Raw genomic sequence first — 57671 nt, 5'->3', positions numbered from 1 at the left:
CGGTGTGCAGGTAGTCGCTCAGCACCGGCAGGAACAGCGCCAGCGCCAGCAGCACGGCGGCGGCGCCGAAGGTGTTGAAGAACAGGGCAGGGCGCTCCAGCTTGATCAGCTTGAAGATCATCCACAGGATCTTGAAGCCGTCCTTGTAGGTGCTCAGCTTGCTCACCGAGCCTTCCGGGCGGGCGCCGTAGTTGGTGTCGAAGTCTTCGCTGCGCATGCGCAGTTCCAGGGTGTGCACGGTCAGCTCGGTCTCGATCTCGAAGCCCTTGGACACCACCGGGAACGATTTGACGAATTTGTGCGAGAACACGCGGTAGCCGGTCAGCATGTCGCGCGTGGCGCGGCCGAACAGCTTGGCGACGATGGTGGTGAGCATCCAGTTGCCGAACTCGTGGCCCTGGCGATACGCCTCGATCGCGGTCGAGTGGCGCACCGCATTGATGCAATCGAGTTGCCCCTCGACCAGCCGCTGCACCATGGCCGGCGCCACCGAGGCGTCGTAGGTGTCGTCGCCGTCGACCATCACGTAGACGTCGGCGGTGATGTCGGAGAACATGCGGCGCACCACGTTGCCCTTGCCTTGCAGCGGCTCGTGCATGACGACCGCGCCGGCGGCCAGCGCGATGGCGCTGGTGTCATCTTTTGAATTGTTGTCGTAGACGTAAACGGTGGCGTTTGGCAGCGCCAGTTTGAAATCGGCAACCACTTTGGCCACGGTGGTCGCTTCGTTATAGCAGGGTACTAAAATGGCGACGGAAATATCTGACAAATTTTTTTGTTCGAATGTCATTGCTGGCAATCCTTCAAAATGAACGGGGGCAACGGATATAGCGTTGCGGGCGACGACGCCGCGTTGACTTTATCCTAATGCCGCTAGTATAACGCTGCGCTGCACAAAAAGGTTGTCAAAGGAAAATCAAACACCAACTTTCGCGATGAAATATGGGGCTCCAGGCCAGCCGCGAGCGACGGGCAAGAAATGCCTTGGTGTACTTAATTGCCTTTTGGAAATCTTTTCGACGGCTGGCGTGTCGGCCCGCGTATCCAGACTTGCCACTGCGGCAGGTTCGGCGTTAGGGGCGAGGGGGCTCGCGTCCTGCGGCGTCAGCCAGGCGGGATGGAAGTGGTACTTGTCGGTGTGAAGCGGCAGGCCGATTTGCCAATTGCGGATCATACACTGCCGGGGGGGCGCATGGGCGCCGCCGTGGGAGGCGTGCGCGAGCGGTGGTCCCCCCGACTGGAATCGAACCAGTATCCCACGCTTAGGAGGCATGTGCACTATCCATTGTGCTACGGGGAGGACGCTAGAGGCGAGCGCATTATAGCCCAAGCCGCGCCCCCCGTGCGGACCATGCCGGGCCGGCGCGCGCAGAATACCCTTGGCAAACAGGAAACGCCACGCTACAGTGCCGAGGTTGGCCGAGTCGGCCCCAGCTCCCCACGCCATCATGGACCAATCAGACATTATTTCGATCTCCCAGTTCCCGGTAGAGAGCACCACGCAGCAGCAATTGGCGCGCCGCTTATTGCACGCTGTCGATGCCAACCAACAAGTGATGCTGTTTTTTGCCAACACCAACCTGGTCGTCAAAGGTCGTTTCCTGCTGGCGCATACGGGCGACCCGTCGCTGCTGCTGGTGAACGACGGCGTGGGGCTGGATATCGCCGCGAAGTTACTGCATGGCAGGAAGTTCAGGGAGAATTTGAACGGCACCGACTTCACGCCCTTTCTGTTCCGCCAGAGTCCGACTCCATTAAAGGTGTTCATGATCGGCGGCAAGCCGGAAGTGCTGGCGCGCGCGGCCGAGCATGTGCGCACGGTGCTGGGCCAACAGGTGGTCGGCGTCTGCGACGGCTATGACGGCATGCGCCAGGGCGGCCTGGTCGAGCGCATCAACGCCAGCGGCGCGCAAGTGGTGCTGGTGGCGATGGGCAATCCGATCCAGGAGCACTGGATCGTCGAGCACCGCGCCACGCTGCGGGCGAATATCTTCATGGGGGTCGGCGCGCTGTTCGACTTCTGGGCGGGCGACAAGCCGCGCGCGCCACGCCTGTTCCAGCGCCTGCGCCTGGAGTGGTTGTACCGCCTGAGCCTGGAGCCGCGCCGCCTGCTGCGCCGATATACCTGGGATATCCTGGTGTTTCTGCGGCTGTGCTTTAAATACCGCTAGGACACCGCAGGCGGCGCCGCTAACTCATGCGGAAGCGGGTGCGACACCCCAGCGCGCCTGCTGATATACATATTTGGCGAAGCGGGTCAGCGGTTTCTCGAGCAGGAAATGGCACAGCAGTCCGGCCGCGACGCACGCCAGTATCGCGGCGATCGCGGCGCCTTCGACGGCGACGGACGGGTAGCCGAGCCGGCTCAACTTGCCCATCGCCCTGGGCGCCACCGTGTACAGCACGGGAATGTGCACCAGGTAGATCGAATAGGACGCGTCGCCCAGCACGACGATGGCGCGCGGCCAGCGAATCTTGCTTTCCGATAGCAGAACAAAGGCGAACAGCAGCGCGGCCGGCACGCCGCGCGTGAGCAGCCTGAAACCCTGGTCCACCGGCACCGGGGCGAATATCGCCAGCACGACAAGTCCGGCCGCCAGGCAGGCATAGGCATGCTTCGCGACCAGTGCGCCTTTCATATAGGCGCTGGCGATCGCGGCGCCCAGCAAAAACTCCAGGATGACGCTATTGAACAGGAAGGCGCGCAGCACCGAGCCATCGGGCAAGACGGCGCCGATGGCGTACCCGCCGCCGACCAGGATGGTCGCGATCGCCAGAATGCGGTTTCTGTTCATCAGGATGGATGCCGCGAACACCAGGTAGAAAAACACCTCGTAGTTGAGCGTCCAGCCGACCCCGAGAATCGGCTGCAGGATGCCGGTCTCGTTGAACGAGGGGATGAAAAACAAGCACAGCAGCCGCATCGGAGCGAGGTCGAAGCTCGAGCCGCCGGCGCCGGCATTGTGGTAGGCCTGGCCCAGCAGGTAGAGGGTCACCACGGCGTACAACGGCCATACTCGGATGAGCCGGTTGGCCAGGAAATCGCCCGTCGATTTCGTGCCCTGTTCGTAGGGCCGCGAAATATACATCATCAGAAAACCACTCAGCACGAAGAACAAATCGACCCCCATCGCGCCCAGGTCGACCAGGATGGGGTTCGACAGCGGCGGCGGGGGCGCCAGCTGAAACTGGGCGGGCAGGTTGATCGTGACCGCGCGCAGCACGTGGTGGACGACGACGGCCAGCGCGGCCAATCCGCGTAACGCTTGCAGCGAAGATATGTTTTGTTTGGACATGGTGGATGGCTGTTGGGCGGCGTGACCATTGTCCGGCCGGCGTCGCTGCGGTTTGTTGAAATGACACTGAATATTTCTATATTACATTCAATATGTCATATTTGCAACTACAGTTGCGACGCTCGCAACACAGCCGGCGCAACTGGCGTTCCCGCGCGTCGCGCTGCCCGATGACCGGGAGTTTTCTTTGGAGGTGTTCGGGAGATGACTGCGCACGGAACGCGCCGGGCTGGCCGGCCAGTCCTGGTGTTTTCGTGGCTGCGAGTAGCGCCGGCGCGGGGTCTTGCCGGCGGCGCGTGGGAGCGGGCTTAGCCTGGTTGGCGCGAACCGCCCCGCAGGCGCAGGCGCTGGCGCAACAGTTCCAGCAGGCGCCGGGTAAGCCGTTGCAGCGCCGGTTCGAGATGCTGCGCGATCAGCCAGCTGGCCGCCAGCACCAGCGCCACGGCGGCGGCCAGGGCGGCCCAGCGGTTCCAGCCGCGCAGCACCAACGCGCCCATGATGGCGCCGCCGACCACTTGGTGGAGCAGATACAGCGGGAAGGTCATCATGCCGGCGGTGCGGATCGCGGCCCGCGCCGCGTCGGGCAGGCGGTGCCAGTGCGCATTGGCCTTGACCGACCACACCATGAACGCCATCGCCGCCAGCCAGGTAACGCACGGCGCCAGCGCGCCGTTGTGCACGCCGAACTCGGCGTTACCGCCCGCGTTGTGGGCGACGACCTGCACGCAGCCGGCCGCCAGCAGCGCGACTATCCACGCGACGTTGGCGCGCGCGTGGCGCTTGACCAGCTCCAACCACAGGAATACGCCGAGCGCGAAGAACACGCCGTGGTGCACCAGCAGCAGGGCGGCGAGGCGCGACTCGCGCACGGCCGCCAGTTTGAGGCCGAGTCCGGACGCCGGCTCCGTCACGGTCACGGCCAGCCAGAACAGCGAGCTGACCGTGCCCAGCACCATCGCCAGCGGGCGCACCAGCGAGAAGCGGCCCAGGCAGATGATGCCGAGCACCGTGGCGTAGAACGCCACCTCGATGCCCAGCGTCCAATAGGCGCTGTCGATCCAGGGACCCCACGGGAGGAAGGCCACGCTGTGGCGGAAGCCCCGGTACATCTCCTCGGCCGGACTGAAGCCGACCGCGATCGTCGCCAGCAGGGTCAGCGGCGCGCAGATCCACGCCCCCGGCGCCAGGCGCACCACGCGGCTGGAGAGAAACCCGAACGGCGTCGCTTTCTCGCCGGAGAAGGCGATCACGAAGCCGGAGATCACGAAGAACACTTGCACGCCGATCCAGCCGAAATGGGTGAACGGGGCCGTCTCGGGAAAAGTGACCGCCTGCCGGGAGGCGTTGCCGATGAAACCGTGCGGACTGACGGTGACCAGGTAGCAGAAGTGGAAAAACATCACGATCACGGCGGCGGCGAAGCGCAGCACGTCGAGGCCGAGCAGATGTTGTTTGGGGGCGGGGCTAGTGGTAACGGTCATGGGGGCGGTCGTTGTGGCCGGGGTCGCGCGCGACCCCGGTTTTTTCACGGAAATATTTTATCCTCGACAACTATATCGATTTTTCCGGAATGGCCGCGTTCGGTAGGAATCGGCCGCTTGCCTCAGGCTGCCCGCCGCACGCCACCCGGCAGGTAAGCGCGGATCAGCAGCAAGGCTTGTTTTGTCACGCGTTGCAGCGCCGGTTCGAGATGCTTGGCGATCACCCAGCTGGCCGCCAGCACCAGCGCCACGGTCGCCGCCAGCGCGCGCCAGCGGTTCCAGCCGCCCAGCACCAGCGCGGCCATGATGGCGCCGCCGGCCACCTGGTGCACCAGATACAGGGGGAAGGTCATCATGCCGGCGGTGCGGATGGCGCCGCGCGCCGCGCCGGGCAAACGGTGCCAGTGCGCATTGGCCCTGACCGACCACACCATGAGGGCCATTGCCGCCAGCCAGATGGCGCACGGCGCCAGTGCGCTGTTGTGTACGCCGTACTGGGTGTTGACGCGGGCGTTTTCGGCGACGATCTGCATGCAGCCGGCGACCAGCAGCAGGGCGATCCATCCCAGATTGGCGCGCGCCTGGCGCTTGACCAGCGCCAGCCACAGGAACACGCCCAGCGCGAAGAACACGCCGTGGTGCACCAGCAACAAAACGACCAGTCGCGACTCGCGCGCGGCGGCCAGCTTGTGGCCCAGTGCGGACGCCGGGTCGGCCATGGCCACGGCCAGCCAGAATAGCGCGCTGAGCGCCCCCAGCACCATTGCCAGCGGCCGCACCAGGGTAAAGCGGCCCAGGGCGATAATAGCCAGCACCGTGGCGTAGAACGCCAGCTCGATGCCCAGCGTCCAGTAGGAGCCGTCGATCCACGGGCCCCACGGTAGGAAGGCCATGCTGTGGCGCAGGCCGCCCATCATGTCCTTGGCCGAAGCAAAGCCGAGCGCGGCCGTGACCAGCAGGGTCAGCGGCGCGCAGATCCACGCGCCGGGTCCCAGGCGCACCACGCGGCTGGCGAAAAACCCGAACGGCGTCGCTTTTTCACCGGAGAAGGCGATCACGAAGCCGGAGATCACAAAGAACACCTGCACACCGACCCAGCCGAAATGGGTGAACGGGATCGTCTCGGGAAAAGTGAGCGATTGCCGCGTGGCGTTGCCGATGAAGCCGTGCGGGCTGACGGTCGCCAGGTAGCAGAAGTGGAAAAACAGCACCATCGCGGCAGCGGCGAAGCGCAGCACATCGAGGCCGAGCAGATGTTGTTTGGGGGCGGGGCTGGCGGCAACGGTCATGGGGTGGTCGATCAGTTTTGGGAGGCGGGCCGCGCGGGACGGCGGGTGCTGGATATTATAATGAAACTATTTAAAAATTGATAACTTTATTTATTTTCTTGCCAAGTCTGCCGCGCGCCGGGCGCCGGAGCGCCGCGCCGGCGCGAAGGAAACTGGCACCTTGAGCGCCACTGTCGGTACAATGCACGTTTCTTCCCATCTCAACGACGGCGCGCCCGCTCGCGGCGCGGCGTCAACACACTCTACTCACTATGGCTGTCATCTCTCTTTCTTCGGCGCAACTCGCGTTCGGACACGTCGCGCTGCTCGATCACGCGGAATTTTCTTTGGAGGCCGGCGAGCGCGTCGGTCTGATCGGTCGCAACGGCACCGGCAAGTCGTCGCTGCTGAAGGTGATCTCGGGCCGCTTCAAGCTCGACGACGGCTTGCTCGTGATGCAGCAAAACATCCAGATCGCCTATGTCGAGCAGGAGCCGGCGTTCGATCCGGAAATGACGGTGCACGACGCCGTCGCCGCCGGCATGGGCGAGCTGCCGGCGCTGCTCAAGGAATACGACGCGCTGACCGGCCAGTTCGGCCAGGGCAACGACGACGCCGTCATGGAGCGCATGCACGACATCCAGGTCAAGCTCGACGCCGGCGACGCCTGGAACCTGTCGAACAAGGTCGAGACCGTGCTCGACAAGCTGAACCTGACCGGCGACATGCTGATGAAGACGCTCTCGGGCGGCATGCAAAAGCGCGTGGCGCTGGCGCGCGCGCTGGTGTCGGCGCCGGACGTGCTGCTGCTCGACGAACCGACCAACCACCTGGACTTTACCTCCATCCTGTGGCTTGAGGGCCTGCTGCGCGACTTCAAGGGCAGCGTGCTGTTCATCACCCACGACCGTTCCTTCCTCGACAACGTCGCCACCCGCATCATCGAACTCGACCGCGGCCGCCTGCTGTCGTATCCGGGCAATTTCACCACCTACCAGACCCGCAAGGCCGAGCAGCTGGAAAACGAGGAGGTGGAAAACGCCAAGTTCGACAAGTTCCTGGCGCAGGAGGAGGTGTGGATACGCAAGGGCGTCAAGGCGCGCCGCGTGCGTGACGAGGGCCGCGTGCGCCGCCTCGAGGCGTTGCGCCTGCAGCGCACGGCGCGCCGCGAGCAGCAGGGCCAGGTCAAGCTGGAGGTCGGTTCGGGCGAGCGCTCGGGCAAGATCGTCGCCGAGCTGGAAAACGTCAGCAAGCGCTTCGGCGACCGCGTCATCGTGGACAACTTCACCGGCACCATCCTGCGCGGCGACAAGGTCGGCCTGATCGGCGCCAACGGCGCCGGCAAGACCACCATGCTCAAGATGATTCTGGGCGAATTGTCGCCGGACAACGGCACCGCGCGCCTCGGCACCAAGCTGCAGGTGGCGTACTTCGACCAGATGCGCACCCAGCTCAACGAGGAGGCCAGCCTGATCGACACCATCTCGCCTGGCAGCGACTGGGTCGAGGTCAACGGCCAGCGCAAGCACTCGATGAGCTATCTGAACGACTTCCTGTTCTCGCCCGAGCGCTCCCGTTCGCCCGTCAAATCGCTCTCCGGCGGCGAGCGCAACCGCCTGTTGCTGGCGCGCCTGTTCGCCAAGCCGGCCAACTGCCTGGTGCTCGACGAGCCGACCAACGATCTGGACATCGACACCCTGGAATTGCTTGAGGAGTTGCTCGAGGAATACACCGGCACCGTGTTCCTGGTCAGCCACGACCGCACCTTCCTCGACAACGTCGTCACCCAGGTCATCGTCGCCGAGGGGCAGGGCCAGTGGCGCGAGTTCGTCGGCGGCTACAGCGACTGGGAGCGGGTGCGCGACACGGTGGCGGCGGCGCCCAAGGCCAAGCCGGCCGCCGTCAAGGCGGCAGAGCCGGTCTCGACGATGGCGGCGCCGGCCGCCAAGGCCAAAAAACTCAGCTTCAAGGAACAGCGCGAACTCGACGAGCTGCCCAAACTGATCGCCGCGCTCGAGGACGAGCAGAGCGCGCTGGCGCTGCAGCTGTCGGACCCGGATTTCTACAAGAAACAGGCGGCCGAGGCCAAGCGGGTCAACGCCCGCGTCGAGCAGATCGAGGCCGAATTGCTGGCCGCGCTGGAAAAGTGGGAAGAGATCGAGGCGCGTCAGCGTTGAGGCGTGCGCGGACGAAAAAATGTTGCGGTGCGGTATAGACACCCAAGGTTGCTTCAAATATAATTTTACGGCGCCGGCGACCGTCGGCAGCCGTCAAAAATGTAATGTGTGGAAGTCTTGTTATCACGGTGATATGATTCAGCGTCGCCGTCGCGGCCCCGCTTGCGGCGCTGCCGAAACGGGGCTGTTTCACGGGGTTTTCCACGGTGCGCCGTCCCGGGCACACACTCTCTAGGACTAAGAGCAAAAAAATGTTGAGATCGCTTACAAAAACCTCCCGGCCGTTTCCCCTGTCGACGCGGACGGCGCCGTGGGCCTGATGCGCGCGCCCGGCGCCGGGCAACTCATCGCGTTGCCGCTGATTATCAGCGGCTTGTTCACCACCTCCGCGCGGGCCCAGATCAGCGACACGATCCAGCCCTACGTGTCGGCCGGCTATGCTTACGACGACAATTTGCTGCGCCGTGACAACACCCGCAATTCCGACGCGGCCCAGTCCGACACCTACACCACGCTGGTGGCCGGCGTCGCGCTCGAGCGCCCGATCGGGCGCCAGGTGGTGACCGCCTCGGCGCGCGCCAGCAAGGTGGCGTTCGACAAGAATAGCGAACTCGACTATACAGGCAAGGATGCCGCCGGCGAATGGAAGTGGCAGCTGGGCAATTACCTGAGCGGCCACGCCGGCGCCAGCTACAGCGAGTCGCTGGCCTCGTTCGCCGATTTCAGCTCGGCCCAGCGCAACCTGCGCACCGACACCAAGCGTTACGTCGACGGCAACTGGCTGTTCCACCCGTCGTGGCAGGTCCACGCCGGCTACATCAACGAGCGCTTCGGCTTCGACCTGCCGGCGCAGAGTTTCAACAACCGCACCGAGAAGACCGCCGAAGCCGGCTTCGACTACATCGCCAGCAGCGGCAGCACCTTCGGCATGGTGGCGCGCCGGCTCAAGGGCGAGTATCCGAACCAGGGCGTCAACCCGTTCACCGGCGCGGCCATCGACAACGGCTACGACCAGGACGAGCTCAAGGTCAACATCCACTGGCTCGCCAGCGGCGTGACCCAGCTCACCTTCCTCGGCGGCTGGGTGCGGCGCACGCACGAGACCGACAAGCAGCGCGACGACAGCGGCGTCAACGGCCGCCTGATCGCCAACTGGACGCCGCTGGGCCACACCCAGTTCAACGCCATGGTCTGGCGCGAGTTCGGCGCCGCCGAAGGCGTCTTCGTCAACAGCGCGCTGAGCACCGGCGTCAGCGCCGGCGCGTCGTGGGCGCCGACGGCCAAGCTGACCTATAACGCCAACCTCAAGTACGAGCGGCGCGAGTTCGAGCCGCTCACCGGGGTCACCGGCCTGAGCGGCCTGACCGACAACGCCCGCACCGGCTCGCTCGGCGTCACCTACCAGGCCTGGCGCCAGGTAAGCCTGAACCTGAACGGCTTCACCAGCCGCCGCTCCGGCAGCGCCGCGGCGTTCACGTCGAGTTACCGCGCCAAGGGCCTCTCGTTCACCGCCACCGTAAAGTTCTAAGCGTCATGACGGTCAACGAGAGTCCCCTGATCACCTTTTTCGAGCGCGTGGTCGATCCCCTGATCATCATGGGGATGTTGTATCTATGCACGGTCGCGCTCGGCGCCAGCTTCACCGGGTACTCGCTGGTGCTGACGATCATCGCCTTCTTCGTCGCCTCGTCGGTCTACAAGTATATCGATCCCTACCGCAGCTGGCACACCGGCGGGCGCTGGGCCGCCGCGCGCGACCTGGTGCTCGGCTGGCTGCTGACGGTGGTGCTGCTGACCCTGATCGGTTACGCCAGCGGCATGGTGCCGCACTACGACCGCACCGTGGTCGTGGTGTGGATGGTGGCCACGCCGGTGGCCATGCTGCTGTGCCACCTGGCGGCGCACCGGCTCGGCGCCGATCCCCGCCGCGGGCAGTTGAGCTCGGTGGTGATCGTCGGCGCCAACGACGTCAGCGTCAAGTTCGCCGCCACCATTGGCCGCCTGCCCAACCTGCTCATGAACGTGCACGGCTACTTCGACGACCGCGGCCCGGAGCGCCGGGTCGAGGGCGTGGCCCATCCGATGCTGGGCAGGATGTCCGACATCGCCGCCTACGTGCGCCAGCACCAGATCAAGATGATCTTCATCAGCCAGCCGATCTCGGCCCAGCCGCGCATCCGCCAGCTGCTCGACGAGCTCGAGGACACCACCGCGTCGGTCTACTTCCTGCCCGACATCTATGTGTTCGACCTGATGCAGGCGCGCTTCGGCAGCGTCGGCGGCATGCCGGTGATCGGCATCCGCGAGTCGCCGTTCACCGGCGTCAACAGCATCATCAAGCGCTGCAGCGACATCGTGCTGGCGCTGGCGATCCAGATCATGCTGATCCCGCTGATGCTGGTGATCGCCGTGGCCATCAAGCTGACCTCGCCCGGACCGGTGATCTTCCCGCAGCGCCGCTACGGCCTCAACGGCGAGGAGATCATCGTCTACAAGTTCCGCTCGATGACGGTGACCGAGAACGGCGACAAGGTGGTGCAGGCGACCAAGGGCGACCAGCGGATCACGCCGGTCGGCGGCTTCCTGCGCCGCAGCTCGCTCGACGAGCTGCCGCAGTTCCTCAACGTGCTGCAGGGGCGCATGAGCATCGTCGGGCCGCGCCCGCACGCGGTGGCCCACAACGAGCAGTACCGCAAGCTGATCAAGGGCTACATGTTGCGCCACAAGGTCAAGCCCGGCATCACCGGCTGGGCCCAGGTCAACGGGCTGCGCGGCGAGACCGAGACGCTCGACAAGATGGAGGCGCGCATCGAGTACGATCTGGACTACTTGCGCAACTGGTCGCTGTGGCTCGATTTATGGATTATCGTGCGCACGGTGCTGGTGGTGGCCAAGCGCGAGAATGCCCACTAGGCCCGCATGGACGGGCGACGGACGACGGACCATCGGGAGGACGCCGAATAGAAATGCTGCATTGCGATATTTGTGCCACAATCCGGGTTGAGGTTGCATTTAATGCATAGCCTTTATAATATTGACAATCGTTTGCGCGGAACGCATACTCTGCCCCCACGCCTGCCGCAGGGCCGGCGCGCCGCCACGAGTGACTGAGGAAGACATTTTGAACCATACACAATTCGACGGCGTCGCGCGACGCCACCCCCTGCGCCGCGCCGGCGTCGGCGCGCTGGCGCTCCTGCTGGCGGCCGGCCTGGCCGCCTGCGGCAAGGGCGAGCAAAAGTCCGGCCAGGCGCTGGTGAAGGTCGGCAGCGAGGAGATCACCGCGCTGCAACTGAACGAGGAACTGGCGCGCTCGGGCGTGCCGGGGGCCCAGCAGCAGCAGGCCCGGCCGCAGATCCTGGCGTCGCTGGTGGACCGCCAGCTGCTCATCAACGAGGCCATCAAGGACAAGACCGACCGCGACCCCAAGGTGGTGCAGGCGATCGAGCGCGCCAAGTCGCTGATCCTGGCCCAGGCCTACCTGCAGAAGAAGGTCGGCACGCCGGCCAAGCCGACCAAGGACGAGATCCAGGACTACTTCGACAAGCACCCGGCGTTGTTCTCCCAGCGTAAGACGATCGACATGCGCCAGCTGGTGCTGCCGACGGCCGACCTGACCGACGCCCTCAAGAAGGACATCGACGACGCCAAGTCGCTCGACGACGTCGCGGCCTTGCTCGACCGTAAGAGCGTCAAGTACGCCCGCAACCAGATCTCGCGCAGCTACGCCGACCTGGCGCCGGCGTTGGGCGACAAACTGCTGTCGCTGCCCAAGGGCCAGCTGTTCATCATCCGCGAGGGCGAGCGCAGCACGGTGGTCACCATCACCGACGTGCGCGACACGCCGGTCGACCTGGCCGCGTCGACCCAGCAGATCGAGCAATACCTGATGAACACCCGCGGCAAGGAAGCGGCGGCGGCCGAACTGGCGCGCCTGCGCGCGGCCACCAAGATCGAGTACGTCAACAAGGCCGACGAGCCGGCCCCGGCCGGCACGCCGGGCGCCCCGGCGGCCCCGGCCGCGCCGGCGGCGGCGGGCACGCCCGGACACGACGACGCCGCCGCCCGCGGCGTGGCTGGACTGAAATAACGGCGCGGCCCGTCGGGCCGTCCACCGCACACACGGAGAACATATTATGAAACGAATCGTATTTTGGATGATGGCGTCGCTGCTGGCGCTGACCCTGGGCACGGCCGGCGCGGCCGAACTGCTGCTCGGCCCCGGCGACGTGGTCAAGGTCTCGGTCTACAACAACCCCGACCTGACCACGGAGACGCGCGTGAGCGCCTCCGGCTTCATCACCTTCCCGCTGGTGGGCCAGGTGTCGGTGGCCGGCCTGCCGACGGCGGCGGCCGAGAAGAAACTGGCCCAGCTGCTGGTGTCGGGCGGCTTCGTCAAGAACCCGCAGGTCAACATGATCGTCACCGTGCTGCAAAGCCAGCAGGTGTCGGTGCTCGGCCAGGTGGGGCGTCCGGGCCGCTACCCGCTGGACGGCAGCCGTAGCGTGCTCGACGTGCTGGCGCTGGCCGGCGGCGTCAGCGCCGACGGCGGCGACACCGTCACCGTGCTGCGCACGCGCAACGGCGCCACCACCAAGGACGTCATCGACGTCGCCGAGCTGGTGCGCACGAGCAACATGAAGGCCGACCTCGACCTGAGCGGCAACGACGTCGTCTACGTCGAGCGCGCGCCGCGCTTCTACATCTACGGCGAGGTGCAGCGTCCCGGCATGTTCCGCATCGAACGTTCGATGACGGTGTTGCAGGCGCTCGCCGCCGGCGGCGGCCTGACCGCCCGCGGCACCGAGCGCGGCCTGCGCATCAAGCGCCGCGACGCCGAGGGCAAGCTGCAGGTCCTCGAGGCCAAGTACGACGACCTGGTGCAGAACGACGACGTGCTGTACGTGCGCGAGAGCCTGTTCTGATAGTGCCGACCGCCGGCCAGCCGGCGGCCCGTCCGCCCCTTTTTGAAAGACAACCATGAACTTCACCCATTTGCTCCTGGCGCTGCGCGCCCGCTACAAGATCGTGCTGATGATCCTGGCCGTGACGGTCGCCGCCACGGTCGTCATCAGCCTGCTGCTGCCCAAGGTCTACAAGGCCAGCACCGCGCTCGTGCTCAACACCAAGGGCGTCGATCCGGTCACCGGCATGAGCCTGCCGGTGCAGATGATGTCCGGCTACGTCGTCACCCAGGCCGACATCATCCGCAGCAAGAGCGTCGCGCTCAAGGTGGTCGAGAACCTGCGCCTGGCCGACAACCCGGCCGTGCAGCAGCAGTTCGCCGACTCGGTCAAGGGCAACACCGACCTGACCATCAAGGAATGGCTGGCCAACCTGTTGCTGGCCAAGGTCGACATCGAACCGGCGCGCGACAGCAGCGTGCTGACCATTAACTTCCAGGGCAGCGATCCGAAGTTCGTCGCCGCCGTCGCCAACGCCTTCGCCGACGCCTACATGCAGTTCAGCGTGCAACTGAAGACCGATCCGGCGCAGCAGGCCTCCGGCTTCATCAACACCCAGATCAAGCTGCTGCGCGAGCAGTACGAGGTGGCCCAGAGCCGCCTGTCGAAATACCAGAAGGACAACAACATCTACAACGCCGACACCCGCGTCGACGTCGAGATGGCGCGACTGAACGAACTGTCGAGCCAGCTGGTGCAGGCCCAGGGCCAGTCGATGGAGGCGCAATCGCGTTCGCGCCAGGCCACCGGCAACGCCGAGGGCTCGCCCGACGTGCTCAACAACGGTTTGATCCAGGGTCTGAAGTCCAGCCTGGCGATGGCCGAGGCCAAGTTCGCCGACACCTCGGCGCGCCTGGCGCCGAACCACCCGCAATACATCTCGGCCAAGTCCGAGGTCGACAAGCTGCGCGCCAGCCTGAACGAACAGATCCGCATCGCCTCGAGCGGCGTGGCCGGCACCAACACCATCTACAAGCAGCGCGAGAGCGAACTGCGCGCCGCGTTGGCGGCGCAGAAGGCGCGCGTGCTGGAGATGAACGGCGCGCGCGACGAGTTCGTCGTGCTCAGCAACGAGGCCGACAACGCCCGCCGCTCGTACGAATCGGCCATGCAGCGCTACAACGCCACCAACCTCGAAGGCCAGTCCAAGCAGTCCGACATCGCCGTGCTGTCGACGGCGAGCACGCCGTCGTCGCCGTCGTCGCCGCGCCTGATGCTGAACCTGGCGCTGTCGCTGGTGATCGGCACCATCCTCGGCGGCGGCGCCGTGCTGCTGCTCGAGATGCTCGACCAGCGGGTGCGCTCGGCGGCCCACATGGGCGACGCCTTCGGCCTGCCGGTGCTGGGCGTGATCGCCACGCCGCGCGCGGCCAAGCGCGCGCTGCGCCGCAACCGCCCGGCCGCGCCGATGGCGCAGCTGCAGTAACGACCCGACCCGCAACCGGGCACACCGACTCACACGGAGCATCCACATGAATTCGAATTCCACCGTCCCATCCTACCCGGCGCCGGAGCTGCGCGACAAGCCGCACGCGTCGTCCGTGCCGGACCGCTCGATCGGCGCCATCCTGATCAAACAGGGGCGCCTGTCGGTGGCCGACGCCGAGAAGGTGATGCGCCACCAGGTCGAGCACAACGTGCGCTTCGGCGACGCCGCGCTGGCGCTGGGCGTGCTGAGCACGGCCGACATCGAGTTCGCGCTGTCGCGCCAGTACGACTATCCCTACCTGCTGCGCGGCGAGAGCGCCATCAGCGAGTCGGTGGTGGCCGCCTATGAACCGTTCACCGCCCGCGTCGAATCGCTGCGGGCGCTGCGCAACCAGCTGATGTGGCGCTGGTTCGAGACCGGCGAGGAGCGCCGCGCGCTGGCCATCACCGGCGCCGAGCGCGGCGACGGCCGCAGCTTCCTGGCCGCCAACCTGGCGGTGGTGTTCTCGCAACAAGGCCAGCGCACCCTGCTGATCGACGCCGACATGCGCCACCCGAGCCAGCACGCGCTGTTCGGCCTGGAGAACCGGGTCGGCCTGTCGTCGGTGCTGTCGGACCGCAACGGCGTCGAGGCCGTGCAGCGGGTGCCGGCGCTGCTGGACCTGTCGGTGCTGACGGCCGGCGCGCCGCCGCCGAACCCGTCCGAACTGCTGGGCCGTCCGGGCCTGGGCAAGCTGCTGCGCGAGCTGGCCCCGCAGTTCGACGTGATCCTGATCGACACCCCGGCCGGCGGCGAATGCTCGGACGCGCAGATGGTCGCCGGCCGCGCCGGCGCCGCGCTGGTCGTCACCCGCCAGGACGCCACCCACGTCAACCAGGTGCACAACCTGATCGGCGCGCTCAGCGAAGCGCGCGTGCACCTCGTCGGCACCGTGCTGAACAACTTCTAACGCGATGGACACCATGGCCACCCAACCAGTCAGCGCGCCGCGTGCGGCGCTGGCGCCATCGATCCTGCTCCTGGTCGGACTGGGCGTGGTGTATCTGCCGACGTTCTGGGACCTGTTCCACGGCGCCTGGAGTTCCGACCGCAACGCCCACGGCCCGATCGTCATGACCGTCGCCTTCGGCTTCCTGTATTTCCGCATGCGCCAGCTGTTGTCGCAGGAGCGCTTCGAGCGCCGTCCGGCGCCGGTGGCCGGCGCCGCCGCGCTGCTGCTCGGCCTGGTGCTGTACGTGCTGGGCCGCTCGCAGGGCGTGCTGCTGTTCGAGGTCGGCTCGCTGATCCCCGTGCTCAGCGGCGTGCTGATCGCCTTCTACGGCGTGCGCACCTGGTCGCGCATGTGGTTCGCCTTCTTCTTCATGCTGTTCATGATTCCGCTGCCGGCCTCGATCGTCGACGTGGTGACCCTGCCGATGAAGATCGGCGTGTCGTACGCCACCGAGCACCTGCTGTACTGGTTCGGCTACCCGATCGCGCGCAGCGGCGTGATCCTCACCATCGGCCAGTACCAGTTGCTGGTGGCCGACGCCTGCGCCGGCCTGAACTCGCTGTTCACGCTCGAGGCGCTGGGCTTGCTGTACATGAACCTGGTGCGCCACCCGTCGGTGGTGCGCAACGTCGTGCTGGCGATCCTGATCGTGCCGATCTCGTTCACCGCCAACACCTTGCGCATCATGTTCCTGTCGCTGATCACCTACCACTTCGGCGACGCCGCCGGCCAGGGCTTCCTGCACGGCTTCTCCGGGCTGGTGCTGTTCCTGTCGGCGCTGCTGCTGATCATCGGCGTCGACAGCGCGCTGAGCTGGCTGGTGCGCAACCGCACCAAGCGCGACGACGACGAGCAGGCCGGCCTGCAACTGCCGGCGGTGGCCGCAGGCGCCTGGCGCCAGCTGACCCACGTGGCGCTGCGCCCGGCGCTGGCGATGCTGGCGGCCATGGTCGGCACCGTCGCGCTGGCGCACGCGCTCACGCCGACCCTTGAGTCGGTGGCCGGCGGCACGACCTTGGCGACCAGCGTGCCGACCCGCTTCGGCGACTGGACCGAGGTGCCCAACGCCAGCGCCCAGGCCGAGCTGTCGACCGCCGAGGACGGCGGACGCAGCCTCGAGCAGCCCTACGACGACGTGCTGATGCGCACCTATGTCAACCGCGACGGCGTGCAGGTGATGCTGGCGCTGGCCTATGCCAAGGAACAGCGCCAGGACGTCAAATTGCACCTGCCGGAGATTTGCTATCCGGCCCAGGGCTACAAGGTCATCGCGTTGAGCCCGGCGAGCCTGGCGGTGACGCCGGCCGGCGCCTTGCCGGGCAAGCACATGGTCGCGTCCAGCCAGAACCGGCTCGAGGCGGTCACCTACTGGACCCGCATCAGCGACGCCTATCCGCAGGGCGGTTTCGACATGCGCATGAAGATCTTCCGTGACGGCCTGGCGGGCAAGGTCGCCGACGGCATCCTGGTGCGCGCTTCGACCCTGGTGCGCGACCAGAGCGAGACCAAGGCCGCGTACGCGGTGCAGCAGGACTTCCTGCGCCAGCTGGTGGCGGCCAACGATCCGCGCGGCCACAAGCTGGTGGCGCGCTGAGGCGATGGTGTTTGGATGTCGATGTGACAGCGGCCCCGGAAGGGGCCGTTTTCTATTGGCCGGGGGACCGTGGCGTATGCGTTTCAACGGTCACCGACCGACGGCCTGTCACGTATGCGTTTCAACGGCCGCATCGACCGGCGGCCTGTGACGTATGCGGTTTCAACGGAATCACGTAGGGCGGATTAGGCGGAACGCCGTAATCCGCCATTTATGCGCCGCCGGCGGCGCATGCATGGCGGATTACGCTGCGCTAATCCGCCCTACGTGTTTTAGATGGGCTTCGGGTTTGACTGTCAGGCCAGCGTGCCGGCCATGGTCGGCTTGAACTGGCGCCGGCGCAGCTGCCGCAGCGCGTGGCGGCGGGTGGCCGGCTCGCCCGCCATGACCAGCAGGTCGCCCAGGCTCAGGCGGATCTGCGGATACGCCCCCAGCGAATTGAGCAGGCCGGGCAGGGCGCGCCCGCCCTTGCCATGCTTGGCGTAGAACAGTTTCGCGGCCTGGACGATGCGGTCGCCCGACTTGAGCGTGATGCGCTCGAACTCGTGCGACACGTCCATCAGATAGCTGTTGGCGCCGATGTTGTACGCCGGGCCGCCATGTTGCACCAGCCGCACCCACATTTCCCAGTCCTGCCACGCCGGCATGGCGGCGTCGAAACCGCCGGCCTCGCGCATGCGCACCGGCGTCGTGAACACCTGGTTGCCGATGACGTTCTCGCCCAGCAACGCCTCGTAATCGGCCACCGGCGCCGCGTTGGCCAGGGTCACCGCGCCGCCCTGGTCGACGATGCGGCGGTCGAACAGGCACGAGAAGCGCTCGCCCGTCTGTTCGCGCGCGCGCCAGGCGGCCAGGAAACGCTCAAGCCGGTGCGGCAGGAACATGTCGTCGTCGTCGAGGCCGGTGATGAACTCGCCCTCGGCGATGTCCAGCGCCTGGTTGCGCGCGGCGCAGGCGCCGAGCGAGGACTCGTTGTGGATCAGCTTGACGTTGTGCGCGCCCTGCAGGCTGCGCACGTAGTCGCAGGTGCCGTCGGTGGCGCCGTCGGAGACGATGATCAGTTCGACGTCGGCGTGGGTCTGGCCGAACACCGACTGCACCGCGCGCCGCAGCAGCGCCTCGCGGTTTTTAGTGGGGATGTAGATCGTAACGAGTGTGCCCATGGGACGCTCCGGTAAAAGAAGGAAACAATACGGCGGGACGGCGCGCGGCGCCGTCCGCTAGCCGCCCAGGCCCGCCATTTTTTTCAAGTCCTGCACCAGCGCCTTGGAGAACACGAACGTCAGCGCGCCGTACACGGCCGCGCCGAGCAGGCCGACCACGATCAGCTGCATCTGCGGTGCGGCCTGCCGGGCCAGCAGCCATTGCTGGGCCGGGTAGATCGCGGCCACCATCAGCAGCGCGAACAGCGGCGCCTGCCAGATGGCGCGCGTCAGCGCCCCGAGGTCGCTGTGCAACTGGCGGGTGGCGTAGTAGAAGTGCGGCAAGCCGTTGAGCACGTTGGCGACGAGGTAGCAGATCGCCACCCCCTCGATGCCCCATTGCACGCCGATGAAGAAGCTGCCGACCTGCAAAATCGCCCCGAGCAGGCCGAGCCGCATCATCAGGTCGGTGCGCCCGGTCGACATGAACACGGTGCCGGTGGTGGTGATGAGCGACTGGATGAAACCGACCGGCGCCAGCCAGGCCAGCACGATGGGCACGGTGGCCCATTTCGGACCGAGCGCGACGGTGACGAACGGTTCGCGCAGCACCCACAGGCCGGCCATCATCGGCGCCGTCATGGTGGCGATCAGGCGCAGCGCGCGCAGGTACAGCAGCGCCATCTGCGGGCGGTCGTTTTGCTGGCGGCTCATGACGGGGAACAGCGCGCGCCCCGCGACCGCGCTCATGCTTTGCAATGGGAACATCATCAGCTTGTAGGCCTGGGCGTAGATGCCCAGCTGCACCTGGCCGAGCACGCGGCCGATGACCAGGCTGTCGGCGTTGCGGGCGAAGAAATTGATGAAGCTGAAGCCGGTCAGGTTGCCGCTGAAGCCCCACAGCGATTTGAACTCGTCCATGCTCCAGACCCACTTGGGGCGCCAGCCGTTCGCCAGCCACAGCTGGACCGTCGACACGGCCGCCGCCGTCAGCGTCTGCCACACCAGCGCGTAGACGCCGAAGCCGGCGTAGGCCAGCGCCACCGCCGCGAGCAGGCCCGACAGCGCCGACACCAGTTCGATCCGCGCCAGGGTGCGGAAACCGGAGCGGCGCTCGAGCAGCGCCTGGTGCACGGCGCTGGCGCTGGTGACGGGAAAGGCCACCGCCAGCAGGCACAGCACCGGCGCCAGGCGCTCGGTGCGGAAGTAGCTGGCCGCCACCGGCGAGGCCGCGCACAGCACGGCGGCCAGCAGCAGGCCCATGCCGACGTTGAGCCAGAACACGGTGTTGGTGGTGTGGTCGCTGAGGTCCTCCTTCTGCACGATGGCGGCGGCGGTGCCCATGTCGCGCAGCAGGTAGGCGAAGTTCATGGCCACGGTGGCCATCGCCAGCAGGCCGTATTCGGAAGGGGGGAGCAGGCGCGCCAGGATGACCAGCGACACCAGTTGCAGCACGATACGTGCCGCTTGCGCCAGCGTGAGCCAGCGCGCGTTCGACATGGCGGACATCAGGCGGTGCTTCTTTCATTGGTGAAACCATAGGCCGCGATCATGGCCTGGAGTTGTTCGTCGTTGTAGCGGGCGCCGACGTTGTCGAGCCACAGCGCCACCTCCTGGGAACCGTCCCAGCAATAGATCTCGTGGCGGGCGTCGGCGCGGCGGAAGGTGGCGCCGCGGGCGCGCGCCATCCACCAGAACCAGATGTCGTCGCCGCGCGGGCACAGCCGCGTGAAGGCGGCGACGTCGAGCACCTCGGGGCCGAACACGCCGGCCGGGTACAGCGTGCCGCCGATGCCGGTGGGGAAGTTAAGCCGGCTCGACTCGTTGTTGGCGGCCTCGAACTCCCAGTCGTTATACGACAGCGGCAGGCCGGCGGCGTCCAGGCGCATGCGGTGCATGCGGTGGCAGATCACCTCCAGCTTGCCCGGCACGCGCGCCTCGGTGAGCTGGCGCAGCCAGTCGCGCCAGTAATACACGTCGTCGTCGGCGGTGACGATGGCGCGCTGTTCGCCTTGTTGCAGCAGCGGAATCATTTTCTTGTACGAGCGGGTGTCGTCGCAGGCCTCGATCTCCAGGCCGGCCGCGCGCAGCGCCGTCACCGCCGGCGGCAGCTTGTCCATGTCGCCATGGGCGATCCACAGCACCACCCGCGCCGGCGCCTGCGACTGCGACAGCAGCGACTTGAGCGTCAGGTGCAGGGTGGCGAAGCGGGGCGGGTAGGAGGTCAGCGAGACCACCACGTCGGCGCCGCCGTTGGCGCCGCGGCGGGCGCCGTAATGGCGCCCGTACGCCAGCCAGTCGCGCTCGAGCACGACGAGGCGGCGCAGGTTCGCGGCGCGCTGGGCCAGCCGGCGCGCCTTGTTCTTCAACCAGCTAGTCATCGAGCGTCCTAGCCGGCGTGCTTGCCGGCGCGGCCGATCGCGTGGTATTCGACGCCTTCCTTGCGCATCGTGGCCGGCTCGTACAGGTTGCGGCCGTCGAAGATCAGCGGCTGCGACAGCGCGGCCTTGAGGGCGCCGAAGTCCGGGCTCTTGAACGCTTTCCATTCGGTCATGATGATCAGCGCGTCGGCGCCTTCGACCGCGCTCATCGGCGCGTCGCTATAGGACAGGCCGCGCTGTTCGGCCGGCAGGTCCGCCAGGTCCAGTTCGAAGGCGTGGCGCGCCTCCTCCATCGACACCGGATCGAACGCGACCACCTTGGCGCCGCGCTTGAGCAGTTCCTTGACCATCACGCGGCTCGGGGCGGCGCGCATGTCGTCGGTGTTGGGCTTGAAGGCCAGGCCCCACATGGCGAAGGTCTTGCCGCTCAGGTCCTCGCCCAGGCGGGCGACGATCTTGCCCAGCAAAATCTGCTTTTGCTGGTTGTTGACCGACTCGACCGCGTGGAGGATCTCCAGGTGCTGGCCGAACTCGCCGGCGCTGCGCACCAGCGCCTGCACGTCTTTCGGGAAGCACGAGCCGCCGTAGCCGGTGCCGGCGTACAGGAAGCTGAAGCCGATGCGCGGGTCGGAGCCGATGCCCTTGCGGACGTTTTCAATGTCGACGTCGAGCTTGTCGGCCAGGTTGGCCAGCTCGTTCATGAACGAGATGCGGGTGGCCAGCATGGCGTTGGCGGCGTATTTGGTGAACTCGGCCGAGCGCACGTCCATGTACAGGATGCGTTCGTGGTTGCGGTTGAGCGGGGCGTACAGTTCGCGCATCTTGTCGCGCGCCTGCTGGCCGGCGGCGTCGGTGTCGGCGCCGATGACGATGCGGTCCGGGCGCATGAAATCGTCCACGGCCGCGCCTTCCTTGAGGAACTCGGGGTTCGACACCACCGTCACGCCGACGTCGGCGCCGCGGGCGGCCAGTTCCTCGGCGATGGCGGCGCGCACCTTCTCGCCGGTGCCGACCGGAACCGTCGATTTATCGACGACAACCTTGAAGGCGGTCATGTGGCGGCCGATATTGCGCGCTGCAGCAACGACGTATTGCAGGTCGGCCGAGCCGTCCTCGTCGGGCGGGGTGCCGACCGCGATGAACTGGATATCGCCGTGCGCGACGCTGGCGGCGACGTCGGTGGAGAAGGTCAGGCGCCCGGCGGCGCGGTTGCGCTCGATGATCTCCTTCAGGCCCGGCTCGTAGATCGGCACGCCGCCATTATTGAGGATGTCGATCTTGCGCGCGTCGACGTCGAGGCAAAACACCGAGTTGCCCAGCTCCGCCAGGCAGGCGCCCGTCACCAGGCCCACATAGCCCGATCCAATCACCGTAATTTTCATTCGCGTTCCTTATTTTCACTGTTTGCGCGCCGCCGGGGACCGCACGGCGCAGTATCGTTACATCACTATCTCATGCTATGCTACGCTGCAGCATTTGTTGGGAATTTTACACGTTATCGACATTTGCATCGGATTATTTTGAATCGAAGCGCGCGCGCCGTCGGCCGCGCGGGTGTCGTCCCGTTACGGCCCATTGCTATTCTTGCATGCTAGAATAGCGGGTGGCGCGCCTGGCGGAACAATTCGGGGCCGGCCGTGGCACGGTGTCTTTTTAACGCGTTAGCAGGAGTTTTAAGTTGGCAAAGATCGATGTCTTGTTGCCTGTCAAGAACGGAGTTGATTTCCTTGCGGAATCGCTCGACAGCCTGTTGGCGCAGACGTTCGCCGACTGGCGCGCGCTGGTGCTCGACCACGGTTCCACCGATGGCAGCGCCGAGATGGTCCAGGAGTACCAGCGGCGCGACCCCCGCATCGAGCTGCACCGCCTGCCGCACGCGCAGGGCCTGTCCGGCCTGCTCAACGCCGGGCTCGATCTGGCCGACGCCGAATTCGTCATGCGCCACGACGCCGACGATGTTTGCGTTCCCGAGCGCATGGCGATCACGCTGGCGGCCTTCGCCGCCGAGCCCGAGTGCGTGGCCATCGGCGGCCAGGCCTTGGTGATCGACGCGGCCGGCGCGCCGCTGGGCGAGATGTCGGTGCCGGTGGGGCGCGCGCGCGTCACCGCCGCCGGCCTGTTCCGTAATCCGGTGGCCCATCCGACCGCCATGTTGCGGCGCAGCGCGATGGTCGAATTGGGCGCCCGCTACGGCGTCGATTTCCTCGGCGCGCTGGCGCCGTCGCAAAGCCTGGAAGTGCCCAACCTGGCGGAGGATTATTTCCTGTTCGGCCAGTTGGCCGTGCTGGGCCGGTGCGACAACGTGCCGCAGCAATTGATACTCTACCGTTGGCACGGCAACAACGTCAGCGCCACCAAGTTCATGGAGCAGACCACCTTGTCGCTGGCGATCTCGCGCTTTTTGATGCGCTCGTTCTGCGCGCGGCACCGGCTGCCGTATGTCGATCCGGCGCCGTTCTGCAACCACGGCGGCCTGCTGCTCGACGTCGACGGCCGGCGCAATTTCGACGCCGACTTCGCGCGGCTGGCCGACGTGCTGCGGCGCGGCCTGGGCGATTCGCCGGCGCTCGAGCGCGAGTTGCGCTACCGGCGCGCGCTGGCCACCCGCAACGGCGCCGGCCTGCTGTGGCGCTACCGGGCGTTCCGCGCCGCCCACCGGCCGGAGACGGGCGAATGGAATGCGATACGCTCCTGGCTGATCCGGCTGTTGCCGGGCAAGCGTCGGCTGCGCGTGGCGGCCGAACCGGCTTGAGCACACTTTTTGGCGGGCCGCGCCGCGATGCGCGACCTCCGTTCTTATAACTGATAGGTACACTATGGCAACTCTGCCCAACTTGGCCTCGCTCAGGTCGTTCAAGGCGCCCGACATCCTGAGGAATCCGTTCCGCCCCGTCTATCTGGTCGGGGCGCTGCTGGTGCTCGTCGCCGCCTTCCTGGGGGCGGCCACGCCGATCCTGGTGAACCTGATGAACGGCAGCCTGGGCAAGCTGATGGCGCTGCCGGCGGCGCTGGTGATCGGGCTGTTGATCATCTACGACCGCAAGCTGACCTTGCTGATGATTATCGTGCTGCGCGCCAGCGGCGACAACGTGCTCGAACTGACCCGCTTCTCGATCGGCAGCTACCCGCTGGGCATCGGCGGCGTCATCAACGGCATGGTGATCGTGCTGGCCGTCATGCTGGTCCTGGAGCGGCCGGGCAACATGCCGCGGCGCGGCTACACCGCGTGGTGGCCGTTCCTGCTGCTCACCTTGCTGGGCATGATCCTGTCGCCCGAGCGCGGCGAGGCCGCGCGCCTGTTCCTGACCCAGGTGTCCTACTTCGCCATGTTCGTCGGCGGCTATTACTGCGTGCGCAACCGCGAGGACTTCCGCGCCTGTCTCAAGCTGGTGATGTGGTCGTCGGCGATCCCGGTGATCTACGCCTTCGTCTCGATGGCCATGGCGGGCGGCCACATCGGCGGCGAATTCCGGCTGCGCAGCACCTTCGGCCACCCCAACGTGCTGGCCTTCTACCTGACGGTGGTGATCGCGCTGGCGTTCTACCTGCTCAAGACGCTGCCGGCCCACACCACGATGCGGGTGCGCGTGTTCATGTCGCTGTACCTGATCGTGCTGTTGTGTTTGTTGCTGCTGACCAAGACGCGCGCCGCCTGGAGCGCCGTCGGCTTCGCCTTCGGCCTGTACGCCCTCATTTTCGAGCGCCGCTACCTGATTTACATGGGCGTGCTCGGCGCGATCGGCCTGCTGATCCCCGGCGTCGGCGACCGCCTGTTGGAACTGGGCCACGGCAACGAGGTGACCATCTACGCCAACCTCAATTCGTTCGCGTGGCGCGTTTATCTGTGGCAGACCGGCATCGACTACATGCAACCGCTGAGCTTCCTGACCGGCAACGGCCTGCAGTCGTTCATCAAGTATTCGGTGATCTTCTTCCCGTTCGCCGGCAAGATCAACTACGGCGCCCACAGCGTCTATGTGCAGCTGCTGTTCGAACTGGGCGTGTTCGGCCTGGTCACCTTCTTCTGGCTGGCCTACTCGATGATGCGCCAGCTGTGGCCGCTGCTCAAGTTCGACCGCCTGGCCGGCTTCACCTTGCTGGTGCTGGTGGCCAACCTGCTGGTGTGCAGCTTCAGCGACAACATGTTCTATTATCTGTCGTACAACTGGTATCTGTGGTTCGCGGTCGGCGCCGGCTGCTCGCTGTGCCTGCACCACGCCGCGGCCGCCCCGGCGCCGGCCGCCCGGGCGCGCTGAACCATGGTTATGCCGCATCGTTCGCTTTCCCCCCTGCCGGCCTCCGCGCCGGCGGCGATTCCCTCGCCGGCCGCGCCGCCCGCGCATCCGCCCCACCTGTCGGTGCTCGACGGCTGGCGCGGCATCAGCATCCTGTTCGTGCTGGCGGCCCATCTGCTGCCGCTGGGGCCGCACCACTACATGTTCAACTACAGCGTCGGCATCCTCGGCATGGTGGTGTTCTTCAACCTGTCGGGTTTTTTGATCACCTCGTTCCTGCTCAAGGACCAGCGCGTGTCCGGCTTCCTGATCCGGCGGTTTTGCCGGGTGCTGCCGCTGGCCTGGTTGTACATGCTCATCGCGCTGGCGATCGCCGCCGCGCCGCTGGCGACCTGGGCCGCCCACTACCTGTTTTACGCCAACCTGCCGCCCGGCGACGGCCGCCTCAACCTGCTGACGCCGATGACCGAGCACCTGTGGAGCCTGTGCATGGAGATGCAGTTCTACGTCGGCGTGGCGCTGCTGGTGTGGGTGCTGCGGGCGCGCGGCCTGCTGTTGCTGCCGCTGCTGGCGCTCGGTTTCACCGGGCTGCGCGTGTGGGACATCGTCACCGCCTCGTCGGTCAGCTATTACCGCATCGACGAGATCCTGGCCGGTTGCACCTTGGCGCTGGCCTACCACGGCAAGCTCGGCGCCAACGCCCGCGGCTGGCTGGCGCGCGTGCCGCAACTGCCGGTGCTGGTGCTGCTGACCTGGTCGTGCATGCCGCAGGGCCAGTGGCTCAACTACCTGCGCCCCTATCTGGCCGCGCTGCTGGTCGGCGCCACGCTGGTGCGTCCGGACGCGGTCCTGGGACGGGCGCTGCACGGGCGCTTCCTGATCTTCGTGGCCGGCATCTCGTACGCGCTGTATGTGATCCATCCGCTGCTCATGCATAGCTGGCTGGGCGACGGCGATGGCGATCTGATGGTCAAGTACGCCAAGCGCCCGCTGTTGTTCCTGGTGCTGTTCCTGCTGGCCTGGCTGTCGACCCGCTATTACGAGGCCTGGTTCATGGCCCTCGGCCGCCGCTGGGCCGGCAGGCTGGCCGGCAAGCCGGCCGGCGCCAGCGCCGCCAAGCCCGACGACGTTACCCTTCCACAGCCCTAACGCGCTTCGGCGCGCGCACCCAAGCGATCTTCATGAAAATAGCGTATCTCATCAATCAGTATCCCAAGGTCAGCCACAGTTTCATCCGCCGCGAGATCCTCGCGCTCGAGCGCCAGGGCTTCGAGGTGCAACGCATCGCGCTGCGCGGCTGGGCCGACCAGCTGGTCGACGCCGAGGACCTGCGCGAGCGCGACAAGACCCGCTACCTGCTGCGCGACGGCGCGCTGGCGCTGGCGCTGTCGACCCTGGGGGTGATGCTCAAGGCGCCGGGCCGCTTTGTCGGCGCGCTGGGACTGGCCCTGCGCATGGCGCGCCGCGCCGACCGGCCGTGGCCGCTGCACCTGATCTACCTGGCCGAGGCCTGCCGCATGCTTGGCTGGCTGCGCGCCTCGGGCGCGCGCCACCTGCACGCGCACTTCGGCACCAACCCGGCCGAGGTGGCCATGCTGGCGCGCGCGCTGGGCGGTCCCGCCTATAGTTTCACCGTGCACGGTCCGGAGGAGTTCGACAAGCCTGAGTTCCTGCACATCAAGGAAAAAATCGCCCGTTCGGCCTTCGTCGTGGCCATCAGCAGCTTCGGCCGCAGCCAGCTGTTCCGCTGGATCCCGTACACCGAGTGGCCGAAGGTCGAGATCGTCCACTGCGGCCTCGAGCCGGTGTTCCACGCCGGCCCGGCCGTGCCGCCGCCGGCCGCGCCGCGGCTGGTGTGCGTCGGCCGCCTGTGCGAGCAAAAGGGGCAGCAACTGCTGGTGCGCGCGGTGGCGCAGCTGGCCGCGCGCGGCGTGCCGGTCGAGCTGGTGCTGGCCGGCGACGGCGAGATGCGCGGCGAGATCGAGACCCTGGTGGCGCGCCACCAACTGCAAAACGCTGTGCGCATCACCGGCTGGATCAGCAGCGACCAGGTGCGCGAGGAGATGCTGGCCGCGCGCGCGCTGGCGCTGCCGAGCTTTGCCGAGGGCTTGCCGGTGGTGGTGATGGAGGCGATGGCGCTGCGCCGCCCGGTGCTGACGACCTATGTGGCCGGCATTCCGGAGCTGGTGCGCGACGGCGTCGAGGGTTGGCTGATCCCGGCCGGCGACGTCGACCAGCTGGCCGCCGCGCTCGAGCGCGCGCTGGCGACGCCGCTGGATGAACTGGCCGCGATGGGCGAGCGCGCCCACACGCGGGCGCTGGCGCGCCATTCGATCGACACCGAGGCCGCCAAGCTGGCCGCGCTGATCAAGGCGGCCCGGCAGGATTGAGCGGCGCACGATACCTACCGCCGCGGCGACCCCGCCGTCGGCAAACCATGGAGTGTTGGTGATGAAAATAGCGTACTTGATCCAGGCGCATAACAATGTCGCTCAGCTGCAGCGCTTGCTCGCGGCGCTCGACGGCGCGGACGTGTCGTTCTTCGTGCACATCGACAAGAAGGTCGATATCGGCCCGTTCGCCCACCTGGCCGCGCCCAACGTGACCTTGGTCGAACCCCGCGTGGCCGTCTATTGGGGCGACTTCAGCCAGGTCGAGGCGACCTTGGTGCTGATCGCGGCGGCCTTGGCCAGCCCGGCCGGCGCGACGCGGCTGGTGTTCCTCAGCGGCGCCGATTTCCCGATCCGCTCGAGCGCCGAGATCGGCCGCTTCTTCGCCGAACGTCCGCAAGCGGAGTTCATCAACACGGTGGCGATGCCGGCCGACGCGATGGGCAAGCCGATCTCGCGCCTGACGCGCTTCCATCCGCGTCCGAGCGCGCCGCGCGTGGTGCGCGGCCTGCAAAAGGTGATGCTGCGCCTGGGCGTGCTGCCGCGCGAGCGCGACTACCGCCAGCACCTGGACGGCCTGCAGCCTTACGGCGGCTCGAGCTGGTGGGCGCTGACGCGCGCCACCTGCGAACACATCCTGCGTTTCGTGGAGCAAAAACCGTCGGTGGTGGAATTCTTCAAGCATACCGCGTGTCCGGACGAATCGTTTTTCCAGACCATCGTCTGCAATACCGAAGCGGCCGCCCATGTGGTGCCCAACCTGACTTACACCGTCTGGGCGCCCGGCGCGGCCAGCCCGGAATACATGTCGGAGAAACACTTGCCGGTCCTGCGCGAGGCCGCGCGCACGCGCGTGACGACCTCGTTCGGCGAGACGGACATCCTGTTCGCGCGCAAGTTCTCCGACCAGCAGGCCGACGTGGTGGCGCAGTTGACGCGCCAGATCGCGCAGGACCAGGCGGCGCGGTAGGGCGGAAGGCCACGCCGCCGCAGCGCGCCGTCCGCGCCAGGGCCTCGATTCAGGAAGTGAGGAAGCGGCGCTGCCAGCGCCATGCGTCGGCGCACATCTGGTCGACGCCGCGCGTGGCCTTCCAGCCTAGCTCGCGCTCGGCCAGTTCGGTGGCCGCGTAGCACACCGCGATATCGCCGGGACGGCGGGCGTTGATGGTGTACGGAATCGGCTTGCCGCAGGCCTTCTCGAACGCGCGCACCATGTCGAGCACGCTGCTGGCGGCGCCGGTGCCGAGGTTGTAGGTCAGCACGCCGGGGCCGGCGGCCAGTTTCTCGAGCGCGCGCAGGTGGCCGACCGCCAGGTCGACCACGTGGATGTAGTCGCGCATGCCGGTGCCGTCGGGCGTCGGGTAGTCGTCGCCGAACACGGCCAGCCGCTCGCGCCGGCCCTCGGCCACCTGGGCGATGAACGGCAGCAGGTTGTTGGGGATGCCGCGCGGGTTTTCACCGATCTGTCCGCTCTCGTGGGCGCCCACCGGGTTGAAGTAGCGCAGCAGCGCGATGCCCCAGTCGGGCGCCGCGCGGGCGTGGTCGCGCAGGATGTTTTCGATCATCAGCTTGGAGCCGCCGTACGGGTTGGTGGTGCGCAGCGGCGAGTCCTCGGTGATCGGCACCGTGTCCGGATCGCCGTAGACGGTGGCCGAGGAGCTGAACAGGATCCGCTTGACGCCGAACTCGGCCATCGTCTGCAGCAGCACGATGCTGCCGTACACGTTGACGTCGTAGTAGCGCAGCGGCTGCGCCACCGATTCGCCGACCGCCTTCAGGCCGGCGAAGTGGATCACGGCGTCGAACGCGTGGGCGCCGAACACGGCCGCCATGGCCGCGCGGTCGCGGATGTCGGCCTCGACGAAGCCGGGCGCGCGCCCGCCGAGCTCGGCGATGCGGCCGACGACGCCGGCCTCGCTGTTGGACAGGTCGTCGACGATGACCACGTCGTGGCCGGCGTTGAGCAATTCGACGCAGGTGTGGGAGCCTATGTAGCCGGCGCCGCCGGTGACCAGAACTTTCATCGGTATTCCTTTTCCAGGGTTGACTTTGGGAGCGCTTGTTCGCGGGCTTGTTCGCGGGTTTATTCCGTATCGCGCTTGGAACGTACCCACTCGACCTGGCGGTTGACCAGGAAGCCGATATACACCGGCACCTTCCAGAACACATACAGCACCGCCATGGCCAGGTTGGCCGCGCTGAGGATCTTGCGGCCGTAGCGCCACCACGCCACTAGCACCGCCACGCCCAGCGCCGCCAGCAGCGCCGCGGCCGCCAACAGCGGTCCGGCGCCGCCGCCGAACAGCGCGAACACGGCGGTGAGCGCGCCCAGCGCCAGCACCATCAGCACCAGCAGCGCCAGCGGCGGCACGGCCAGGTCGAGCGCCATGCCGACCATGCCGGGGCGGCCCTTGAACACGCCTTCGAGCAGGAAGCGCGGCGCCGCCGACAGGATCATGCTCAGGTGGCCGTGCTCCCAGCGCTTGCGCTGGGTCTCGGTGCCGGCGTCGCTGGCCGGGAAGGTGCTCGACACCAGGGCCTGCGGACAGAACAGCGGCGGCGTGCCGGCGCGCGCCAGGTCCATGCCCAGCTTCATGTCCTCGACGATGTGGCCGTTGGCCAGCGAGGCCGTGCTGATGATGCTCCACGGGAAGGCCATGCCGCTGCCCATCAGCGGGCAGGGGATGCCCAGGCGCAGGAAGCCGAGCGGGCGCACCAGGTTCTTGACCGCCCAGGCGAATTCGGCGATTTTCTTCATCGGGCCGCTGCCCGGCGGCGAGCGCATCAGGTACAGCGCCTGCACCGGGCGGCCGCTGGCGACGGCGGTGCGCGCCAGGCGGTCGATCGCGCCGGGTTCGACCAGGCAGTCGGCGTCGACGATCAGCATCACCTCGGGCGGGTCCTCGGCCAGGCAGCGCACGCCGAAGTCGAGTGCGTAACCCTTGCCGCGCAGGTTGGCGTCGAAGCGCTCGCGCACCTCGGCGCCGGCGGCGCGGGCGGCGCCGGCGGTGTCGTCGGCGCAGTTGTCGGCCACCACCAGCACCCGGTCGCCGTCCTGCAATTGCGGCAGCAGGGTGGCGATGGTGGCGCCGACGCCGTCCTGTTCATTGTGGGCCGGCACCAGGATCGCGATCCGCGGCCGGCGTCCGGCCAGGGGCGCGCCGGGGCCGGGCGCGGCGATGGCCAGCAGCGATTGCGTCAGCAGCACCAGCACCGGCACCGCCAGCAGCGCCAGCACTATATAGAGCAGCCCCGCCAGCACGGCGCTCACGCGGCGCTCCGGGCGCCGAGGGCGTCGCCGGCGGCCACGCCGTTCGCTAAAATCACGCGCGCCGGCGCGCCGACGGCGGTGGCGCCGTCGGGCACGTCGCACAGCACCACCGACATGGCGCCGATGCGGGCGTTGTCGCCGATGCGCACGCCGCCGAGCACTTGCGCGTAGGCGCCGAATTCGACGTTGTCGCCGATGACCGGGGTCGGCCCGTCGGGATGGCGGTTGCCGATCGTGACGCCCTGGCGCAAGGTACAGTTGGCGCCGATGACGGTGTCGGCGTGCAGGAAAATATTACCGAAGTGCCAGATGCGCAGGCCCGGGCCGATGGTCGCGCTTTTCGGCAGGCTCACGCCGGTGGCCGTTTCGATCAGCCGGAACAGCGGCCAGTACAACGCCAGCGCCACCTTGCGCGCGGGGCCGGCGGGGCGGCGGTCGAGGCGGCGGCCGAGACGGTACAGCCAAACGGCCCAGATCGATTGTTCTTTCAAAAAAGGGCGGCGCAGCGCGTAGCGTTGCAGGTCCGCCGCCCAGTCCGGGTCGTGGCTCATGGCGTGTGGCTTTCGTGTCGGGGCAAGGCCGCCGCAGGTGGGCGACGGCATCAAAACATGTATTTTAATCCACTTGCCGGAGAGCCGTTGTTTTTTTGGTGCAGCGCAAAAGAAAAGGCGCATGGCCGACGCCGGGGGGCGTCGGGCATGCGCCGGAGCCCGCTCGCGCGGGCCGAAGGCGGAGCGCCTTATTTCTTGGCGGCGACCGTCGTGACCGTGTCCGGGGCGACCGCCAGCTCGGCGCGCACCGTCGAGACGGTGTTGACGCCGCTGGTGGCGATCAGCACGATCCAGCCGCCGTCAGGCCAGACGAAGCGGGCCGATTCGCCGTTGCCCAGGTTGCCCGACGTGAACTTGACCGTGTTGCCGGAGTAAACCATGACGCGGAGGCGGGCGCCGCCGGTGGCGGTGACGGAGAATTTCTGCGTGCTGCCGACTTTGGTCTTGGCCCAGGTAACCCGGGTCATGCCGCTGCCATTGCCGTTGCTGACCACGGTCGGGGTGGCCGATGCGGGGAACACCAGCGCCTGCGCCCACTGATCGAAGGTCGGCGTGGTGGTGCCGGAGGTGCGGCTCCACGGACCGCGCATCGACAGCGTGTTGATGCTGGCCGGGGCGGTGACGGTGATGGACTTGCCGTTGCCGTCGACCCAGCTCTGCGCCGAGACCACCTGGCGCAGGTTGGCCCGCATACGGTCGAGCTCGGCGGCGACGCTGTTGCTCCAGCCGTTAGGCATCAGGTTCAGCGGCGAGCCGGTTTCGGCGTAGATGGCGAACGGCGTGCCGGTGTTGCGGTCGACCACGTATGCGCCGTAGGTCTTGAGCGTGTCGGCGATCTTGCGCAGTTGCAGGTTACCGATCTTCGAGGTGTCGTAGCTGGCCGGCAGCATCATCAGCGCGCCCTGCGGGATCTTGCCGTAGTTGGTCTTGGTGGCGTCGCCGTCGGACGAGGTGGCCGGGTAGACGTACGGGTTGGTGGCCGACAGCGCGTTGTAGGTCAGCGACATGGCCAGCGCGTGCTTGTAGGTCGGCGCGCCGTCGTTGATTTCATGCGTGCGGATCAGGCCGGCGGCGGCGGGCACGCCGGTGGCGCGCGCGCCGTGGTAGTAGTGGGCCGGATCGCCCCAGCCGCTGCCCTTGGTTGGCGACCACGCGTACAGCGCCGCTTCCCACTTGCCGTTGACGTTCTTGAGCTGCCAGAACGAGTGGATGATGCCGGTGACCGGATCATAGATGTCGGCGTGGCCGTCGGCGCCCGTGGCCGGCAGCGTGTCGGTCGGCCAGCGTGGCAGGGTCACCGGCGCATTCGTCAGCGTGTCTGGATTGTTGGGGCCGGCAGCGCCGTTGCGGCCGGTCACGGTCACCGGTTTATCAGTGGTCTTGGCCAGGAACAGCCCGGTCGACCACGTGCCCCGTTCGATCGCCGGGTAGTAGCTCGACTTCGGGATTTCGTACGTGTCCAGCACCGGATTGATCGGGCGCGAGTTCCACGGCGACGTGGCCGCGAACGGTTTTTGGTAGCTTTCAAAGCCGGTGCTCGCCGGCGCGGCGGGGGTCTGGGCGCTGACGTTGAAGGCGAGCGCGCAAGTGCCGAGCATCGACCAGCCGACCAGTTTAGCGACATGTTGGCTAGAGGCGCCAGTTGATTTCCCGAAGAACATGATTAACTCCTGAATATAGATGAATGTGGAGGGCGTCAACCGCATCCCTGAAAAATATTATACACAGAAATTCTTGCCGCATGGAATTATTTGAACTTGCAGGTTTAAACCTGACGTATTCCTGCAAATAACCGCGGACCTGATGGCGGGCTTGTCATTTTCTATTTCCTTCCATTCAACGCCGGGGCGTCCGGACGGCCGGGACCGCGCTTCTTGCGTAAATAACACCGGGTATTTTTTAAAGTTAATATAATCAATATATTAATTAGTCCGGTTTGGCGGTTATTAAAGTATGGCGACCGCGATTAAATATCATGGGTATTAAAATAGAATTAAATAACATGCGGTGCGCGGGTCTTGATATGGTTCCGTAATTAGGCGCGCCGCGTTTGCGGCCGCGCAAACGTCCGCGCCGCCCGCTCATGCCAGCGGAGCGGGCCCGCCGGCGCCGGTCTGCTATATTTCGGTAGCGAAACGCAAGAGACGGGCGCAGGCCGGGAAATTTATGTGCACACGCAGCATTTTTGCTGGTAAAAATGTTGTTGCTATGTCATGATCCTACCGTTTAGTCCAGCGCGCGGGCCCCGGCGGGCCCCTGCGTTGCACGTGCCGGCCCCCGTCGGCGGACATTTTTTTTACCCATTTGAAGAGGACCATATATGAAGGCGATGATCTTGGCAGCAGGCAAGGGAACCCGGGTGCGCCCGCTGACGTTTGACTTACCGAAACCGATGATACCGGTGCTCGGCAAGCCGGTGATGGCCTACCTGATCGAACACCTGGCCAAATACGGCGTCAACGAAATCATGGTCAACGTCAGCTATCTGCACGAAAAGATCGAGGAGTACTTCGGCGAGGGCGACCAGTACGGCGTGCAGATCGGCTACTCGTTCGAAGGGTACACCAATGACAAGGGCGAGGTCGTTCCGGAGGCGCTCGGCTCGGCCGGCGGCATGAAGAAGATCCAGGAGTTCGGCGGCTTCTTCGACGACACCACCATCGTGCTGTGCGGCGACGCCGTCATCAACCTGGACCTGAAGTCGGCGCTGTTCGAGCACCGCCGCAAGGGCGCCAAGGCCAGCGTGATCTGCCGCGAAGTGCCGTGGGACAAGGTCGAGAGCTACGGCGTGGTCGTCAGCGACAAGAACGGCGCCATCCAGCAATTCCAGGAAAAGCCGAAGCAGGAGGACGCGCTGTCGAACTTCGTCAGCACCGGCATCTATATCTTCGAGCCGGAGATCCTCGACCTGATCCCGGCCGGCAAGGTGTTCGACATCGGTTCCGAGCTGTTCCCGCTGCTGGTCGAGAAGGGCGTGCCGTTCTTCTCGCAGAACCGCACCTTCAGCTGGATCGACATCGGCAGCGTCAAGGATTACTGGGAAGTGTCGCAGAGCGTGATGATGGGCGAGGTGGCCCACATGGACGTGCCCGGCATCCAGCTGGCCGACGGCATCTGGGCCGGCCTCAACACCAGCATCGACTGGGAGGGCACCACCATCGAGGGCCCGGTCTACATCGGCTCGGGCTGCAAGATCGAGGCCGGCAGCACCATCATCGGCCCGACCTGGATCGGCCACGGCAGCCATATCTGCGCCGGCGCCAACATCGTGCGCAGCGTGCTGTTCGAGTACACCCGCGTGTTACATAACGTAAAACTGGACGAGATGATCGTCTTCAAGGATTATAGTGTCGACCGCGCGGGCGAGATGCGCCATGTGTCAGAGTATGGCGATGGCGAGTGGACCAACGCCCGCGACCGCCGCAACAAGCGGCGCAACCCGGCCGAGGCCGATAAATAACAAGGAAGTTGCATGAAAATTTACCCGGTAATCCTGTCCGGCGGCGCCGGTACCCGGCTGTGGCCGTTGTCGCGGGCCGTGCTGCCCAAACAGCTGCTGCCGCTGGTGTCCGATAAGACCATGCTGCAGGAAACCGTGCTGCGCCTCGACGGCGGGGCCGCTTTCGCGGCGCCGCTGATCGTTTGCGGTAACGAACACCGCTTCATGGTGGCCGAGCAGTTGCGCGAGATCGGCGTCCAGCCGCTGGGCATCCTGCTCGAATCGGCCGGACGCAACACCGCGCCGGCCGTGGCCGCCGCCGCGCAATATCTGCGCGGCATCGACCCCGAGGCGCTGATGCTGGTGTTGCCGGCCGACCACGTGATCACCGACCGCGCCGCCTTCCACGCCGCCATCGCCAGCGCGGCCGAACTGGCCGGCGCCGGCGCGCTGGCCACCTTCGGCGTGGTGCCGACCGCCCCGGAGACGGGCTATGGCTACATCCACCGCGGCGCGGCGGCCGGCGCCGCCTACCAGGTCGACCGTTTCGTCGAGAAGCCGGACCTGGAGACGGCCCGCGGCTTCCTCGCCGACGGCGGCTATTACTGGAACAGCGGCATGTTCCTGTTCCGCGCCGAGCGCTACCTGTCGGAGCTGGCGCTGTTCGCGCCGGCCATCGCCGGCAGCGCCGAGGAGGCCGTGCGCAAGGCCTACCGCGACATGGACTTCTGCCGCCTGGACGAAGCCGCCTTCGCCGCCTGCCCGTCCGATTCGATCGATTACGCCGTCATGGAGCGCACGCAACACGCGGTGGTGGTGCCGGCCGACATCGGCTGGAGCGACGTCGGCTCGTGGTCGGCGCTGCGCGACGTGCTGCCGCATGACGCGGACGGCAACGCCACCCGCGGCGACGTCTATCTGGACGGCGTGAGCGACTCGCTGGTGCGCGCCGAGGGCCGCATCGTGGCGCTGGTGGGGGTGCGCGACCTGGTCGTGGTCGAGACCGCCGACGCGGTGCTGGTGGCCCACAAGGACCAGGTGCAGCGCGTCAAGCAGATCGTCGAGCATTTGAAAACCTCCGAGCGCACCGAGCACCTGCACCACACGCGGGTCTACCGCCCGTGGGGCTCGTACGAGGGCATCGACGCCGGCGACCGCTTCCAGGTCAAACGCATCACGGTCAATCCGGGCGGCAAGCTGTCGCTGCAGATGCACCACCATCGCGCCGAACACTGGGTGGTGGTCAGCGGCACGGCCCGCGTGACCTGCGGCGACAGCGTCACCTTGTTGTCGGAAAACCAATCGACCTACATTCCGATCGGCATGAACCACCGGCTGGAAAACCCCGGAAAACTGCCGCTGCACCTGATCGAGGTGCAGTCCGGCAGCTACTTGGGCGAGGACGACATCGTCCGCTTCGAGGACGTCTACCAGCGCGCCTGACGCGAAAAAGCCCGGCCGCGCGGCGGCCGGGCTTGTCGATGCTCCGCCACGCCCGCCTTTCGGCGGGCGTTTGCGTTTATCCCTGCTGTTCTATTGCGTCTGCGCCGAGCGTTCGGCGCCGGCGTCGCCGGTCACGGTCTGCGTCAGGTAGGTCACGGCGCTGCGGCTGTAGCTCGGGCGCATGTGCAACGGGTCGGTGTAGATCGGCGCGCCGGCCGCGTCGAGCACCGGGCACTCGTTGTTTTTGCACAGATACTGGCTCGGGTCGATCACCTGGGCGCCGTTGGCGGCGGCGATGGCCTGCAGCCGCGAGCGCGTCTTGGCGTTGTCGGCCAGGAACTTGTCGAGCTTGAGGGGCTCGATGCGCGGCAGCGGCTGGATGCTGCGGAAGCGCGAACCCTCGTACATATTGCGCGGATCGTACATATTGCCGCTGGGCGGTTGCAGCACGATGAATACCCGCTTGCCCAGCTGGCGCAGGTGGCGCACCGTGTCCTCGAACGAGGCGTAGGCCAGCTCGTGGGCTTCGGCCGACGGGAACGCCAGCTTGCCCTTGCCGGTGTCGTACTCGATCTCGTGGTTATAGCCGGCGAAGTGCACGTGCCAGGCCGCGCCGATGACCACGGTGGTCACGTCCGGCTGGCTGGCCAGGTCGTAGGCCGAGGCGATCGCCTTGCGGCACTGCGGGAAGCGGATCAGCGGCAGGCGGATGGCGTTGAGGATGGGCGGGCAGCCGCCGGCCGTGGCGAACACCACCTTGTTATAGCGCTGCGGCGCCGACGCCGTCAGTTGCTCCATCTGCGGGCCGTACTGCTGGATCAGCGAGTCGCCGATGAACACCGTCTTGCCGGGGGCCCCGGCGGCCAGCTGCTGGAACACGATGCCGTTGTGGCGCAGCGGCGTGAAGCGCTGGCCGGGGAAGTCGAAGTCGTTGAGCGCGTTGAGGTAGATGTCGCTGCCGTGCACGTCGATGCGTTCGCGCAGCGCGCCGGCGCCGACGGCGATGCCGAGCGAGGCCATGACGACCATGCCGGCCGTCAGCCCGCCCACCACGCGCCGCTTGGAGGCGACGCCGCGCAGCGGGATCTCGACGAAGCGGTAGGTCAGCCAGGCCAGCGCGAGGGCGCCGGCCATCAGCGCGATCTTGAGCTGGTAGGACGGCTTTTCACCATAGATGATGTAGGCGAACGACAGCAGCGGCCAGTGCCACAGGTACAGCGGGTAGCTGATCAGGCCGATGCGCGTGGCCAGCCAGTTGCCCAGCACGACGCGGTTGATCAGGGTGGTCGGGCCGGCCATGATCAGCAGGAAGGTGGCCGACACCGGCAGCAGCGCCCACCAGCCGGGGAACACCGCCTGCGGCGTGATCAGCGTGAACGAGGCGACCATCAGCAGCGCGCCGGCGATCGACGCGGCGCGCTTTTGCTTGTCGCTCCAGGCCGGACGGTGCAGGTGCAGGTAGGCGCCGACGCCGCCGGTCATCAGTTCCCAGAAGCGCGACAGCGGCGAGTAGAACGCCGCCGTCGGGTTGTCGTAGACGGTGCCGAGGTTGACGGCCATCGAGGCGGCGAACACCAGCCCCATGACGATGGCGAAATTGAGGCGCTTGCGCATGACGGCCCACAGGATCAGCGGCCACAGGAAGTAGAACTGTTCCTCCACGCCCAGCGACCACAGGTGCAGCAGCGGCTTGGTGGCGCCCGAGTTGTCGAAGTAGCCTGACTCGAACCACAGCACCAGGTTGGCGATGAAGCCGCCGCCGGCGGCGATGTGCGTGCCGACCTGGCGGAATTCGCCGCGCAGCAGGATGTACCAGGCCACGGCCAGGGTCGCGGCCATCATCACCAGCAGCGCCGGGAAGATGCGGCGCACCCGGCGCGAGTAGAAGTCGAACAGGCTGAAGGTGCCCGCCTCGAGCTGGGTCAGCAGGATAGAGGTGATCAGGTAGCCGGAGATGACGAAAAAGATGTCGACGCCGACGAAGCCGCTGACAAACCAGAGCGGCCAGCAATGGAACAGAATAACGGCCAGCACGGCGACGGCGCGCAGGCCGTCGATATCCGGACGATATTTGACGGCGTGGCTGCCGGGTACGATGGGTGCGGTGCGCAGAATAACCTCCTGAAAATTTTGGACTACCCGAAAATATGTGCCGGCGGCGCCGGAAACCGTGTGTGCGATCGGTCGTTGTATGGTCCATGGGCCGTCTGCCGGGTTGCAGCGGCGCGTGGTATTGCTTGACTGCCAGCTTTGTGGCATTTAAGAAAAGCGCTGTCCACCCAAAATTGTAATGTTGTTAAACGCTTCGTGCAGCATATTTTTTACGCGATTGGTTAAATGGACACGCGGGGCTGCGATGCTGTGGCGTTTTTTGTGTTTCCTAAAAATAACATTTCCCGTAGCGCATGATCGAAGACAAGTCTTTGATTGTTAAGTAAATATTTTTAAATGACGAGTTCGCTCGTAGTGGATTGCAAGCTGCAATTTCGTATCGCGAAATGCAAAAATGTCGCGCTGCAATATTTTTTTCACGCTGTGAAAAGACTTTCAAAAAAAATATGTAAAATAAAAAAAGAGCAACTAAATGGCTAGCTTTATGATATGATGATGTCTAGTTGCTAGTGAATAAACAAGTGGCCGGCTCCGGCGGCCTATAATCTACTAAGGAAATTTTAATGAAACTGAAACATATCTTCGCCGCAGTACTGGCCGCCGCTTCGTTCAACGTCATGGCTGCCGATCAGTCCGTACAAATCTACGTGACCCCGCCAACCAGCGATGACAACCACTTCAACGGCAAGGCCGTTGCTGGCGACGGCTTGCTGTCGGGTGGCAGCGACGTCATCACCTTCACCGGCCTGGCTGCTGGTTACTACCTGGTGGACGTCAGCGTCAGCGGCCAGAACCTGACCTGGTCGGCACAGTCGAACCTGAACGGCGTTCCTGGCGAACTGACCTCGGCCGGCAAAGGCCGTTACGCTTTCTTCAGCTCGAGCCCGGCGTCGTCGTTCACGCTGAACCTGTTCGGCACCCCGCTGGCCGGCGCCACCTACAGCGGTGACGTGACCGTGACCGCCGTTCCAGAAGCCGAAACCTACGCAATGATGCTGGGCGGCCTGGGCCTGCTGGGCTTCATGGCTCGTCGTCGCAAAGCTAAAAACGCCGCTTAATAGGCACCGCGTTCGCCGCGGCCGCGCCCAACGGCGCGCGCGGCATGAAAAGCCCCGGCTACGCCCCGGGGCTTTTTTTATTTTTACGGCCATCTTTCTGCCTCTATAATGATGCAAGTCCGATCACGCCGATCGGCGCAAGCGGAGGAGGGACGGTGCGCGCTACGCCCTGTGACACACGTGGTACACCGGTCGCCGGCGCCGTCATCGCCGCGCTGGCGCTGGGACTGGCATGGGCAGGTCCGGCCGCCGCCGCGCTGGCGCCTTCCCAGCTGGCATTGGTCGTCAACGATGACGAACCGAACAGCGTCGCCATCGGCGCGCTCTACCGCGATGCCCGCGCCATTCCCGAAAAAAATATCGTCCACGTGCGCATCCCCAAGTCGCCGCGCCAGCTCACGCCGGAGCAATTCGCCCCGCTGCGCCAGCACATCCTCGACCGGCTCGGCCCCGATATCCGCGCCGTGCTCATGGTGTGGACCGCGCCGTACGCGGTCGGCTGCAATTCGATCACCTCGGCGCTGACGCTGGGCTACGACGCCGCCCAGTGTTCGGCCCCTTGCGGTCCGGGCAAGCCCAGCGGCTGGTTCGGCGCCGACCAGGTCTCGCCGGCCATGGCGGCGATGAAGATCAGCATGCTGATGCCGACCGGCTCGGTGCCGCTGGCCAAGGAGCTGATCGCCCGTGGCGGCACCCGCTACTTCCGCTTCCCGGTCGCCAGCGCCTACTACCTGACCACGTCCGACAGCTTGCGCAGCGTGCGCTCGCGCCTGTTCCCGCCGGCCGGCAAGGTGGCCTCGCACGATTTGACGATCAAGCGGCTGAGCGCCGACGCGCTCGAGGACGCGCAGGACATCATGTTCTACCAGACCGGCATGGTCAAAGTCGACAAACTCGACACGCTGCGTTTCCTGCCGGGCGCGCTGGCCGACCACTTGACCTCGACCGGCGGCGACCTGCTGGGCGAGGGCCAGATGAGCAGCCTGCGCTGGCTCGAGGCCGGCGCCACGGCCAGCTACGGCACCGTGTCCGAACCGTGCAACCACGTGCAGAAATTCCCCCATCCGACCGTGCTGCTGAAACGCTACCTGAGCGGCGACAGCGCCATCGAGGCCTACTGGAAAAGCGTGGCCTGGCCGGCGCAGGGCGTGTTCATCGGCGATCCGCTGGCGGCGCCGTATGCCCGCTGAGCCCGGCGGCGGAGCGTAGCGGGGCGCGCGTTGGCGCCGATGCAACACTTGATACATGTGAAACATATCGCTGTCATGAGGCGGTCATGACGATGTCATAATATGCAAATTGCTATATTTAATAACAATGCTCACCTGGACCGTTCATGACAACTCTCCGTATTCCATCCATCCCCCGCGCCGTCGCCACCCCGGGCCGCCGCACCCTGATCGCCGCCGCGCTGTCGGCTGCCCTGTCGGCGTCCGCGCTGGCCGCGTCGCCGGTCGTCATCAGCCAGGTCTACGGGGGCGGCGGCAATTCCGGCGCCACCTTCAAAAACGATTTCATTGAACTGTTCAACCGCGGCGACGCCGCCGTCGACATCACCGGCTGGAGCGTGCAGTACGCCAGCGCCGCCGGCGGCACGTGGGCGGTCAGCAAGGTCACCGGCAATGTCACCTTGCAGCCGGGCCAGTATTTCCTGCTGCAACAGTCGGCCGGCAGCGGCGGCACCGAGAGCTTGCCGACCCCGGACACGCTGGGCTCGCTGGCCATGGGCGGCAGCGCCGGCAAGGTCGCGCTGGTCAACAACAGCACCGCGCTGAGCGGCGCCGCGCCGTCGAGCGCCTCGCTGGTCGATCTGCTGGGCTATAACGCCGGCTTCTTCGAGGGCGCCAACGGTCCGGGCCTGAGCAACACCACCGCCGCGCTGCGCGCCGCCGGCGGTTGCACCGACACCGACAACAACGCCAACGATTTCGCCACCGGCGCGCCGACCCCGCGCAACAGCGCCACCGCGCTGCGTCCGTGCGGCGTGCCGCAGGCGCCGCCCATCGTGGCAAGCTGCCCGGCCAACCTGGCGCTGGCCTTCGGCGTCGACGGCAGCGCCGAACTGAGCGCCACCGACGCCGACGGCATCGTCAACAGCGCCGCCATCACGGCCGGCGCCGTGCCCGGCATCAGCCTGGTCAACTTCCTGGCGGCCGGCGCCGCCGGCGGCACCGCCAGCGCCACCCTGGGCGTGGCCTCCAGCGTCCAGGCCGGCAGCTATCCGGTGGTCGTCACCTTCGGCAACGACCAGGCCCAGCAAGCGATCTGCACCATCAACGTCAGCGTCGCCGCGCCGGCCACGCTGACCCACACGATCCCGCAAATCCAGGGCAGCGGCGACACCAGCCCGTACGCCGGCACCGTCCAGACCACCGAGGGCGTCGTCACGGCCAAGGTCGGCACCAGCTTCTTCATCCAGGACGAGAACGGCGACGGCGATCCGCTGACCTCGGACGGCCTGTTCGTCTTCACCACCGCCGCCAACACCGGCACCGTGCAGATCGGCGACCGCGTGCGCATCAGCGGCACCGTCACCGACTACGCGCCGGTGGCCGGCGGCCGCGTCTACACCGAACTGACCGCCATCACCGCCATCGTCAAGCTGGCCGGCGGCATCGCCGTCACGCCGACCAACGTCACCCTGCCGCATCCGAACCTGGGCCAGCTCGAAGGCATGCTGGTGCGCTTCACGTCGCCGCTGACGGTCAACCAGCTGCAATACCTGGGCGACCGCGGCGAAGTGACCCTGGCCTCGGGCCGGCTGGAGACGGCGACCAATAAATACCGCGCCGGCACGCCGGAGGCGATCGCGCTGGCCGCCGCCAACGCGCGCAACCAGATCATCCTCGACGACGGCATCTTCACCACCCCGAGCGTCATCCCCTACCTGGGCGCGGACGGCTCGCTGCGCGCCGGCGACACCGTCGACAACCTGACCGGTGTGATCGACTTCGGCGCCAAGGGCGGCGGCGGCGCGGGCTTCAAGCTGCAGCCGACGGTCGCGCCGGTGTTCTCGCAGGACAATCCGCGTCCGGCCGCGCCAGTGCTGGCCGCCGGCAACGTCAAGGTCGCCAGCGCCAACGTGCTGAACTACTTCACCACCTTCACCAACGGCACCGACATCACCGGCGCCACCAGCCAGGGTTGCGTGATCGGCGGCGGCGCGCCGTCGCGCTCGAACTGCCGGGGCGCCGACAACATCACCGAGTTCAACCGTCAAAGCGTCAAGATCGTCGGCGAGCTCAAGGCGCTCGACGCCGACGTCTACGGCTTGATGGAGATCCAGAACAGCGGCGACTACTCGGTCACCAAGCTGGTCGACGCGCTCAACGAGGCGATCTCGCCGGGCACCGGCCTGAAGACCTACGCGGTCGTGCCGCAGCCGCCGGCCACCGGCACCGACGCCATCCGCGTGGCGATGATCTACAAGCCGGCCACCTTGACGCTGGTCGGCAACGCGCTGTCCGACGCCGACGCCATCAACAACCGGCCGCCGATGGCGCAAACCTTCAAGGCGGCCAACGGCGGCAAGTTCTCGCTGGTGGTCAACCATCTGAAATCCAAGGGCAGCTGCCCGGCCGCATCGAACGTCGACGGCGACAAGGGCGACGGCCAGAGCTGCTGGAACGCGACCCGCGTACAGCAGGCCCAGCGCCTGGTCGACGTGTTCGTGCCGCAGGTGGTGGCCGCCGCCGGCGACGCCAAGGTGCTGCTGATCGGCGACTTCAACGCCTACGGCCACGAGGACCCGGTGCAGGCCATCGTCAACAAGGGCTATGTCAACCAGCTCGAGCGCTACATCCGCGGCGCCGGCGCGATGCCGTATTCCTACGTGTTCAACGGCGAGGCCGGCTACCTGGACCATGCGCTGGCAAGCGCCGCGCTCAACGCCTCGGTGGTGGACGCGGCCGAGTGGCACAACAACGCCGACGAGCCGACCGTGGTCGACTACAACACCGACGGCAAGCCGCAGGACAAGTACACCGCCGCGCCGTACCGCGCCTCGGACCACGATCCGGTGGTCGTCAGCCTGAACCTGCCGGCGCCGGCGCTCGACATCACCGCCGGCGTGCGCGGCGTCGGCTCGGGCCTGGTGTACACGCGCCTGACCGGCCGCTGGAGCGGCAGCTACGCCGTCACCAACACCGGCACCAGCGCCATCGGCGGCCCGCTGCAGATCGAGCTGGGCGGCCTGGCGGCCGGCGTCACCCTGGTCAACGCCAGCGGCAGCCACAACGGCGCGCCCTACATCACCGCCGACGTCGGCTCACTGGCGCCCGGCGCCACCATCACCGTCCCGCTGAGCTTCACCAAGACCGGCGCGGCCGGCATCAGCTACACGGCCAAAATTTACAGCGGCAATTTCTAAGGAAAATATATGATCGTCAAACTCCCCGTAGCATCCCTGCGCCGCGCGCTGCTGGCCCTGGCCCTCGGCGCCTGCGCCAGCCTGGCGTCGGCCGCCTCGACCTTCCACGTCGAACTCGACACGTCGTCGTTCGCCTCCACCGGCTGGATCGACATGCAATTCAACCCGGGCGGCGCGTCGAGCCCGCTGGCGCAGGTGTCGCTGAGCGGCTTCACCGGCTTCGGCGACTCGAGCACGGCGCAGCTGGTCGGCAATGCCGGCGGCTCGCTGGCGGGCGGCTACACGTTTGTCAATGATGACGCGGGTGGCGTGAACGGCTTGTTCCACGCCGTCGATTTCGGCGGCAAGATCGGTTTCGATGTCACCTTCAGCGGCGCCGCCGATCCGGGCGCCGGTTTCGGCTCGGCGTTTTACGTGGCCTTGTACAACCAGGCGCAGGACGCGCTGCTGGGCACCAACGATCCGACCGGCGCGCTGGTGTTGCTGAACTGGACGCCGGCCGGCGCCGTGGTCCCGACCATGCTCAACAACACCATCGGCACCAGTGTGAGCGCGGTCAGCGCGGTGCCGGAGGCGGAGACCTGGCTGATGCTGGGCGCCGGGCTGGCGCTGGTCGGCGGCGTCGCCCGCCGCCGCCAGCGGGCGGCGTGAGGCGCTAAGCCGGCGCAAAGGGAAGGGCGGGGGCGACCCCGCCCCGGCAAAGGAACGACACATGCAATGTGTCGTTTTTTTTTGCCTGCGGGCGGACAAACCAACCCCGCATGCCCTTGGCGCCACACCTGGCCGTGCGGGTTAAAAAAAGCCGCCGCACCCTTGCGGGCGCGGCGGCTTTCGATCGGACCGCACGCCCCCGCGGGGGCGCCGTTCGACGCGCTTACCGCGCGCTCAGCTTGCGGGTCTTGGCCGCGCCCTCCGCCAGCGGCACCGGATTGTTGGTCTCCACCAGCAAGGTGGTCGACGAGGCGACGTCGCCGTTCAGGTCGAGGTATTGCACCCCGCCGTAGTAGCGCTTGCCGGTCGGCAGGCCGCTCCAGCTGGCCGTGACCGTGGCCACGTTGCCGGCGTAGACGCGGCTCGGCACGGCCGCCTTCAGCGCGCCGGCGTTGTCGCCACGGGTGACCACGGCCGACGACAGGTTGAAGTCGGTCGAGACGCCGTCCGCCGGCGCGTAGCCCACCACGCAGACGCGGTAGTTGCCGGCGGCCGGGCTGTTCAGGCGCACCCATTCGGTCGAGCCGCCGCGCAGGCTGGCGCCGGCCACGCTGCCGTCCGGATTGAGCACCACCAGGTCGAGGTCGTCACCGCCGTTGGACGAGGTGTCGCGGTCGAACAGTTCGAACGCGGCGGCCACCGTGTTGGCGGGGATCGTCACCGGAATGGCGCGCACGCCGACCGTGTTGGCCACGCAGGCGGCGGCCACTTCGGCGGCCGTGTCGAGCGGCTCGAGGATGGCCGGCACCGTTTGCGTGGCGCCGCGGTTGACTTCCTTGAAGCCGCCCACGGCCGCGCCCATGCGGCCGTTGAAGCCGGCCAGCACGCTCAACAGCACGGTGCTGGAGGCGCGGGTGCTGGCCGTCAGCGCCGGCGACGAGATGGCCCGGCCGCTGCGCGCCGTCAACGGCACGCGCACCACGTGGTTGGCGTCGGTCCAGGTGACGTTACCGTATTGCCATTCGTTGAACGCGGCGTTGGTGCGGGTCAGCTTGACCGTGTAGCTGGCGCTGGCGTTGGGCGCCAGGGTCAGGGTGGCCGGCGTCAGCACGGTGGTGAAGCCGGGCAGGGTGGCGCTGCCGCTGTAGGTGGCGGCGCTGGTGCCGACGTTGGTGACGGTGCGGGTGACCTCGACCGTGCCGAGCGCGTTGTTGACGGTGATCGACGGCAGGTTCAGGTTGTAGCCGGTGATCGAGCCCTCGGTGCACTCGTTGCTGAAGCCGGCGCCGCACTGGTAGCGCTTGTAGTCGCGCGCGCCCAGGTCGTAGACCAGGCCCGGATCGCTGGCGCCCTTGGCGTTGTAGGCGCGGCCGTCGGCCGGATGCGGGACGGTGCCGTACGGATTGATGTGGCCGGCGCCCTGGGCCCACGGCAGCGTGCCTTGCTGCAGCCCGGTCAGGGCGTCGGCGAAGGTCGGCGTGGCGCTGGTCATCAGCGCCGACTTGATCGCCGCCGGCGACCACGTCGGATGTTGCTGGCGCAGCAGCGCGGCCACGCCGGCCACGTGCGGCGACGACATCGACGTGCCCTGGTACAGCGCCCAGGCCGGCGGCGGCGTCAAGGTGCCGTTGATGACATTGGCGCGCTGGGTCGCGGTCAGTTCGGGCGTGACGCCGGCCAGGATGTCGACGCCGGGGGCGGTGACGTCCGGCTTGAGCACGTTGCCGTCGTAGCGGTTCGGGCCGCGCGAGGAGAATCCGGCCGAGACCGGCGCGTTCGGCACGATCACGTTGCTGAACACGCTCAGCGCGGCGACCGCGTTCTGCGCCGCCGCGTAGACCTTGATGGCGTTGCCGTCGGCCGCGGTCACGTGCACCGTCGGCACCGAATGGATCTCGGCCACCAGGCCGCCGCCGTTGTCGACCATGATCATGCCGACGCCGCCGGCCTGCTTGACGGCCAGGCTCTTGTCGACGCGGGCGTTGGTGCCGCGCACGCAGGTGACGATCTTGCCGGCCACCTTGGCCGGGTCCAGCGTCGGGCCGCCGTTGGCGCCGACGCTGTAGCACAGGCGCGCCTCGGCCGCGCTGGCGCCGGCCAGCACCGCGTCCTCGGAGCGGATCAGCGGGGTGTTGGGCAGCGCGTGGTTGTTGAGCGAGACGCCCTTGTAGCTGGCGTTGTTGCCCAGCGTGACGGTGCCCTGGAACACGCGGTTGTTGACGGCGGCGGCGATCGTGGCCAGCCACGGGCTGACGTGGTTGACCTCGTTGGCGGGGCCGTCGTTGCCGGCCGAGGCGGCCACGAACACGCCGGCGTTGGTCGCGTGCAGGAACGCTTGCTCGACCGCGTCGTTGACGACGGTGCCGCCGCTGATCGAGTAGTTGAGCACGTCGACGCCGTCGGTGACGGCCTGTTCGACGGCGGCCACCGCGTCCGAGCCCCAGCAGCTGTTCTTGCCGCCGGTCGGGTCGGTCGCGTCGTTGAAGCTCCAGCAGATCTTGTAGGAGGCGATGCGCGCGCGCGGGGCGATGCCCGACGTCTGCCCCATGGCGATGTTGTCGCCCAGGGTGGCCGTCACGCCGTTGTTGCCGGCCGCCGTGGTCGAGGTGTGGGTGCCGTGGCCGCCGTGGCCGACGGTGCCGCCGATCGAATCGCGCGGCGAGACGAACTCGGTCCAGTGCAGCTGCCGGCCGGTGGCCTTGAAGCCGTCGATGAAGTAGCGCGCGCCGATCAGCTTGTTGTTGCAATAGGCCACGGTGAAGCCCTCGCCGGTGTCGCAGCCGCCCTGCCAGCCGGCCAGCGGCGTGTAGGCCAGGGTGCCGCTGTTGTCCCAGGTCGGCTTGCCGTTGGCGTCGACGCGGTCGGCGTAGGACAGGCTCTCGGGCCAGATGCCGCCGTCGATGATGCCGACGACGACGCCCTCGCCGGCGCCCTCCTTGCCGCCGAGCTGGCTCCACAGGCCGTTCGGGCCGTCCAGGCCGAGGAAGGTGGGCGTGTAGTTGGTCAGCATCTGGCGCGGCGTGTCGGCGGTGATGTTGGCCACGGCCGTGTTGGCCTTGAGCGCGCGCACCTCGTCGTCGGTGAGCATGGCCGAGAAGCCGTTGAGCACCACCTTGTAGTCGTACAGCATCGGCGCGGCGGCCACGGCCGCCTTGACCGACTGCTGCTTCTGGATCAGGTAGCCGCTGTAAGCCTGGGCGGCGCTGGTGTTGAGGTCGAGCCGCGCGCCGGCGGCCGGCTTGGTGGCGGCGATGCCGGCGACGCCGCCGGTGTAGGACGACAGCGGCTTGTCGGCCAGTTGCACGATGTACGGACGGCGCGTGTCGTCGGCGTGCGCGGCCAGGCCGAGGCCGGACAGCAGCAGCAGGACCGCTGCGGAAACAGGGCGTAATTTCATTGTGTTATTCCTCGATGGATGGCTCAAACGGCGGGTGTCGATGCTTGGGCTTGCTTGCGGCGGCGCGCGGCGCCGGCCACGCCGAGCAGGCCGGCGCCCATCATCAGCCACGTCGACGGCTCGGGCACGGGCGCGGCCACCAGCGAGGTGGTGGTGATGTTGTCGATGGCGAACTGGCCGAGGCCGGTGCTGAAGGCCGAGCAATCGCCGCTGGCGTCGCAGACGAAGGCGAAGAAGTACAGGCTGGTGAACTGGGCGTTGCTGAACAGCGGAGAAGAGTTGTAGCTGCCGAACTCGAAGCCTTCGCTGCCGGGGGCGTAGAACGCGTAGTCTTCCCACACGGTGCTGTTGTCGGCGTTGAAGCCCTGTACGCGCAGGAAGCCCGGCGTGGCGGGGTAGTCGTAGGCGTTCGAGCCGAGGAAGGAGGCGTCGAACGACTTCAGGCCGAACGTGGCGCCGGGGGTGGTGCTGGTCAGTTCGAGGTAGCCGTCGTTGATGAAGGTCGCGTAGGTGCTGTTGCTGGCCGGGCACTGCAGGAAGCCGCACGAGGCCACCGAGTCGGTGCCGTCGATGATGGCGCCGACCGCGTCGCCCGCTTGCGCGTCGGGGTCGGGCGAGTAGGCGGCGAGGTTGAAGCCCTGGCTGACGATGGCGTCGTTGTGGGTCAGGCCCACCGGCGGCAGGCCGTTGAAGTCGATGGTGACGTCGGCGTGCGCCGACGGCAGGACGGCCATGGTCAGGCCGGCCAGGATGGTTGCCCGGACCAATTGTGTCAGTCGGAGGCTCGACGCGGCGCGTGGCGCATCGGTGGGGAACGAGCTGCGTTTCATGGATCTACCCTTTTGTAAGTGAAGCGACGATGGCGTTGATGCCCCTTGACGCGCCGGGACAAGCGTGTGCTCCCGTCTGCGCGGGAGATGTCAAGAAGTGTAGCAACGCCGACAATAAAAAGGCGAAAAGTTTAGGAATGAAAATTCGGGTAACTAGCATTTTTGCAGCGGTAAATTCGGTTTCCGCTGGGAGCGGCGCCGACCCGGGATTTTGATGCCTGTGAATAATTTGCAACATTGTTGAGGAGGCACAAAGAACGTGCTGGCGGCGGGCCGGATTTACGGTAGAGTATTGAGCCTCGAAAACAGGCCTGCCTCCGGTCGCTACGGTGGCGCGGTCGTCGCGGCCGAAGAAAAGATTGTATGAGTGGCAAAGCGCATGGTAGCCTCTGTCAGCGCTGAGGGCGCCGTCGCGGCGGCGGACTGTTTCGGGTGTTATAAGGAGTTGGTCGGATGGAAGTGGCGAAGAATCGCGGTTGGACGGCGGCCCGCAAGGCTGGCGGCTTCACGTTGTTGGAATTGCTGGTGGTGATCGTCATCATCGGCCTGCTGGCGGCCTATGTCGGCCCCAAATATTTCGCCCAGCTGGGCAAGTCCGAGGTGACCATCGCCAAGGCGCAGATCGACGCGTTCGAAAAATCGCTCGACACCTACCGCCTCGACGTCGGCCGCTATCCGACCACCGAGGAGGGGCTGGGCGCGCTGGTGGCGGCGCCGGCCACGGCGGGCGCCAAATGGAACGGCCCGTACCTGAAGAAGGGCGTGCCGCCCGATCCGTGGGGCCACCCCTACCAGTACAAGGCGCCCGGCGCGAAGTCCGAGTTCGAGATCATCTCGCTGGGACGCGACGGCCAGCCCGGCGGCGCCGGCGAGGACGCCGACATCGGCGCGCAGTAAGCGTCCGGATTTACGCCACCCCACGCGCCGCGCCCACCGCCACCGTCAACGAAAGCCGCATTCGTCATGCAGTTCGATGTCCGCACCTTGTCGGCCGATATGGTCATCTCCCATCTGCTCATCGATGGCCGCGATGAGGCCGACGCGCGCCGCCAGGTCGAGGCGCGCGGACTGTTCGTCAGCGCCATCGCGCCGGCGCGCGGCGGCCTGACCGGCAGGGGCCGCGCCGGCAAGCGCCCGGCGCTCTCGCTGGTGTTGTTCAGCCAGGAGTTGCTGGCGCTGCTGACGGCCGGCCTGGGCATCGTCGAGGGACTCGAGGCGCTGCTGGAAAAAGAGGGCAATCCGGCCACGCGCGGCGTGCTCGACCGGCTGCTGGCCGGCCTGCGCGAGGGCCAGCGCTTCTCGGCCGTGCTGGCCGAGCAGCCGGAACTGTTCCCGCCACTCTACATCGGCATCGTCAAGGCGGCCGAGGGCACCTCCGACCTGCCGCGTTCCCTGTCGCGCTTCATCGACTACCAGCAACGCATCGACCTGGTGCGCGGCAAGCTGGTGTCGGCCGCGATCTACCCGTGCATCCTGCTGCTGGTCGGTGGCGGCGTCAGCCTGTTTTTGATCGGCTACGTGGTGCCGCGCTTCGCCGAGGTCTACCAGGGCGCCGGGCGCGACCTGCCGTGGCTGTCGCAGCAGATGCTCAACTGGGGCCAGTTCGCCAGCCAGCACACCGCGCTGCTGTTGGGCGGCATCGCGGCGGCGCTGGCGGCGCTGGTGCTGACGGTGCGCCAGCTGATGGGCAGCGGCGGCATCGTCCGCTTGCTGAGCCGCTTGCCGGGCATCGGCGAGCGCGTACGCATCTATGAATTGTCGCGGCTGTACCTGACCTTGGGCATGCTCAGCGAAGGCGGCATCACCATCGTCCACGCCATCGAGACGGTGCAGGGGATGGTCTCGGCCGGCATCCGCCAGAACCTGCAGGCGGCGCGCGCGGCCATCGAGGCGGGCCTGCCGCTGTCGACCGCCTTCGAGGCCAACCAGCTGACCACGCCGATCTCGCTGCGCATGCTGCGCGTGGGCGAGCGCACCGGCGACATGGGCCCGATGCTGACCCAGTCGGCGGCCTTCTACGACGGCGAGATCACCCGCTGGATCGACCGTTTCACGCGTACCTTCGAACCGCTGCTGATGGCCGCCATCGGCCTGATCGTCGGCGCCATCGTGGTGCTGCTTTACATGCCGATCTTCGATCTGGCCGGAGACATGTCATGACGGCCCAGGCCAATATCATCGGCGGTGCCGGCGTGCCGCCGCCCGTGGCCGCGCTGGACACCGCGCTGGTGGCGCGCGCGCGCCATCTGCGCCAGCAGTCCAAGCGCACGCTGGTCGAGGAGCTCGAAGCGCTCAGCGGCATGGAGCCGCGCCTGGTGGTGCGGGCGCTGGCGCAGCCGTTCGGCATGACGGTGCTCGAGACGGTCGACATGCTGGCCTTCGTGCCGGCCTTCGACCTGCTGCCGCTGTCGCAGGCGATGGCGCGCCACTGCGTGCTGCTGCGCGGCTTCGACGGCGTGGTGGTCGGCGTCATCGCCGATCCGTTCGACCTCGACCTGCAAACCTGGCTCGGCACGCAGGCGCGCGCCACGCCGCACGCGCCGCTGCCGGTGCGCCTGGCGCTGCAGGCCGACATCCAGGCCTACCTGTCCAAGCAGGAGGAATCGGCGCGCGCCACCGACTCGCTACTGCCCGGCGCCAGCGAGGGCCGGCGTGACGGCAAGACCGCCGCCGTGCTGTCGTTCGCGTCGGTGTCGGAGGCGGCCAGTCCGGCGGTCCGCCTGGTCAACTCGACGCTGTACGACGCGCTGAAGGCGGGCGCCTCCGACATCCACCTGGAGAGCACCTCCGGCGGCTTGGCCGTCAAGTACCGGGTCGACGGCGTGCTCGATCATGCCACCGCCGTCAACGGCATCGAGGTCGCCGAACAAATCATCTCGCGCCTGAAGGTGCTGGCCGAACTCGATATCGCCGAGCGCCGCGTGCCGCAGGACGGCAGCTTCCGGGTCGAGGCCAACGGCCGCGAGATCGATCTGCGCGTCTCCATCATGCCGAGCATCCACGGCGAGGACGCCGTCATCCGTATCCTCGACAAGCGCGCCATGATCGAAGCCTACGGCTCGCTGACCTTGGAGGCGCTGGGCTTCGACGCGCCGTCGCTGGCGACCTTGCGTGTGCTGGCGCAGGAGGCCTACGGCATGCTGCTGGTGACCGGACCGACCGGCTCGGGCAAGACCACCACCTTATACGCCGCGCTGACCGAGATCCACAACGGCCGCGAGAAGATCATCACCATCGAGGACCCGGTCGAGTACCAGCTGCCGGGCATCCTGCAGATTCCCGTCAACGAGAAGAAGGGCCTGACCTTCGCCAAGGGGCTGCGCTCCATCCTGCGCCACGACCCGGACAAGATCATGGTCGGCGAAATCCGCGACCGCGAGACGGCGGAAATCGCCGTGCAGTCGGCGCTGACGGGCCACCTGGTGCTCACCACCGTGCACGCCAATAACGTGTTCGACGTCTTCGGCCGCTTCACCCACATGGGCATCGATCCGTACGCCTTCGTCTCGGCGCTGAACGGCATCTGGGCGCAGCGGCTGGTGCGCATCAACTGCCCGCACTGCGCGGTGGAATACACGCCGGACGACCACGAGCTGGCCAGCGTCGGCCTGCGCCGCGCCGATGTTTATGACTACCGCTTCATGCAGGGGCCAGGGTGCGGCGATTGCCGGGGCACCGGCTACAAGGGGCGCCGTTCGATCGCCGAGATCCTGACCCTGAACGACGAGATCCGCGAGCTGATCGTCGACAAGCGGCCGATCCGCCAGATCAAGCAGGCGGCCTACGACAACGGCACGCGCAGCCTGCGCCAGGCCGCGCTGGAACTGGTCAAGCGCGGTGGCACCACCCTGGCCGAAATCAAACGGGTGACCTTGCATGCGTAGAGCCATCGGACAATCGCTGCGCATCGGCGTGGCCGGCCACGCGGTCAGCCTGGCGCGCGTGAGCCGCTGGCGCGGAGAGCCATTCACCGTCCTGGCGGAGCATGCGTTCGCGCCATCGGCCGCGCATCCGTTCGACGCCATCGCCAACGCCTTGCGCGCGCTGCTGGGCGAACAGGAAGTGGACGGCTGGCCGGTCGGCATCGTGCTGGCCGACGAATTGACGCGCATGTGGCGCGTCACGCCGCCACCCGGCGCCACCCGCCTGGACGACATGGAGGCGGCGGCCGGCCTGCGCTTCCAGTCGCTATACGGCGAGCCGCCGTCGGGCTGGAAGATAGCGGCCGACTGGAACGCCTCCGAACCGTTCTTCGCCGCCGCCATGCCGCGCGCGTTGCTGGCGGTGCTGGAGCTGGTGGCGCGGGAATTCAAACTCTCCATCGTCGGCGTCGAACCGCATTTCGTCAGCGCCTGGAACCGCTGGCGGCGCGGCATGAAGCAGGGCGCCTGGTTTGGCCTGCTGCACGACAACCTGCTGACGTTGGCGGCGATCGACGCCGGGGCCGGCAAAGGCCAGGGCGCGCAGGCGATGCGCGCGATCCGCGCGCTGCCGGTGCCGCCCGGCGCCGATCCGGCATGGCTGACGCAGACCTTGAAGCGCGAGGCGCTGCTGCTCGATATGCCGCCGCCCGAACTGCTGCAAGTGTGCGGCGTGGCTTCGGCTGGTCCGGCCGGCGCCGCCGCATGGACGCGCTCCGCCGGCAATGTCGCGCTGATTCCATGCGAGGCGCTCGATCAGGCGCAACAGGCCGGCGGCGCCGGGCTGTCGATGGCGGCGCTGCTGGCGCGCGGCGGGAGTCTGGCATGACCAAAAATGCGATGCACATCGACTTCGCGCCGCGCAGCCTGCGCCGCACCTTGTTCCATACGCATCCGGCGCTGCTGGCGCTGGGCGCCGCCGGACTGCTGTTGTGCGCGGGCGCCGCCTTCGGCGGCTGGAAGCTGGTCGAGCAAAAGCGCGAGCGCGAACAGCAGCTGCGCCATATCCAGCAGCGCGCGGCGGCCATGTCGGCGCGGCCGGTGGAGGTGGCGCGGGTGGTGATACCGGAAGCGCAGGCGGCTTTCGTCAACGGCGCCATCCTGCAATTGAACCTGCCGTGGCGCGAGCTGCAGGACGCCGTGGCGGCCGCCACGCCTCGCAACGTGGCGCTGGTGGCGATGGAGCCGGACCCGCGCAAGCAGGTGCTCAAGATCACCGCCGAAACCAGGACCAGCGACGATATGGTGGCCTACGTGGCTGAACTCAAACAGCAGGAAACCTTCAGCGGCGTGGTGCTGACGCGCCACGAGATCAACGACCAGGACCCGTTGCGGCCTTTGCGCTTCCAGCTGGAGGCCACATGGATAACCCGGTGAGCGCAATGAACGCGGTGAACATGCGCGCGCTGGCGCTGCGTGTGCGTCTTGCATTGCTGCGCCTTGGCGCGCCGGCCTGCGTGGCCATCGCCTTGTGCGTGGCCGGCGTGGCGGCGTGGGCGTGGCTGCTGCCGCAGCGCGCGGCGCAGGCGCGGGTGATGGCGCGGCCGTTGCCGACGCCGTCCTCGCTGGTGACGGCGCCACCGCCGCCGTCGGCCAACCAGAACCTGGCCGACTTCTATCAGGTGCTGGGCGAGAAGCGCTATGCGGAACAACAGGTCAAGGTGCTGTTCGACCTGGCCGCGAAATCCAATCTTGTGCTGAGCCAGGGGGAGTACAAGTCGGCCTACGACAAGGCCAGCCGCGTGAGCACCTATCAAATCATCCTGCCGGTCAAAGGGCCGTACCAAGCCATCTGGCAGTTCGCCATGCAGGGTTTGCGCGAGATGCCGTTTGCCTCGCTGGACGAAATCGGCTTCCGCCGCGACACCATCGCCGAGGCGACGGTGGAGGCGCGCCTGCGCTTTACGCTGTACCTCAAGGACGGCGAGCCATGAAGCCTTATCAAATCGCGATGGGCGTGGCGCTGGCCGGCGCCGCCGCGCTGGTGATATTCGGCGACAATACGCCGTCGTCGGACATCGCCGAGCCGGTCGCGCGCCCCGCCAAGGCGCCGGGCGCGGCGGCAACCGTGCCGGCGGTTGCCGAACGCTCCGGCAAGGACGCTCAAGCCACGGTGGACGCGATGATACTGCGGCTGGTGCCGCGCGCCACGCTGGTGGGAGATTCCGCCGACGCCAGCTTCGGCGCCGGCGAGGGGGTGTTCCTGGGCCAGAACTGGAATCCGCCGCCGCCACCTCCGCCGCCGCAGTCGCAATCGAACGCGCCGCCACCGCCGCCGATGGCGCCGCCGGTTCCCTTCAATTACTTCGGCAAAGCCGTCGCCGACGGCCAGTGGGAAGTCTATCTGGCGCGCGGCGACAAGACCTATGTGGTGCGCAACAAGACCGTGATCGAGGGCGCCTACCGCGTCGACCGGATCGCGCCGCCGCTGATGACCGTGACCTATCTGCCTTTGAATCAGGTACAACAGATTAATATTGGAGCATTCGACTGATGGCTAGTCATCTGAACACATGGCGCCGCCGCGCCGCGCTGCCCGCCATGCTGGCGATCGCCGTCGGCGTGAGCGGCTGCGCCGGGCAAATGGCCTTCCGCGAAGCCAACCAGCTGGTCGCCAAGGACCAGGTGGAAGCGGGCCTGCTCAAGTACCAGGAGGCCGTCAGGGCCGAACCGGGCAACGCCGAGTACCGCACCGCCTATATCGTGGCGCGCGACCGCGCCGTCCAGCGCCTGCTGGAACAGTCCGAGCGCCAGTTGTCGGAGGGCCGTCCCGATCTGGCGGAGCAGGGCTTCCGCCGCGTGCTGGGCATGGACCAGATGAACGAGCGCGCGCGCAGCGGACTGCGCGCGATAGAGCGCGACAGCCGCCAGGACAAGCTGCTTGCCGCCGCCATCGAACACGCGAACAAGAAGGAATACGATCTGGCCAAGCTGCGCCTTAACGCGCTGCTGACCGAGACGCCGTCGAACGAGAAGGCGCGCCAGCTGCTGCGCGAGGTGACCGAGAAAAGCGCGCAGCCGGTGGTGGAGTCGGGCCTGTCGAAGTCGTACAAGCAGCCGATCACGATCGAGTTCCGCGACGCGCCGCTCAAGCAGGTGTTCGAGGTGATCGCGCGCCGCTCCGGCCTGAACTTCGTGTTCGACAAGGACGTCAAGACCGACCAGCGCACCACCGTCATGCTGAAGAACAGCACCGTCGAATCGGCGATCTACTTCCTGCTGCTGACCAATCAGCTGGAGCAGCAGGTCATGGACGCCAATACGATCCTGATCTATCCGAACGTCGCGGCCAAGCTGAAGGAGTACCAGGAAATGACGGTCAAGACCTTCTTCCTGGGGAACGCCGAGGCGAAGCTGGTGGCCAACACCCTCAAGACCATCCTCAAGTCGCGCGACGTGGTGGTCGACGAAAAACTCAACCTGCTGATCGTGCGCGACAATCCGGAAGCGATCCGGCTGGCCGAACGCCTGATCGCGGTGCAGGACGCGCCCGAGGCGGAGGTGATGCTGGAAGTGGAGATCCTGGAAGTCAAGCGCGGCACCCTGATGAACCTGGGCGTCGAGTGGCCGACCAGCGTGGGACTGACGCCGTTGTCGACGTCTGGCGGCACCGGCATCACCGTGCGCGACCTGCGTGGTTTGAATTCGGACACCATCGGCGTCACCGGCATCTCCGCCGCCATCAACGCCAACAAGACCGATACCGATTCCAACCTGCTGGCCAATCCGCGTATCCGCGTGCGCAACAAGGAAAAGGCCAAGATCGTCATCGGCGACAAGCTGCCGGTGATCACGGCGACGGTATCGTCGGGTATCGGCGGCTTCGCCAGCGACAACGTCACCTATGTCGACGTCGGCCTGACGCTCAACGTCGAACCGACCATCTACCTGAACAACGAGGTGGCGATCCGCGTGCAGCTGGAGGTGAGCAACCTGACCAACACCATCACCACCCGGAACGGTGGCACCGCCTACCAGATCGGCACGCGCCAGGCCAGCACCATGCTGCAACTGAAGGATGGCGAGAACCAGGTGCTGGCGGGCCTGATCAACAACGAGGAGCGCGGCACCGCCAGCAAGCTGCCGGGCGCCGGCGACCTGCCGATCATCGGACGTCTGTTCGGCAGCAAGCGTGACGACAACCAGAAGACCGAGATCGTGCTGTCGATCACGCCGCACTTGATACGCAATGTGCAGCGTCCGGAGGCCAGCGCCTCCGAATTCTCGGCAGGCACGGAAGCGAGCTTCCGCCGCCGTCCCGACCTGACCGTGCGCACGCCGGTACAGTTGCCGGCGCCTCCGGGCGCCTTGTCGGCGCCAGCCGCACCGCCCGCGCCAACCAATCCGGCCGCGCCGGCTCCGGCGCCGGCCGAAGCGCAAGGCGCGACCACGCAGGCCATCCTGCCGCCACCGGTGCAGGCCATGCCGTTATCGACCGGCCAGCCGGCGCCGCTGCCGCCGACGCAAGGGGTGCAGCCGCAACCGGTGCAGCCGGCGGTCGAAATCTCGCCGTCTCCGCAGCAGTGACGCCAGGGTGGGCATGATGCGCGCGCGCGGTTTCACGCTGATCGAGTTGCTGGTGACGCTGACCATCCTCGGCCTGCTCAGCGTACTGGTGATACCGACCGCGCAGGTGGTGGTGCAGCGCCGCCAGGAGCAGGAGCTGCGCGAGGCGCTGCATCAAATCCGCCAGGGCATCGACGCCTACAAGCTGGCCTACGACCAGGGCCGCATCACCAAGTCGCTGGCCTCGACCGGCTATCCGAAGACGCTGGAGCTGCTGGTCGAAGGCGTGCCGGATCTGCAGAACCCCAAGCAGGCGAAGATCTACTTTCTGCGCCGCGTGCCGCGCGACCCGTTCAATCCCGATACTTCGCTGAGCGAGTCGCAATCGTGGGGCAAGCGCAGTTACGCCAGCGAAGCGGACCAACCGAGGGAGGGCGAGGATGTCTACGATGTTTTCAGCACGAGCGAGAAGAGCGGCCTGAATGGCGTTCCGTATAAAAAATGGTGACCATGAAGACCAAAGGTTTTACGCTGATCGAGTTGCTGGTGGTGCTGGGCATCGTCGCCCTGATGCTGACGCTCGCCGTCCCGCGCTACTTCCCCAGCATCGACAAGTCGAAAGAGGTGGTGTTGGCCGACAACCTGCGCAATATGCGCAACGTGATCGACCAGTACTACGGTGACACCGGCCGCTATCCCGACTCGCTGGAGCAGCTGGTCGAGAAAAAATATCTGCGCGCGCTGCCGGTCGATCCGATCACCGACAGCGAAACCAC

At 67.0% G+C, this 57671-nt stretch carries 45 protein-coding genes and 1 tRNA gene (2 of these 46 cut by a window edge); 30 read left to right on the top strand and 16 right to left on the bottom strand.

From position 1 onward, the window contains the following. A protein-coding gene (locus MRBLMU1_RS04130; protein ID WP_363497433.1) for a glycosyltransferase family 2 protein crosses the window boundary here: on the bottom strand, window positions 1-790 show its 5' portion. Its footprint begins 167 nt before the window's first position; only the first 790 of its 957 coding nucleotides appear in the window; its start codon is at window positions 788-790; its stop codon lies off the left edge, out of view. Between the two features lie 435 nt (window positions 791-1225). After that, window positions 1226-1300 (bottom strand) — tRNA-Arg (locus MRBLMU1_RS04125). 148 nt (window positions 1301-1448) lie between these two features. Between MRBLMU1_RS04125 and MRBLMU1_RS04120 the strand changes: the two genes are divergently transcribed. Continuing rightward, on the top strand, window positions 1449-2171 hold the full coding sequence (locus tag MRBLMU1_RS04120) for a WecB/TagA/CpsF family glycosyltransferase (protein ID WP_363497430.1): 723 nt from the start codon (window positions 1449-1451) through the stop codon (window positions 2169-2171). A gap of 24 nt (window positions 2172-2195) precedes the next feature. Here MRBLMU1_RS04120 and MRBLMU1_RS04115 read toward each other — a convergent pair whose 3' ends face one another. From MRBLMU1_RS04115 to MRBLMU1_RS04105, 3 genes are all read right to left on the bottom strand, one after another. Further along, window positions 2196-3296: an acyltransferase family protein gene (locus tag MRBLMU1_RS04115; protein WP_363497428.1), complete on the bottom strand. Its 1101-nt coding sequence runs from the start codon at window positions 3294-3296 to the stop codon at window positions 2196-2198. A 308-nt stretch (window positions 3297-3604) separates the two neighbouring features. After that, the gene (locus MRBLMU1_RS04110; RefSeq protein ID WP_363497425.1) at window positions 3605-4777 is read right to left on the bottom strand and encodes an acyltransferase family protein; all 1173 of its coding nucleotides are present in this window, start codon (window positions 4775-4777) and stop codon (window positions 3605-3607) included. Window positions 4778-4899: 122 nt separating this feature from the next. Next, window positions 4900-6066 carry an acyltransferase family protein gene (locus MRBLMU1_RS04105; RefSeq protein ID WP_363497422.1) on the bottom strand — a complete coding sequence of 389 codons (1167 nt, stop codon included), beginning with the start codon at window positions 6064-6066 and terminating at the stop codon, window positions 4900-4902. 251 nt (window positions 6067-6317) lie between these two features. On the opposite strand from MRBLMU1_RS04105, the gene MRBLMU1_RS04100 reads away from it, so the two are divergent. From MRBLMU1_RS04100 to xrtB, 8 genes are all read left to right on the top strand, one after another. Then, window positions 6318-8222: an ATP-binding cassette domain-containing protein gene (locus tag MRBLMU1_RS04100; RefSeq protein ID WP_363497419.1), complete on the top strand. Its 1905-nt coding sequence runs from the start codon at window positions 6318-6320 to the stop codon at window positions 8220-8222. Window positions 8223-8541: 319 nt separating this feature from the next. Next, window positions 8542-9750 (top strand): XrtB/PEP-CTERM-associated polysaccharide biosynthesis outer membrane protein EpsL, encoded by a 1209-nt coding sequence (gene epsL, locus MRBLMU1_RS04095; protein ID WP_363497812.1) that lies wholly within the window; start codon window positions 8542-8544, stop codon window positions 9748-9750. A gap of 5 nt (window positions 9751-9755) precedes the next feature. Next, the gene (locus MRBLMU1_RS04090; protein ID WP_363497416.1) at window positions 9756-11135 is read left to right on the top strand and encodes an undecaprenyl-phosphate glucose phosphotransferase; all 1380 of its coding nucleotides are present in this window, start codon (window positions 9756-9758) and stop codon (window positions 11133-11135) included. 208 nt (window positions 11136-11343) lie between these two features. Then, the gene (locus MRBLMU1_RS04085; RefSeq protein ID WP_363497413.1) at window positions 11344-12312 is read left to right on the top strand and encodes an EpsD family peptidyl-prolyl cis-trans isomerase; all 969 of its coding nucleotides are present in this window, start codon (window positions 11344-11346) and stop codon (window positions 12310-12312) included. Between the two features lie 46 nt (window positions 12313-12358). Beyond that, the gene (gene epsE / locus MRBLMU1_RS04080) at window positions 12359-13147 is read left to right on the top strand and encodes a polysaccharide export protein EpsE (protein ID WP_363497410.1); all 789 of its coding nucleotides are present in this window, start codon (window positions 12359-12361) and stop codon (window positions 13145-13147) included. 55 nt (window positions 13148-13202) lie between these two features. After that, window positions 13203-14612: a chain length determinant protein EpsF gene (gene epsF, locus MRBLMU1_RS04075; RefSeq protein ID WP_363497407.1), complete on the top strand. Its 1410-nt coding sequence runs from the start codon at window positions 13203-13205 to the stop codon at window positions 14610-14612. Between the two features lie 46 nt (window positions 14613-14658). After that, a complete protein-coding gene (gene epsG, locus MRBLMU1_RS04070; RefSeq protein WP_363497404.1) occupies window positions 14659-15564 on the top strand; it encodes a chain length determinant protein tyrosine kinase EpsG in 906 nt (301 codons plus the stop codon). Window positions 15565-15577: 13 nt separating this feature from the next. Further along, complete coding sequence (xrtB, locus tag MRBLMU1_RS04065) at window positions 15578-17200, top strand: exosortase B (RefSeq protein ID WP_363497401.1); 1623 nt, start codon at window positions 15578-15580, stop codon at window positions 17198-17200. A 296-nt stretch (window positions 17201-17496) separates the two neighbouring features. Here xrtB and MRBLMU1_RS04060 read toward each other — a convergent pair whose 3' ends face one another. Genes MRBLMU1_RS04060 through MRBLMU1_RS04045 form a run of 4 tightly spaced genes read right to left on the bottom strand, consistent with a single transcriptional unit; the run spans window position 17497 to window position 22105 of the window. After that, window positions 17497-18363, bottom strand: coding sequence for a glycosyltransferase (locus tag MRBLMU1_RS04060; protein WP_363497399.1), 867 nt, complete (start codon window positions 18361-18363; stop codon window positions 17497-17499). Between the two features lie 57 nt (window positions 18364-18420). Further along, a complete protein-coding gene (locus tag MRBLMU1_RS04055; protein ID WP_363497396.1) occupies window positions 18421-19851 on the bottom strand; it encodes an MOP flippase family protein in 1431 nt (476 codons plus the stop codon). Next, on the bottom strand, window positions 19851-20723 hold the full coding sequence (locus tag MRBLMU1_RS04050) for a hypothetical protein (RefSeq protein WP_363497394.1): 873 nt from the start codon (window positions 20721-20723) through the stop codon (window positions 19851-19853). The genes MRBLMU1_RS04055 and MRBLMU1_RS04050 overlap by 1 nt, the downstream gene beginning before the upstream one ends. A gap of 8 nt (window positions 20724-20731) precedes the next feature. Beyond that, window positions 20732-22105 carry a UDP-glucose dehydrogenase family protein gene (locus MRBLMU1_RS04045; RefSeq protein WP_363497391.1) on the bottom strand — a complete coding sequence of 458 codons (1374 nt, stop codon included), beginning with the start codon at window positions 22103-22105 and terminating at the stop codon, window positions 20732-20734. Window positions 22106-22401: 296 nt separating this feature from the next. Between MRBLMU1_RS04045 and MRBLMU1_RS04040 the strand changes: the two genes are divergently transcribed. The 5 genes from MRBLMU1_RS04040 (at window position 22402) to MRBLMU1_RS04020 (ending at window position 28318) form a co-directional block, all read left to right on the top strand. Next, window positions 22402-23475: a glycosyltransferase gene (locus tag MRBLMU1_RS04040; RefSeq protein WP_363497388.1), complete on the top strand. Its 1074-nt coding sequence runs from the start codon at window positions 22402-22404 to the stop codon at window positions 23473-23475. A 64-nt stretch (window positions 23476-23539) separates the two neighbouring features. Continuing rightward, on the top strand, window positions 23540-24979 hold the full coding sequence (locus MRBLMU1_RS04035; protein ID WP_363497385.1) for an O-antigen ligase family protein: 1440 nt from the start codon (window positions 23540-23542) through the stop codon (window positions 24977-24979). A gap of 9 nt (window positions 24980-24988) precedes the next feature. Next, a complete protein-coding gene (locus MRBLMU1_RS04030) occupies window positions 24989-26107 on the top strand; it encodes an acyltransferase family protein (RefSeq protein WP_363497382.1) in 1119 nt (372 codons plus the stop codon). Between the two features lie 32 nt (window positions 26108-26139). After that, window positions 26140-27348 carry a glycosyltransferase gene (locus tag MRBLMU1_RS04025; protein WP_363497380.1) on the top strand — a complete coding sequence of 403 codons (1209 nt, stop codon included), beginning with the start codon at window positions 26140-26142 and terminating at the stop codon, window positions 27346-27348. Window positions 27349-27409: 61 nt separating this feature from the next. Continuing rightward, window positions 27410-28318, top strand: a complete 909-nt coding sequence (locus tag MRBLMU1_RS04020; protein ID WP_363497377.1) for a beta-1,6-N-acetylglucosaminyltransferase — start codon at window positions 27410-27412, stop codon at window positions 28316-28318. A 49-nt stretch (window positions 28319-28367) separates the two neighbouring features. Here MRBLMU1_RS04020 and galE read toward each other — a convergent pair whose 3' ends face one another. The 4 genes from galE to MRBLMU1_RS04000 all read right to left on the bottom strand — a co-directional run bounded on the left by galE (window position 28368) and on the right by MRBLMU1_RS04000 (window position 32831). Further along, entirely contained in the window at window positions 28368-29372 is a 1005-nt protein-coding gene (gene galE, locus MRBLMU1_RS04015) for a UDP-glucose 4-epimerase GalE (protein WP_363497374.1), read from the bottom strand. Between the two features lie 59 nt (window positions 29373-29431). Beyond that, the gene (locus MRBLMU1_RS04010; protein WP_363497371.1) at window positions 29432-30619 is read right to left on the bottom strand and encodes a glycosyltransferase family 2 protein; all 1188 of its coding nucleotides are present in this window, start codon (window positions 30617-30619) and stop codon (window positions 29432-29434) included. Next, entirely contained in the window at window positions 30616-31170 is a 555-nt protein-coding gene (locus MRBLMU1_RS04005) for a serine O-acetyltransferase (protein ID WP_363497368.1), read from the bottom strand. Before MRBLMU1_RS04005 ends, MRBLMU1_RS04010 begins: the two co-directional genes overlap by 4 nt. Window positions 31171-31358: 188 nt before the next feature. Then, entirely contained in the window at window positions 31359-32831 is a 1473-nt protein-coding gene (locus tag MRBLMU1_RS04000) for an Atrophin-1 multi-domain protein (RefSeq protein ID WP_363497365.1), read from the bottom strand. Window positions 32832-33490: 659 nt separating this feature from the next. Here MRBLMU1_RS04000 and MRBLMU1_RS03995 point away from each other — a divergent pair. Continuing rightward, window positions 33491-34630, top strand: a complete 1140-nt coding sequence (locus MRBLMU1_RS03995; protein WP_363497362.1) for an NDP-sugar synthase — start codon at window positions 33491-33493, stop codon at window positions 34628-34630. 12 nt (window positions 34631-34642) lie between these two features. Then, the gene (locus MRBLMU1_RS03990) at window positions 34643-36052 is read left to right on the top strand and encodes a mannose-1-phosphate guanylyltransferase/mannose-6-phosphate isomerase (protein WP_363497359.1); all 1410 of its coding nucleotides are present in this window, start codon (window positions 34643-34645) and stop codon (window positions 36050-36052) included. A gap of 90 nt (window positions 36053-36142) precedes the next feature. Here MRBLMU1_RS03990 and MRBLMU1_RS03985 read toward each other — a convergent pair whose 3' ends face one another. Continuing rightward, window positions 36143-38311, bottom strand: coding sequence for an acyltransferase family protein (locus MRBLMU1_RS03985; protein ID WP_363497356.1), 2169 nt, complete (start codon window positions 38309-38311; stop codon window positions 36143-36145). Between the two features lie 416 nt (window positions 38312-38727). Between MRBLMU1_RS03985 and MRBLMU1_RS03980 the strand changes: the two genes are divergently transcribed. The 4 genes from MRBLMU1_RS03980 to MRBLMU1_RS03965 all read left to right on the top strand — a co-directional run bounded on the left by MRBLMU1_RS03980 (window position 38728) and on the right by MRBLMU1_RS03965 (window position 44242). Next, window positions 38728-39222, top strand: coding sequence for an FxDxF family PEP-CTERM protein (locus MRBLMU1_RS03980; RefSeq protein WP_363497353.1), 495 nt, complete (start codon window positions 38728-38730; stop codon window positions 39220-39222). 155 nt (window positions 39223-39377) lie between these two features. Continuing rightward, the gene (locus MRBLMU1_RS03975; RefSeq protein WP_363497350.1) at window positions 39378-40412 is read left to right on the top strand and encodes a TIGR03790 family protein; all 1035 of its coding nucleotides are present in this window, start codon (window positions 39378-39380) and stop codon (window positions 40410-40412) included. 146 nt (window positions 40413-40558) lie between these two features. Beyond that, window positions 40559-43591: an ExeM/NucH family extracellular endonuclease gene (locus MRBLMU1_RS03970; protein ID WP_363497347.1), complete on the top strand. Its 3033-nt coding sequence runs from the start codon at window positions 40559-40561 to the stop codon at window positions 43589-43591. 9 nt (window positions 43592-43600) lie between these two features. Continuing rightward, complete coding sequence (locus MRBLMU1_RS03965; RefSeq protein WP_363497344.1) at window positions 43601-44242, top strand: NF038129 family PEP-CTERM protein; 642 nt, start codon at window positions 43601-43603, stop codon at window positions 44240-44242. 223 nt (window positions 44243-44465) lie between these two features. Here the strand turns inward: MRBLMU1_RS03965 and MRBLMU1_RS03960 are convergent, their stop codons facing one another. Continuing rightward, on the bottom strand, window positions 44466-47639 hold the full coding sequence (locus MRBLMU1_RS03960) for a S8 family peptidase (RefSeq protein ID WP_363497341.1): 3174 nt from the start codon (window positions 47637-47639) through the stop codon (window positions 44466-44468). A gap of 23 nt (window positions 47640-47662) precedes the next feature. Next, window positions 47663-48469 carry an NF038120 family PEP-CTERM protein gene (locus MRBLMU1_RS03955; RefSeq protein ID WP_363497338.1) on the bottom strand — a complete coding sequence of 269 codons (807 nt, stop codon included), beginning with the start codon at window positions 48467-48469 and terminating at the stop codon, window positions 47663-47665. A gap of 453 nt (window positions 48470-48922) precedes the next feature. Between MRBLMU1_RS03955 and gspG the strand changes: the two genes are divergently transcribed. The 10 genes from gspG to MRBLMU1_RS03905 form a co-directional block, all read left to right on the top strand. Further along, window positions 48923-49366, top strand: a complete 444-nt coding sequence (gspG, locus tag MRBLMU1_RS03950) for a type II secretion system major pseudopilin GspG (RefSeq protein ID WP_363497335.1) — start codon at window positions 48923-48925, stop codon at window positions 49364-49366. A 66-nt stretch (window positions 49367-49432) separates the two neighbouring features. Then, a complete protein-coding gene (locus MRBLMU1_RS03945; RefSeq protein WP_363497332.1) occupies window positions 49433-50629 on the top strand; it encodes a type II secretion system F family protein in 1197 nt (398 codons plus the stop codon). After that, window positions 50626-52353 carry a GspE/PulE family protein gene (locus tag MRBLMU1_RS03940; protein WP_363497330.1) on the top strand — a complete coding sequence of 576 codons (1728 nt, stop codon included), beginning with the start codon at window positions 50626-50628 and terminating at the stop codon, window positions 52351-52353. Before MRBLMU1_RS03945 ends, MRBLMU1_RS03940 begins: the two co-directional genes overlap by 4 nt. Then, a complete protein-coding gene (locus tag MRBLMU1_RS03935; RefSeq protein WP_363497327.1) occupies window positions 52346-53218 on the top strand; it encodes a hypothetical protein in 873 nt (290 codons plus the stop codon). The genes MRBLMU1_RS03940 and MRBLMU1_RS03935 overlap by 8 nt, the downstream gene beginning before the upstream one ends. Then, the gene (locus MRBLMU1_RS03930) at window positions 53215-53766 is read left to right on the top strand and encodes a PilN domain-containing protein (protein ID WP_363497324.1); all 552 of its coding nucleotides are present in this window, start codon (window positions 53215-53217) and stop codon (window positions 53764-53766) included. The genes MRBLMU1_RS03935 and MRBLMU1_RS03930 overlap by 4 nt, the downstream gene beginning before the upstream one ends. Next, a complete protein-coding gene (locus MRBLMU1_RS03925; RefSeq protein ID WP_363497321.1) occupies window positions 53751-54323 on the top strand; it encodes a hypothetical protein in 573 nt (190 codons plus the stop codon). Before MRBLMU1_RS03930 ends, MRBLMU1_RS03925 begins: the two co-directional genes overlap by 16 nt. After that, entirely contained in the window at window positions 54320-54883 is a 564-nt protein-coding gene (locus MRBLMU1_RS03920; protein ID WP_363497318.1) for a hypothetical protein, read from the top strand. The genes MRBLMU1_RS03925 and MRBLMU1_RS03920 overlap by 4 nt, the downstream gene beginning before the upstream one ends. Then, a complete protein-coding gene (locus MRBLMU1_RS03915; protein WP_363497315.1) occupies window positions 54883-56916 on the top strand; it encodes a secretin N-terminal domain-containing protein in 2034 nt (677 codons plus the stop codon). The genes MRBLMU1_RS03920 and MRBLMU1_RS03915 overlap by 1 nt, the downstream gene beginning before the upstream one ends. A gap of 13 nt (window positions 56917-56929) precedes the next feature. After that, window positions 56930-57403, top strand: coding sequence for a type II secretion system protein (locus MRBLMU1_RS03910; protein WP_414646024.1), 474 nt, complete (start codon window positions 56930-56932; stop codon window positions 57401-57403). Further along, window positions 57397-57671 carry the 5' portion of a type II secretion system protein gene (locus tag MRBLMU1_RS03905; protein WP_363497312.1) on the top strand. 106 nt of this gene lie beyond the right edge of the window, so only the first 275 of its 381 coding nucleotides appear in the window; it begins with the start codon at window positions 57397-57399; its stop codon lies beyond the right edge, outside the window. Before MRBLMU1_RS03910 ends, MRBLMU1_RS03905 begins: the two co-directional genes overlap by 7 nt.

Origin of the sequence: Burkholderia sp. LMU1-1-1.1, assembly GCF_040675865.1 — a bacterium.
Classification (GTDB): Bacteria; Pseudomonadota; Gammaproteobacteria; order Burkholderiales; family Burkholderiaceae_D; genus Rugamonas.
The sequence above is the reverse complement of the archived record's forward strand: the minus strand, read 5'-3'. Positions and strand labels throughout refer to the sequence as shown.

Bases quoted from the DNA above. Each gene is read 5' to 3' on its own strand.
- MRBLMU1_RS04115 (WP_363497428.1), bottom strand. From the start codon at position 3,296: ATGTCCAAACAAAACATATCTTCGCTGCAAGCGTTACGCGGATTGGCC.
- epsL (WP_363497812.1), top strand. From the start codon at position 8,542: ATGCGCGCGCCCGGCGCCGGGCAACTCATCGCGTTGCCGCTGATTATC.
- MRBLMU1_RS04035 (WP_363497385.1), top strand. From the start codon at position 23,540: ATGGCAACTCTGCCCAACTTGGCCTCGCTCAGGTCGTTCAAGGCGCCC.
- xrtB (WP_363497401.1), top strand. From the start codon at position 15,578: ATGGCCACCCAACCAGTCAGCGCGCCGCGTGCGGCGCTGGCGCCATCG.
- MRBLMU1_RS03930 (WP_363497324.1), top strand. From the start codon at position 53,215: ATGACCAAAAATGCGATGCACATCGACTTCGCGCCGCGCAGCCTGCGC.
- MRBLMU1_RS03960 (WP_363497341.1), bottom strand. From the start codon at position 47,639: ATGAAATTACGCCCTGTTTCCGCAGCGGTCCTGCTGCTGCTGTCCGGC.
- MRBLMU1_RS04020 (WP_363497377.1), top strand. From the start codon at position 27,410: ATGAAAATAGCGTACTTGATCCAGGCGCATAACAATGTCGCTCAGCTG.
- epsG (WP_363497404.1), top strand. From the start codon at position 14,659: ATGAATTCGAATTCCACCGTCCCATCCTACCCGGCGCCGGAGCTGCGC.
- MRBLMU1_RS04110 (WP_363497425.1), bottom strand. From the start codon at position 4,777: ATGACCGTTACCACTAGCCCCGCCCCCAAACAACATCTGCTCGGCCTC.
- MRBLMU1_RS03935 (WP_363497327.1), top strand. From the start codon at position 52,346: ATGCGTAGAGCCATCGGACAATCGCTGCGCATCGGCGTGGCCGGCCAC.
- MRBLMU1_RS03925 (WP_363497321.1), top strand. From the start codon at position 53,751: ATGGATAACCCGGTGAGCGCAATGAACGCGGTGAACATGCGCGCGCTG.
- MRBLMU1_RS04050 (WP_363497394.1), bottom strand. From the start codon at position 20,723: ATGACTAGCTGGTTGAAGAACAAGGCGCGCCGGCTGGCCCAGCGCGCC.
- MRBLMU1_RS04090 (WP_363497416.1), top strand. From the start codon at position 9,756: ATGACGGTCAACGAGAGTCCCCTGATCACCTTTTTCGAGCGCGTGGTC.
- epsF (WP_363497407.1), top strand. From the start codon at position 13,203: ATGAACTTCACCCATTTGCTCCTGGCGCTGCGCGCCCGCTACAAGATC.
- MRBLMU1_RS03955 (WP_363497338.1), bottom strand. From the start codon at position 48,469: ATGAAACGCAGCTCGTTCCCCACCGATGCGCCACGCGCCGCGTCGAGC.
- MRBLMU1_RS03940 (WP_363497330.1), top strand. From the start codon at position 50,626: ATGACGGCCCAGGCCAATATCATCGGCGGTGCCGGCGTGCCGCCGCCC.
- MRBLMU1_RS03990 (WP_363497359.1), top strand. From the start codon at position 34,643: ATGAAAATTTACCCGGTAATCCTGTCCGGCGGCGCCGGTACCCGGCTG.
- MRBLMU1_RS04025 (WP_363497380.1), top strand. From the start codon at position 26,140: ATGAAAATAGCGTATCTCATCAATCAGTATCCCAAGGTCAGCCACAGT.
- MRBLMU1_RS04030 (WP_363497382.1), top strand. From the start codon at position 24,989: ATGCCGCATCGTTCGCTTTCCCCCCTGCCGGCCTCCGCGCCGGCGGCG.
- MRBLMU1_RS03920 (WP_363497318.1), top strand. From the start codon at position 54,320: ATGAAGCCTTATCAAATCGCGATGGGCGTGGCGCTGGCCGGCGCCGCC.
- MRBLMU1_RS03965 (WP_363497344.1), top strand. From the start codon at position 43,601: ATGATCGTCAAACTCCCCGTAGCATCCCTGCGCCGCGCGCTGCTGGCC.
- MRBLMU1_RS04005 (WP_363497368.1), bottom strand. From the start codon at position 31,170: ATGAGCCACGACCCGGACTGGGCGGCGGACCTGCAACGCTACGCGCTG.
- MRBLMU1_RS03985 (WP_363497356.1), bottom strand. From the start codon at position 38,311: ATGCCACAAAGCTGGCAGTCAAGCAATACCACGCGCCGCTGCAACCCG.
- MRBLMU1_RS04000 (WP_363497365.1), bottom strand. From the start codon at position 32,831: ATGTTCTTCGGGAAATCAACTGGCGCCTCTAGCCAACATGTCGCTAAA.
- MRBLMU1_RS04100 (WP_363497419.1), top strand. From the start codon at position 6,318: ATGGCTGTCATCTCTCTTTCTTCGGCGCAACTCGCGTTCGGACACGTC.
- gspG (WP_363497335.1), top strand. From the start codon at position 48,923: ATGGAAGTGGCGAAGAATCGCGGTTGGACGGCGGCCCGCAAGGCTGGC.
- MRBLMU1_RS04105 (WP_363497422.1), bottom strand. From the start codon at position 6,066: ATGACCGTTGCCGCCAGCCCCGCCCCCAAACAACATCTGCTCGGCCTC.
- MRBLMU1_RS03915 (WP_363497315.1), top strand. From the start codon at position 54,883: ATGGCTAGTCATCTGAACACATGGCGCCGCCGCGCCGCGCTGCCCGCC.
- MRBLMU1_RS03910 (WP_414646024.1), top strand. From the start codon at position 56,930: ATGATGCGCGCGCGCGGTTTCACGCTGATCGAGTTGCTGGTGACGCTG.
- MRBLMU1_RS03980 (WP_363497353.1), top strand. From the start codon at position 38,728: ATGAAACTGAAACATATCTTCGCCGCAGTACTGGCCGCCGCTTCGTTC.
- MRBLMU1_RS04060 (WP_363497399.1), bottom strand. From the start codon at position 18,363: ATGGGCACACTCGTTACGATCTACATCCCCACTAAAAACCGCGAGGCG.
- galE (WP_363497374.1), bottom strand. From the start codon at position 29,372: ATGAAAGTTCTGGTCACCGGCGGCGCCGGCTACATAGGCTCCCACACC.
- MRBLMU1_RS04120 (WP_363497430.1), top strand. From the start codon at position 1,449: ATGGACCAATCAGACATTATTTCGATCTCCCAGTTCCCGGTAGAGAGC.
- MRBLMU1_RS03995 (WP_363497362.1), top strand. From the start codon at position 33,491: ATGAAGGCGATGATCTTGGCAGCAGGCAAGGGAACCCGGGTGCGCCCG.
- MRBLMU1_RS04045 (WP_363497391.1), bottom strand. From the start codon at position 22,105: ATGAAAATTACGGTGATTGGATCGGGCTATGTGGGCCTGGTGACGGGC.
- MRBLMU1_RS03970 (WP_363497347.1), top strand. From the start codon at position 40,559: ATGACAACTCTCCGTATTCCATCCATCCCCCGCGCCGTCGCCACCCCG.
- MRBLMU1_RS03945 (WP_363497332.1), top strand. From the start codon at position 49,433: ATGCAGTTCGATGTCCGCACCTTGTCGGCCGATATGGTCATCTCCCAT.
- MRBLMU1_RS04055 (WP_363497396.1), bottom strand. From the start codon at position 19,851: ATGTCCGCCATGTCGAACGCGCGCTGGCTCACGCTGGCGCAAGCGGCA.
- epsE (WP_363497410.1), top strand. From the start codon at position 12,359: ATGAAACGAATCGTATTTTGGATGATGGCGTCGCTGCTGGCGCTGACC.